Source organism: Bacillus sp. FSL K6-6540, assembly GCF_038007545.1.
Window position 1 is genome coordinate 3554560 of the sequence record NZ_JBBOXH010000001.1, and the last position, 57671, is coordinate 3612230.

General features: G+C 47.8%; 46 protein-coding genes and 2 pseudogenes (2 of these 48 only partly in view). 10 read left to right on the forward strand and 38 right to left on the reverse strand.

Features of this window, described 5'->3' with window-relative positions; translation table 11 throughout:
- From MHH82_RS15670 to MHH82_RS15715, 10 genes are all read right to left on the reverse strand, one after another.
- Nucleotides 1-272: the start of a glycoside hydrolase family 28 protein gene (locus MHH82_RS15670; protein WP_036663590.1), read on the reverse strand. Its footprint begins 1150 nt before the window's first position; the window shows 272 of its 1422 coding nt (coding positions 1-272); its start codon is at nucleotides 270-272; its stop codon lies beyond the left edge, outside the window.
- The gene (locus MHH82_RS15675; protein WP_340966649.1) at nucleotides 269-2095 is read right to left on the reverse strand and encodes a sialidase family protein; all 1827 of its coding nucleotides are present in this window, start codon (nucleotides 2093-2095) and stop codon (nucleotides 269-271) included. Before MHH82_RS15675 ends, MHH82_RS15670 begins: the two co-directional genes overlap by 4 nt.
- Nucleotides 2096-2369: 274 nt before the next feature.
- Nucleotides 2370-3494 carry a glycoside hydrolase family 88/105 protein gene (locus MHH82_RS15680; protein ID WP_015735292.1) on the reverse strand — a complete coding sequence of 375 codons (1125 nt, stop codon included), beginning with the start codon at nucleotides 3492-3494 and terminating at the stop codon, nucleotides 2370-2372.
- An 11-nt stretch (nucleotides 3495-3505) separates the two neighbouring features.
- Complete coding sequence (locus MHH82_RS15685) at nucleotides 3506-6586, reverse strand: family 78 glycoside hydrolase catalytic domain (RefSeq protein WP_340966651.1); 3081 nt, start codon at nucleotides 6584-6586, stop codon at nucleotides 3506-3508.
- Between the two features lie 37 nt (nucleotides 6587-6623).
- Nucleotides 6624-8873, reverse strand: a complete 2250-nt coding sequence (locus MHH82_RS15690) for a glycosyl hydrolase family 95 catalytic domain-containing protein (RefSeq protein ID WP_340966654.1) — start codon at nucleotides 8871-8873, stop codon at nucleotides 6624-6626.
- Nucleotides 8870-11983, reverse strand: a complete 3114-nt coding sequence (locus tag MHH82_RS15695; RefSeq protein WP_340966656.1) for a glycosyl hydrolase 2 galactose-binding domain-containing protein — start codon at nucleotides 11981-11983, stop codon at nucleotides 8870-8872. Before MHH82_RS15695 ends, MHH82_RS15690 begins: the two co-directional genes overlap by 4 nt.
- Nucleotides 11984-12030: 47 nt before the next feature.
- Nucleotides 12031-14439, reverse strand: a complete 2409-nt coding sequence (locus tag MHH82_RS15700) for a glycoside hydrolase family 95 protein (protein ID WP_340966657.1) — start codon at nucleotides 14437-14439, stop codon at nucleotides 12031-12033.
- Nucleotides 14440-14444: 5 nt separating this feature from the next.
- Nucleotides 14445-16490, reverse strand: a complete 2046-nt coding sequence (locus MHH82_RS15705) for a beta-galactosidase (protein WP_340966658.1) — start codon at nucleotides 16488-16490, stop codon at nucleotides 14445-14447.
- Nucleotides 16490-19729 carry a glycoside hydrolase family 2 TIM barrel-domain containing protein gene (locus MHH82_RS15710; RefSeq protein WP_145036387.1) on the reverse strand — a complete coding sequence of 1080 codons (3240 nt, stop codon included), beginning with the start codon at nucleotides 19727-19729 and terminating at the stop codon, nucleotides 16490-16492. Before MHH82_RS15710 ends, MHH82_RS15705 begins: the two co-directional genes overlap by 1 nt.
- 948 nt (nucleotides 19730-20677) lie before the next feature.
- On the reverse strand, nucleotides 20678-21985 hold the full coding sequence (locus MHH82_RS15715; protein ID WP_015735299.1) for an alpha-L-fucosidase: 1308 nt from the start codon (nucleotides 21983-21985) through the stop codon (nucleotides 20678-20680).
- A 169-nt stretch (nucleotides 21986-22154) separates the two neighbouring features.
- On the opposite strand from MHH82_RS15715, the gene MHH82_RS15720 reads away from it, so the two are divergent.
- Both MHH82_RS15720 and MHH82_RS15725 read left to right on the forward strand, forming a co-directional pair.
- Nucleotides 22155-23048 carry an AraC family transcriptional regulator gene (locus MHH82_RS15720; protein ID WP_015735300.1) on the forward strand — a complete coding sequence of 298 codons (894 nt, stop codon included), beginning with the start codon at nucleotides 22155-22157 and terminating at the stop codon, nucleotides 23046-23048.
- Nucleotides 23049-23803: 755 nt separating this feature from the next.
- Nucleotides 23804-25135 carry an ABC transporter substrate-binding protein gene (locus MHH82_RS15725; protein ID WP_015735301.1) on the forward strand — a complete coding sequence of 444 codons (1332 nt, stop codon included), beginning with the start codon at nucleotides 23804-23806 and terminating at the stop codon, nucleotides 25133-25135.
- 297 nt (nucleotides 25136-25432) lie between these two features.
- Here the strand turns inward: MHH82_RS15725 and MHH82_RS15730 are convergent, their stop codons facing one another.
- Nucleotides 25433-27739: a pectate lyase family protein gene (locus MHH82_RS15730; RefSeq protein WP_340966662.1), complete on the reverse strand. Its 2307-nt coding sequence runs from the start codon at nucleotides 27737-27739 to the stop codon at nucleotides 25433-25435.
- A 259-nt stretch (nucleotides 27740-27998) separates the two neighbouring features.
- Here MHH82_RS15730 and MHH82_RS15735 point away from each other — a divergent pair, with 259 nt between their 5' ends.
- Together MHH82_RS15735 and MHH82_RS15740 are read left to right on the forward strand one after the other, a co-directional pair.
- Nucleotides 27999-28529, forward strand: coding sequence for a hypothetical protein (locus MHH82_RS15735; RefSeq protein ID WP_340966663.1), 531 nt, complete (start codon nucleotides 27999-28001; stop codon nucleotides 28527-28529).
- 127 nt (nucleotides 28530-28656) lie between these two features.
- A complete protein-coding gene (locus MHH82_RS15740) occupies nucleotides 28657-28866 on the forward strand; it encodes a hypothetical protein (RefSeq protein ID WP_260871313.1) in 210 nt (69 codons plus the stop codon).
- 1252 nt (nucleotides 28867-30118) lie between these two features.
- On the opposite strand, the gene MHH82_RS15745 is transcribed toward MHH82_RS15740, so the two are convergent.
- A complete protein-coding gene (locus MHH82_RS15745; protein WP_340966665.1) occupies nucleotides 30119-30580 on the reverse strand; it encodes a DNA cytosine methyltransferase in 462 nt (153 codons plus the stop codon).
- A gap of 75 nt (nucleotides 30581-30655) precedes the next feature.
- Here MHH82_RS15745 and MHH82_RS15750 point away from each other — a divergent pair.
- Nucleotides 30656-30903 (forward strand): annotated as a pseudogene (locus MHH82_RS15750) (YbjQ family protein); the annotation flags it as partial.
- Between the two features lie 537 nt (nucleotides 30904-31440).
- Here the strand turns inward: MHH82_RS15750 and MHH82_RS15755 are convergent.
- The 12 genes from MHH82_RS15755 to MHH82_RS15810 form a co-directional block, all read right to left on the reverse strand.
- Nucleotides 31441-31986: a hypothetical protein gene (locus MHH82_RS15755; RefSeq protein ID WP_340966667.1), complete on the reverse strand. Its 546-nt coding sequence runs from the start codon at nucleotides 31984-31986 to the stop codon at nucleotides 31441-31443.
- Nucleotides 31987-32015: 29 nt separating this feature from the next.
- Nucleotides 32016-32942: a copper amine oxidase N-terminal domain-containing protein gene (locus MHH82_RS15760; RefSeq protein ID WP_340966669.1), complete on the reverse strand. Its 927-nt coding sequence runs from the start codon at nucleotides 32940-32942 to the stop codon at nucleotides 32016-32018.
- 409 nt (nucleotides 32943-33351) lie between these two features.
- Nucleotides 33352-33549: a DUF6366 family protein gene (locus MHH82_RS15765; protein WP_036662945.1), complete on the reverse strand. Its 198-nt coding sequence runs from the start codon at nucleotides 33547-33549 to the stop codon at nucleotides 33352-33354.
- 223 nt (nucleotides 33550-33772) lie between these two features.
- Entirely contained in the window at nucleotides 33773-34060 is a 288-nt protein-coding gene (locus MHH82_RS15770) for a helix-turn-helix domain-containing protein (protein WP_015735308.1), read from the reverse strand.
- A 183-nt stretch (nucleotides 34061-34243) separates the two neighbouring features.
- Nucleotides 34244-34651: an STAS/SEC14 domain-containing protein gene (locus MHH82_RS15775; RefSeq protein ID WP_145036394.1), complete on the reverse strand. Its 408-nt coding sequence runs from the start codon at nucleotides 34649-34651 to the stop codon at nucleotides 34244-34246.
- Nucleotides 34652-34663: 12 nt separating this feature from the next.
- A complete protein-coding gene (locus tag MHH82_RS15780; protein ID WP_340966671.1) occupies nucleotides 34664-35092 on the reverse strand; it encodes a hypothetical protein in 429 nt (142 codons plus the stop codon).
- Nucleotides 35093-35114: 22 nt separating this feature from the next.
- Nucleotides 35115-35357 carry a helix-turn-helix transcriptional regulator gene (locus MHH82_RS15785; RefSeq protein ID WP_445661967.1) on the reverse strand — a complete coding sequence of 81 codons (243 nt, stop codon included), beginning with the start codon at nucleotides 35355-35357 and terminating at the stop codon, nucleotides 35115-35117.
- Nucleotides 35358-35369: 12 nt separating this feature from the next.
- Nucleotides 35370-35795, reverse strand: coding sequence for a hypothetical protein (locus tag MHH82_RS15790; protein WP_340966679.1), 426 nt, complete (start codon nucleotides 35793-35795; stop codon nucleotides 35370-35372).
- Between the two features lie 268 nt (nucleotides 35796-36063).
- Nucleotides 36064-37077 (reverse strand): NADP-dependent oxidoreductase, encoded by a 1014-nt coding sequence (locus MHH82_RS15795; RefSeq protein WP_015735311.1) that lies wholly within the window; start codon nucleotides 37075-37077, stop codon nucleotides 36064-36066.
- 169 nt (nucleotides 37078-37246) lie between these two features.
- Nucleotides 37247-38329 carry an alkene reductase gene (locus tag MHH82_RS15800; protein WP_145036397.1) on the reverse strand — a complete coding sequence of 361 codons (1083 nt, stop codon included), beginning with the start codon at nucleotides 38327-38329 and terminating at the stop codon, nucleotides 37247-37249.
- Between the two features lie 451 nt (nucleotides 38330-38780).
- The gene (locus MHH82_RS15805; RefSeq protein WP_340966682.1) at nucleotides 38781-39479 is read right to left on the reverse strand and encodes an SDR family oxidoreductase; all 699 of its coding nucleotides are present in this window, start codon (nucleotides 39477-39479) and stop codon (nucleotides 38781-38783) included.
- Nucleotides 39480-39711: 232 nt separating this feature from the next.
- Nucleotides 39712-40290 (reverse strand): TetR/AcrR family transcriptional regulator, encoded by a 579-nt coding sequence (locus tag MHH82_RS15810; protein WP_015735314.1) that lies wholly within the window; start codon nucleotides 40288-40290, stop codon nucleotides 39712-39714.
- A gap of 392 nt (nucleotides 40291-40682) precedes the next feature.
- Between MHH82_RS15810 and MHH82_RS15815 the strand changes: the two genes are divergently transcribed.
- Complete coding sequence (locus tag MHH82_RS15815; protein ID WP_340966684.1) at nucleotides 40683-41099, forward strand: DUF3888 domain-containing protein; 417 nt, start codon at nucleotides 40683-40685, stop codon at nucleotides 41097-41099.
- Nucleotides 41100-41451: 352 nt separating this feature from the next.
- Here the strand turns inward: MHH82_RS15815 and MHH82_RS15820 are convergent, their stop codons facing one another.
- From MHH82_RS15820 to MHH82_RS15835, 4 genes and pseudogenes are all read right to left on the reverse strand, one after another.
- On the reverse strand, nucleotides 41452-42582 hold the full coding sequence (locus MHH82_RS15820) for a phosphotransferase (protein WP_340966686.1): 1131 nt from the start codon (nucleotides 42580-42582) through the stop codon (nucleotides 41452-41454).
- Nucleotides 42583-42884: 302 nt separating this feature from the next.
- Nucleotides 42885-43094 (reverse strand): hypothetical protein, encoded by a 210-nt coding sequence (locus tag MHH82_RS15825; protein ID WP_251495767.1) that lies wholly within the window; start codon nucleotides 43092-43094, stop codon nucleotides 42885-42887.
- Nucleotides 43095-43228: 134 nt separating this feature from the next.
- Nucleotides 43229-43735, reverse strand: a complete 507-nt coding sequence (locus MHH82_RS15830) for an NUDIX domain-containing protein (protein WP_015735327.1) — start codon at nucleotides 43733-43735, stop codon at nucleotides 43229-43231.
- 161 nt (nucleotides 43736-43896) lie between these two features.
- Nucleotides 43897-44307 (reverse strand): annotated as a pseudogene (locus tag MHH82_RS15835) (DUF6886 family protein); the annotation flags it as partial.
- 792 nt (nucleotides 44308-45099) lie between these two features.
- Here MHH82_RS15835 and MHH82_RS15840 point away from each other — a divergent pair.
- Together MHH82_RS15840 and MHH82_RS41650 are read left to right on the forward strand one after the other, a co-directional pair.
- Entirely contained in the window at nucleotides 45100-45282 is a 183-nt protein-coding gene (locus tag MHH82_RS15840; RefSeq protein ID WP_015735329.1) for a hypothetical protein, read from the forward strand.
- A gap of 28 nt (nucleotides 45283-45310) precedes the next feature.
- Nucleotides 45311-45541 (forward strand): helix-turn-helix domain-containing protein, encoded by a 231-nt coding sequence (locus MHH82_RS41650; protein WP_445661968.1) that lies wholly within the window; start codon nucleotides 45311-45313, stop codon nucleotides 45539-45541.
- Between the two features lie 95 nt (nucleotides 45542-45636).
- On the opposite strand, the gene MHH82_RS15845 is transcribed toward MHH82_RS41650, so the two are convergent.
- Both MHH82_RS15845 and MHH82_RS15850 read right to left on the reverse strand, forming a co-directional pair.
- A complete protein-coding gene (locus MHH82_RS15845) occupies nucleotides 45637-46608 on the reverse strand; it encodes an alpha-L-fucosidase (protein ID WP_015735330.1) in 972 nt (323 codons plus the stop codon).
- 373 nt (nucleotides 46609-46981) lie between these two features.
- Entirely contained in the window at nucleotides 46982-47869 is an 888-nt protein-coding gene (locus MHH82_RS15850; protein WP_015735331.1) for a LysR family transcriptional regulator, read from the reverse strand.
- Nucleotides 47870-47985: 116 nt separating this feature from the next.
- Here MHH82_RS15850 and MHH82_RS15855 point away from each other — a divergent pair, with 116 nt between their 5' ends.
- Nucleotides 47986-49383, forward strand: coding sequence for an MFS transporter (locus MHH82_RS15855; protein WP_340966692.1), 1398 nt, complete (start codon nucleotides 47986-47988; stop codon nucleotides 49381-49383).
- 87 nt (nucleotides 49384-49470) lie between these two features.
- Here MHH82_RS15855 and MHH82_RS15860 read toward each other — a convergent pair whose 3' ends face one another.
- From MHH82_RS15860 to MHH82_RS15875, 4 genes are all read right to left on the reverse strand, one after another.
- The gene (locus MHH82_RS15860) at nucleotides 49471-49986 is read right to left on the reverse strand and encodes a GrpB family protein (protein ID WP_340966695.1); all 516 of its coding nucleotides are present in this window, start codon (nucleotides 49984-49986) and stop codon (nucleotides 49471-49473) included.
- Nucleotides 49987-50140: 154 nt separating this feature from the next.
- The gene (locus MHH82_RS15865; protein WP_340966696.1) at nucleotides 50141-51034 is read right to left on the reverse strand and encodes a phosphotransferase; all 894 of its coding nucleotides are present in this window, start codon (nucleotides 51032-51034) and stop codon (nucleotides 50141-50143) included.
- Between the two features lie 183 nt (nucleotides 51035-51217).
- Nucleotides 51218-52120 carry a DUF3885 domain-containing protein gene (locus MHH82_RS15870; RefSeq protein ID WP_340966699.1) on the reverse strand — a complete coding sequence of 301 codons (903 nt, stop codon included), beginning with the start codon at nucleotides 52118-52120 and terminating at the stop codon, nucleotides 51218-51220.
- A 101-nt stretch (nucleotides 52121-52221) separates the two neighbouring features.
- Nucleotides 52222-53214 carry a phosphotransferase enzyme family protein gene (locus MHH82_RS15875; RefSeq protein ID WP_340966701.1) on the reverse strand — a complete coding sequence of 331 codons (993 nt, stop codon included), beginning with the start codon at nucleotides 53212-53214 and terminating at the stop codon, nucleotides 52222-52224.
- A gap of 444 nt (nucleotides 53215-53658) precedes the next feature.
- On the opposite strand from MHH82_RS15875, the gene MHH82_RS15880 reads away from it, so the two are divergent.
- Nucleotides 53659-54821 (forward strand): IS3 family transposase gene (locus MHH82_RS15880; RefSeq protein WP_445661969.1). Its coding sequence is split into 2 segments (ribosomal slippage): nucleotides 53659-53923 and nucleotides 53923-54821, totalling 1164 coding nucleotides; the frame shifts between segments, so codons are not numbered across the junction.
- Between the two features lie 178 nt (nucleotides 54822-54999).
- Here MHH82_RS15880 and MHH82_RS15885 read toward each other — a convergent pair.
- The 4 genes from MHH82_RS15885 to MHH82_RS15900 form a co-directional block, all read right to left on the reverse strand.
- Nucleotides 55000-55338, reverse strand: a complete 339-nt coding sequence (locus tag MHH82_RS15885; protein ID WP_251495789.1) for an NIPSNAP family protein — start codon at nucleotides 55336-55338, stop codon at nucleotides 55000-55002.
- 47 nt (nucleotides 55339-55385) lie between these two features.
- Nucleotides 55386-56162, reverse strand: a complete 777-nt coding sequence (locus tag MHH82_RS15890) for a DeoR/GlpR family DNA-binding transcription regulator (protein WP_340969997.1) — start codon at nucleotides 56160-56162, stop codon at nucleotides 55386-55388.
- Between the two features lie 512 nt (nucleotides 56163-56674).
- Nucleotides 56675-57310 carry an HAD family hydrolase gene (locus MHH82_RS15895; RefSeq protein WP_251495793.1) on the reverse strand — a complete coding sequence of 212 codons (636 nt, stop codon included), beginning with the start codon at nucleotides 57308-57310 and terminating at the stop codon, nucleotides 56675-56677.
- Nucleotides 57311-57607: 297 nt separating this feature from the next.
- Nucleotides 57608-57671: the 3' end of a hypothetical protein gene (locus MHH82_RS15900; RefSeq protein ID WP_340966705.1), read on the reverse strand. It continues 344 nt past the right edge of the window; the window shows 64 of its 408 coding nt (coding positions 345-408); its start codon lies off the right edge, out of view — the gene reads right to left on this strand; it ends in the stop codon at nucleotides 57608-57610.

Here is a 57671-nt window from a genome sequence, read left to right on the forward strand (position 1 = left end):
AAATGGACGAGGGCCCCCGCGTCGGCATGCAACCGAATGCCGCTTTGCAGCCGAATCGGGCCGGTCAGCCATAGACCTGCAGGAATAAGGACCGTGCCTCCGCCCTGCGAGGCGCATGCTTCTATCGCTGCCGCGAACGCCTCCGTATTGTCGCTTAGTCCGTCTCCGATCGCGCCGAAATCGGCAATGTTAAACGTCCCGTCCGGAAATACCGGCAATTCCACTTCAGGCATGTCGAACGGCAATGCTTCGTTGCCTGCTTGTTTGGTCATCGCCACTTGTTCGTGCCTCCTTCAATCGTATGGATGTTAACGTTGTTTATATAGTAAGAAACGGCCTTCGCCGGTTCGTCCGCTTCCGGCAAATCCGCGGTCACAAGCGGCGTTTCCGCATGCGGCTCCCGGCGCATCGGTCCAGTGCGAAGCACGAGCTTTTCGAGCGTGTAAGCCGGCATGGAGAACTGGAAAGCCTTTGGAGCCGGCTCGCCGTCTACTTCGAATTCAAACCGCTGTCTATCCGTATCGAAGCGGACGGTCAGCTCGTACCACCGATCCGGCTCGTAGCGCTGCAACTCCTTCCAGGTGCCGGCTTGCAGTACTTGCAGCGTTCCGTCCGAATGAAAACGAATCCGTATAGGCGCCGCGCTCTTGGCATCGCATAGCTCGATATACAGCTGGCCGTCATTCGCCTGCTTCGCCAATATCCGGATTCGAAGCTCGCCTGCGGCGCATTCCTCGAACACGCGCTCCGCCTTCGCGTAATCGTAGGGATCCGCGTCGTTCAGCTCCAGGCTCCTGTCGCGCTCGGATGGAAACGCCGCGACGGAGACGCTCGCCCATTGCGGGCTGTACACGTTCCAGTCCTGCACCCGATCTTCTGGCGACAGGTTGTCGAACGTATCGTTGACCGGCCCGCTGACCCGGTACTCAATCGGCACCGGAATTTCGCTGACCCAGATATCCTCCTTGTTCGCGCTGTAGGTCACCCACATGCTGCCGCCCGGCGGAGAACCGTCTGCCGCTTCGATGCCGCGGACATAGCTGTTGCCGTAATTTTTATGAAACCCGAAATAGCGCCTCGGCGGAACTTCCCCGTTTACGACGAGCAAATCGTCAAACGTTAACCCGTCATCGCCCGTCACGACCGCAAGCGGCCATCTGTGGTTGCCGATCGGCGAAGGATTGTATAGAAGCGCATATTTGGAATCCGAGGTGCGTTCTCCCCACACTTTTCCGCCTGCCATAATAAGGGATGGAGAGCGCGTCTGCTTGGACCATGTACGCCCTTCGTCCTCCGTTACCGCATGAACCGAATGCTTCCATAGCCCAGCGATCCGTCCGTCAGGCAGCCGGTAAGAGTTGAAGGCCGTTCCCCCTTCCACCGCGTAGAAGCCGTCCCGGCTGCGATCCTCTTCCCACCATTGAAGCGTGGTCACGCGGTCCGCCAGCAGCTCCTCGCAGGCTTCGCGAAAGCCTTCGTCTCCGGACTCCGTATACAAGGGATACTTTATGTTCTCCTCGGACCAGCCGGAATGACGGTTCAGCCGGACGAAATGGATCGGCCCGGAGCTGCCGTCCTCTCCGATCTCTCGCACGACGCGGCCAATGCCTTTTCCGTTGTTCGGACTGACGCTTGGCAGCGGGCAAAATCCGTAAAACGCCGACGCCAACAATCTGCCGTTCGAAGCGGCGAAAAAGCCCATCCGTTGATGCATGACGCTATACGTCCCCTCCGGAAGAATCTCGCCGTCCGGATAATGATGCTCTTGATCCAGCTGGTATGGAGGAAACAAGACGACGGGCATCGACCAATGCCAGCCGTCCTTCGATGTCGTCTGCAGCGTCTGGCCTGGCGGCACATGCTCGTGAACGGGGCAGCTAAGATACTCCAAATAAAAGCAGCCTTTCCAGTAGGCCAGCATCGGAGCATGGTTGTAGGTCCAACCGCTGCCCTCCGACAACTCCGGATGCGAACGGTTTGCCCGCAACACCTGTCTGCTCCGGACGCCAATCGCGGGACGCAGCTGTCCATGATGATAGTCCAGGTTGGCGGTCACGCCGCCGATATATCGAATTTGGTTCTCCGGTTGATCCATTAGGCCCTCCATTAGTTAGGTTAACTACACTTTACACGGTTTTGGAACTATATTTATAGGCTAATCGCACCGTGTTTATAGGGGAAAAAGAATTTAGAAAAACGGCGGTGCAGGTGTCGGAAGAAGATCGTGTAATTAGCATGCCAAGTGGCTGCAGTATGTTAAGAAGATCGTCATTTCCGGCACGATAGACAAGGTGGAATGGCACAATACGATGGGAAGTCTGAAAAAGCCGGGCCCGTAATGATAAGTCCCGGCTTACCTGTTCATGCTGTTATGATTGATTGTCCATCCGTTCGATTTCCGTGCTGGCGAGAATAAACGGAGCAACGCCCATCATCGAATCCTGTACAACCGGTTCGCTGAGGTAATATTCATAGGAACCATCTCTGTACGGATCGCCTCCAAGTCCTGCGCCTGCGCAAATTTTCGTCAAGTGAACGCCGCCTTCGTCATCGAGCTCGATCAGGCGGTCCAACATTCCCTCATATCCCCGTTTAGCTGCCGAGGCAAAGCCTTTTGTCAAGTAATGAAGTCGCACTCCTTTGGCGAGCGCATATATAAACATCCCCGAACTGGATGCTTCAAGATAATTGCCTTTCCGTCCGCCTTGGTCAAGTACTTGATACCACAGACCGCTTTCCTTATCCTGCACCTTCACGAGCGCGCCAGCCATTCGTTCGAAAATGCCGCAGAGCTGTCCGCGCATCGCATGATCGCGAGGGAAATATTCCAGCGTATCGGCAAGCGCCATTGCGTACCAGCCCATTGCCCTGCTCCAGAAGTGAGGAGACTTGCCGGTCGACGGGTTAGCCCACGCTTGCTCGCAGGTTTCGTCCCAGCCGTGATATAACAGGCCGGAATTCCGGTCGCGGGTATGCCTCTCTACGGTAAGCAGCTGATGTGCCGTCACATCGAACCACTCCGGCCGATCGAAGACAAGCGCATATTCCGCCATAAACGGCGATGCCATATACAGACCGTCCAGCCACATCTGGAACGGATATCTTTTCTTATGCCAGAAACCCCCGTCGCTCGTCCGAGGTTGCCCCTTTAATTGATCGGCCAGCAGGTTGATCGCTTTCTCGAAGCACGGATCGCCGGTTTGCCGAAGCATCAGATACAGCAGCTTGCCTTGGTTAATATTATCGAGGTTATAATCCTCCAGAACGTATTGTTCAATCGTGCCGTCCGCATGAATGTGCCGGCTCATATTCAGCTTAATAAAGTCGAAGTATTTCGAATCAACGGTCAGCTCCCATACTCGTTCGAATGCTTTCAATGTCATGCCGGTGACATAAGCCCACTTTTTCTCAAGGCGAGGGTGATATCCTTCCGGAGAAGCGTTTTGCAAAATGTAGTCAGCCGTTCTTACAGACCAAGCATGGGGTCGGTTCATTTTGTCCTCCTTCAGTTCAAGTTAGGTGACCTAATCAATCGAGAGGAAACGCGCCCAGCATCCTGAGATAGAACGGATGTAAACGTATAGCTCCCGGACTCAAGCTCATAGATCGCTCTGCCATTCGTATAGTCGACAAACCTAACTCCTTCTGCCATTTGAATCGTCCGTCCGCCCTCCAAGACAGGCTGTTCGCGATCCGCCGGCAGATAAAGCTTGGCCGTCGTATTGGCTGGAATCGTTACGGAGTATGTGAATTGTTCCCCGTTTAGCTCCCACTCGCTTCGAATCACCCCGCGAACAGAGTCATATGACCCTTTGACCCAAGTGATCTGTTTGTCTATGTCGATACGAGGCTGCAGGATAATGTTCTTGAAGCCGGGTTGCGTTGAATCCGCGGCAATGCCGACCATATATTTATACATCCATTCCGCAATCGCGCCATAAGAGTAATGATTATATGAATTCATGCGTATATCGCCAAAACCGTCTTCAGCCGAATAGGAATTCCAACGTTCCCAAACCGTAGTGGCCCCATTTTTTACCGAATATAACCATGATGGCATGGCATCTTGCAGCAACAATTTATAAGCAAGCTCCGTCAGTCCAACATCGGATAAAACAGGTGCGATCACGTTTACGCCAAGGAATCCGACAGACAAGGTGTTCTCGGCATAATGGACCCGCGAGCTGTTTGGATGCGCTGCTTTGTATGCCTCATTATTTTGGATGTTGTCGGCCAGCAAGTCGATCATTTGCTGCTTTTGGACTTCGTTTTCATAGAAGCCTAACTTCAAACACCATAGCAGCGCAGCTTGGCTATTGTCTTCCAAAATAATGTTCTCGACGCCTACTTGATCCGGGTCGACATCATACTCCAATGACGCATAACCGCCTGAAGACAGGACCATTAACGCTCCATCTTTATCGATACGAAGATAGTTTTGAATAAAGACTGTTTTAATATGTTCGAACAGTGTTTCGTATTTCTCCACGTCATCCTTGTTCCCGATTCCTTCAGCCATGCTCGCCATCAGCTTGGCATCATATGCGTAATAAGCATCGCTCATGAGCTGCCGGTCCGTTCCTTGGAAGTTCAACCAGTCCCCGATGCTTCCCGTCCCTCTATACGTTTCGCCTGTCTGTTCATAGATCCAATCCATATGACGGTTCATTGCCTCATAATTTTTGCTAATGATGGTTATATCCCCGGTCATCTGCCATACTGTCCACGGCACGACAATGCCCGCGTCAGCCCAACCGCCGTTGCCGGCAAAACCTCTGAAATTCGCATACCTTCCGCTCGGAGCCGTCGATGTAAACGCGCCGTTTCCATACGTATCTTGATTTTCCACGAGCATATCCATCCAATTCTCGAGAAAGAGGGCGGCATCCATATTATATAGAGCGGTATTGGCAAATAACTGCGTATCGCCCGACCAGCCTACGCGTTCGTTTCTTTGCGGACAATCGCTTGGAATCCACAAATAATTACCGCGTTGCCCCCACATAATGTTGCTATAAAGTTGATTGATATCCGGATGCGATGTTTTAATACTCCCCGTTTCCGGAAGGGCCGACATCGCTACCTTCCCCGTCAAACTTTTAATCAGCACGGATTCGCCCTCGACAATAGCGACTTCAACATATCTGAACCCATGATAGGTTAAGGTTGGTTGGTAGGTTTCTTCCATCGCGGATTCTTTTAACGTGTAGTAATCCGATGCTTTCGCATTCCGCAAATTCGCGGTATATATCGAGCCAGCCGGACCGTCTGCGCCATTGCTGTAATCATTCAGTATTTCCGCATAACGAATGCTGATTTGAGTCCCTTTCCGACCCTGGACCGTAATCCTCGGAATGCCGACCATGTTTTGTCCCAAATCATAGATCGCAACATCGCCTGAAGCAATCGTTACGGCACTTCGCCAGGCAACCTCTAAGTCCGTAACGCTTCTTGCATGGTCGACTTTGATTTCTCCTCGGCTGGTTGCGCTAGCTTTATTGACAACGTCGGTATATACGGTAATTCCTTGAGGGACACGGTCTAAACCATCGATAATCTGCACGGTATGACCATGATACGATGTCACGTTTACATTCGGGAAGGTGCTTCGATAATCATGCTGCTTGACCTCGCGCCACTGTGAATCGTCAAAACCGGCTTCCGTCCAGCCTTCCTGTTCCATCGTGGCATCATACGATTCGCCGTCATAAATATCGTCGGCTCTCACTGGACCCGTATCGGTCGCCTTCCAGCCGGAATCGATATCCGTCACAATCGCTTGAGTCGTTTGATCTTCATAAGTGATGAATAGCTTGCATAATAACCCCAGATCATTCCGTTCATCGTTATAATACACCGTTTGTTTCTCAGGGGACGGCGCCTTGGAAATTCGGCCATTCCACCACCCATTTCCTAGCGTGAATGCTAGCGTTGCCACATCATCTCTTATAAAAGGGGTAACATCATACGTCATGTAGTTAATGGTCTGATCGAAGTTCGTCCAGCCCGGAGGCATGAGCTCGTAGACGCAACTGCCATCCTCTTTGACAATCCCTAGCTTATGCCCATTGATATAGGCATCGTATACGCCCAATGCCGAAATATACAGTCTGGCTTGCTTGATCGCCCCGTTCAACTTCGTTTCTTTTCTAAACATCGGCGCCCCGGAGCTTTTAGGCTTCTTGCCATCCATCGCGATCCACTTGGCCCCATCCCATCCCGTTATTCCGTCTGTTGACCGTAATCCGGTTTCAAAATACGCCTCCTCTTTTGCTTTAACCATGTGACCATTCTTATCCCAAACGATGATCGTCCAGTAATAGCGAGTCGTTGGCTGCAAGGTTTTGCCCATATAGGCGATCGCTACCGATTCATTGGACTCGACTTTACCGCTATTCCACAAATCGGCAGTGTCTTCCGCCAATTTCTCCGGCATGGTTGCTGCTAGAATCTGATAAGCAGTCTGCTTCTGTCCCCGTTCGGTGGAATTCATCATCCAACTAAAACGCGGCGCCTCTACATCAATGCCGATTGGATTGCTCCTATGTTCCACTCTTAGATTTGTAATCAATACATGGTTGCTCAAATCCAGTTCCTCCCGCTAGGTTATCTTGCGCGCTTCGTTATGAAGATTGAGTGACCAAATGGACTCCCGACTCGAGCGTGACGCATTCGCCCGAGCGGAGCTTAAGGCTAATGATCGCCTCTTCCGTCTCGACAACAGCCCCGTCCTTCCTGATCAACGCCCTACCTCCGAATGGATTGACGAGACGGATCGTTTCATTGCGTTCGCTGTACACGGTAACATGCTTTACCTTTCCGCCTTCTTTGCTTCCCGACAGCAGAAACGCTCCCTCCACCCGGATGCCCGCGAACGAGGCGTCTTTGAATCGCCGGGACAGCCCCGTGAACACCCGGACGGTTCCTCTGACGCATTGCACGTACATTTCCAATACCGCCGCCGCCGCGGCGATCGATGCTTCTGCCTGCATGGTATCGCCCCCGGTAAACTGGCAGAAGCCTTCATAGTTGGCGTTATGCCTGGTCGCGTAGCTCGGCATCATGAACACCTCCCTCAGCAGGTGTAGAGAAAGCAGCGCCATATCCGCACGGCCCATCCGGTTGTGCAAGATCGAAGCCCAAGGCATCGACCAGCCGGCCCATCGCCCCATGCCTTTGTCGATCCATGACTTATAAGCGTTCGAGACAGCCTCTTTCTGCGCAGGATCGTCCATTTGGATGGTGTCGAAGGGAAAGATGCCGGCCAAATGAGAATGATGGCGATGCGATTCGGAGAGCGGCTGTCCTTCCCACAGATACAGCTCGAGCCCGGGCTTCGTGCCGAACTCTTGGAATTGCCGCGGTCCGGCCGTGTAGGGAGGCAGCTTCTCGCGGATGTCGGCTGCCATGGCCGCGGCATCCGGATCGATTCCGTACTTTTCGTCGAGCTCCAACAGCTTTTCGCATAAGAAATGGACATTGACAAGAAAGAAGGTCGAATTCCGGCCGAGTCCGGCTTGCGACGAGCCGCCGAATTCCGGCGAAACGGTTACCGGAAGCGAATAGCGATCCCCTTCGGTCTCCATCATTTCCCTGAATACGCGAAGAGCCTTGCTCATGAATGGAATCACTTCATCCAGCAAGTATGCCTCGTCTCCGGCATACCGGGCATACTGCCACATCATCTGGGCGACCCACGAGGTGTTCGCCTGATCGATCGTCCCTGTCCACATGCCGCCGACCGGACGGCCGCGGTCGTCTACCGAATGGCCAAGCATATATCCGTCATCGATGCCGACAAAACGTTTGGCGTTCAGCGCCAGCGTCGGCTTCCAACCATCGATCATGGAGAACAGCGGCTTCAGGCTGTCCAGCAAATTGGAACCGTATGCCGGCCATAAGCATTGTTGAACATTAATATTGAAGTGATAATCGCAGCTCCATGGCGGATTCCGGTATTCCTCCGCCCAAGGGCCTTGCAGCGTCGGCGCGATCCTGCCCGGCATGGAATTGCCTAACATCCGGTAGATGCCCAAGTAATACATGCGTTCAATCTCGGCGTCGGGCAAGGAGATATCCGCCGCCTGCCGCCATAATGCCAGCCAACGCTCTCTTGTTTCACTTGTTGCGGCGGCATACCCTCCGTTAGAGGGAGAAACCGAATTCAGCAGCGCGTTTGCCGATTGTATTGCCTGCTCCGGATCAGCGCCGTATTCCGCGGCGATCGCGAGCGTTCCCCCGCGCTGCCTCATCCTTACGGCGCATGCCGGATCCTCCGGCAGCTCCTGCACCCAGCCGTCTTCTATTGCTTCAGGGGCCGGAATCCCGAAGTCGTCGAAGTACGCCTTCGTTTTCTCGAAGGAATATGACGGTACGGGCGTTATGCTCTCGAACAGCTCTTCGCCGCCCGAGAGCAGCAGCATCGGCTTATCGATCAGAACGGCAAGATCGATAACATGCTCGCGTTCGCCAAGACGGCACACCACCCGGACCTCGCCTTCGTTCATATGCAGGTTAGCCGAAACCAATCGCACATCCGGCTTCAGCCTCGCTTCGATCCGTCCCATCGCCAGCCGCGTCGGCCGTTTCTCCTTGCCGTTCATCAGCGTAATCGGGAAGAGCTCCCGCGCGCCTTGGAAATCGCCGCTCTCCAGCAGCGATTTCAGTTGGCCGTACGTACAATCGTCCCGCCAGATCGTTCCGCCGCGATGATCCCAATAATCGGCCCGATTGATCGTTAGCATAACGGTCTGGTCCTGGAACCAGATCAACGCGCCGAACACGCCGTTCGACAACGGAATCCCGTCATGACAATAACCGGTGTCCAGCGTCCACGGCACATCATAGGACGGACTTATCTCAATGGCTTTCATAATCCTCCGCCTCCTTCTCGAATCGTTAACTCTCCTCTTCCTTGCCTGCAGCCGACAACCAACTCTTGCAAGAGCTGGTCAAGCGGCGGGTTGCAGCCCAGCCGTCCTTCGAGGCGAAGTCCCACAAAGATCAACTCGCCGCGCCCGTGCCGGACCGAGCCGACGACAGGCACTCTGCGTTTGCGCGCTCCGCCCGATGGGGTCCCGCCCTTCGGCTTCGCGTACGCATAAAGCAGCGGCGACATAGACTCCGCGTACCAACCGCATCCGGTCAGAGCGTCTATTCGGTCCAAGGTTTGGTTATAGAAGAATTGGAAATCGGAAGCCTCGAATCGCTCGAGCCGCTTATCGGCTTCGTCGAAGGCCAGCGTATACAGGCTGCCCGTTTTCTCCTGCCGCACGGCGATATCTCCGATTCGCCATTCGGCTTCGCCTCCCTCGTCCGGGACGATGATCGCCTTTGCCCCCGCTTCGATCCTTCCCGCGATCTCGGTTTCGTGGAGACGGAATGCCTCCACTGAAGATAAGAAGATCACGTCGAAAGGGAGGCTGGCTTCATAAGTCCGGCAAGGCAAGCCCATCGCGGCGAGCAGCGCTTCCGCTGCGGTTCCGATCGCTGCCGCATTTACCACGGCTGTAGGTTCGCCATAGACGAACGTAACGTCGTTCGGGAATACCTCGATGTCGAACCGCTCGCTGTTGAGCAGTTCTCCGGCACGATTATAGGCGGATATGTCCGCTTGAAGCGTGCGGCGTCTATCGACCGCCGGCATGACAAACGGCACGGAGCCGACATAAGCGGAATCGGCGCCGCCGATGTCGGCTTCCAGCTCGAAGGAAGCGTAATCCTCGGTCTCGCTCCGAAGCATCGCGACTAGCTTCATGCCTTGATAATCATCGGGCGTATCATTAAGCAGCCAGGCTTCCAGCTCGAGAAGTTCGCCTGCATATGCGCGCCATCGGTCGCTCCGCCAATGTACCCGCAGCGGCTCCAGAGCGTCTTTGTAAGCAAAATAGGCCGGCTTCGGCACCCGGTCGGCTCCGACAAGCGATTTCATCCACCCCGACGGCCAAGCGTCGATGAGCAGATGGATGGCTGACTGCACGATCAGATCGGCGCGCCGGCGGATCGCGTCGGTCATCAGCCTTGTGACGAATGCCTGGTATCGCTGGCTCCGCTCGATCCAGTCTCCGATGCGGTCGGCTTCCGGATACCAATCGCCATGATGCGAATACGTCTGGCTGTCGACGATCGCGTCCGGCATCCAAGGGTCGTCCGGGTTCTCCGGCAGCCATTCAAGCGGATAGCGCTTGTGCATGAGGGCAAGATGATCAAGCGCCTCCGAGCCGTATTCCCCGCATCCGGTCTTCCAATCCTTCTTGAGCGGCGGAAGCCCGCCCTTGTAGAGCTCTCCGAACGAGATCATATGATTCGTATACCACATCGTATAGCAGTGATAATCGGAGAGCCCCGTTTCCGTCGGCGGATCATAATCGCCTTCCGCGTTTTTTACGACGCGGTCCGGATTCTCGATATAAATGGCATGCCTTGCCGATGCGAAGAACGCTTCCATTTCGTCCCGGTACAGATGCCGATGTCCTTTGCCCCGCTTGGCGGGACGGGATGGCTCGTTGATCAGCGATACCATAATGACGCTCGGATGGCTGCGTACGAGCCGCTCCATCTCTGCAGATTGCCTCACTGCCTCGCAGAACTTGTTTCGACGGATAAAACCGAACGCCGGCAAATCGCATTGGTTCATCATGCCGAGACGGTCCATGTAATCGTAAATTTCTTCTTGCACCGGTCGTTGCGTGATCCGATAAAAGTTCAGATTGGCCAGCTTCGCAATCAAAATATCGTCAATGAGCTGCCCTTCGTCGCCTTGCATGACGCATTGCTGGAGATGCCCCATCTCGTTCGCGCCCCGCAGCAGAATCGGCCGTCCGTTCAAATACAGCGTCCCTTTCGGCGTCGCCGCTTCGTCCATCCTGAAGGATCTCATGCCGAAGCAACGGTCTTTGGCATCCTGCAGCTCCCCTTCGCGGTCCAGACTCGCCCTAAGCCGGTATACCCGCGGCGCGTCCGGTTCCCAGCTGCGGAATGCCGGGAAGGCGATTTTATAACGGTAATTGTTCATGCCCGGACCCGCATAAGCAATCGGGAAGCGAATGCCGGAGAGCCCTTCTCCCTCGAAATTGTCCGCAAAAACGTCGACCGTCAGCTCGGCTCCTTCGATGAGACCCGCCGTCATGTTCATGACGTCGATCCACGCCTCAAACGATCCGTCCTCGGGATTGGGTCTAATAAAGATGTCGTCTACGAACAGCTCCGCCCGTTCCTCCAGAATCACATGGTTATAAATGCCCGCGCCGGGCGGGCAATGATGCCAGCCGTACACCGGCTCGTCCCAGCCCGGACCCGTGGCGGCGTACATCTTGTCTCCATCGAGCCGCGTGCCGCCGACGCCCATCATCGGATAATCGTTTTTCACTTCGACAACGAGCACGTTGGTCTCCTCAAGCAAAGAAGTGATGTCGAACTCGAAGGGAGCAAACAATCCTTCATGCCGACCAACGCATTTGCCGTTCACGTAAACGGCCGCTTCATAATCGACAGCCTTGAAGACAAGAAACGTTCTCCTTCCTGCTTGCGGCTTCGGATAGCCGAATGTCGTCCGATAATAGCCGGTCCAGCGTCCCTTCTCCTTCGTCGGCCCGCGGAAGTCGGGGATCGAGACCTGTTCCCACTCGCCTTCGCCCCGCAGCACGCGAGCGAATTCCCCGCTTCCTCCCTCCTCGTAACGGAAATCGAAGCTGGTCAGCTTCCCGTTGGGACGGGTATAGGCTGGTGGCGGCGATAGCTGCCTTAGATAGGGGCGATATCGCTCGCGAAGCTCGGCCAATTCCTGCCCGAATCGGCTCAGCCGTTCCTCGAAGCTCGGCTCGATCATTCGCTCGGCAGTAGTCTCCCCCCTCCCGAACAACCTCTTCGTCCATTCGCGCGGCCGGATTTCGGTCATGCCTTCCTTTACAAGCGGATGCTCGCGAAGCGCGATTTCCGCGAAAGGATCCACCGTCTGTGAACGATTCACCTGCGTTGATTTCAATGAAATGCCTCCTTCTCCAAGAAAGAATGATAGTCTCTGGCGCCTGTCTAGCACCGCGTAATCGTATAGGTTACGCCCGGCTCCGTTCGAAACTCCACGACGCAAGGAGCGATCTCGCGAACCTCGACCGCTTCCGTTCCGGCGGTTACCTGCACATTGCCATCGGTTCGAATTCGGCAGTGCTCGCCATTTGCCGATGCTATGACGGCTTCGCTAAGGACGCAATCCGTCCATGCCAGCGATACCGTAAAGCCGCCGCGCGCCCGCAATCCGGATACGCGGCCTCCCTTCCACGCCTCCGGCAGCGCGGGCAGCAGGTTGAGCTCGCCGGCATGGCTCTGCAGCAGCATCTCGGCAATCCCCGCCGTCGCCCCGAGATTGGCTTCGATCGTAAGCGGATAAAAGGTCAGCTTCGGATGCCGGTGGGCGTTGAACAAATTGTCAAACGGATTTTTAAGCAATTTGGTCAAATAACGATGCGCCATCTCGCCGTCATCCAGCCTCGCGAACAGGCTGATCAACCAGGCGAAGCACCAGCCTACCGCGTCTTCCCCTTCGTGCTGCAGCCGAAGGTCGATCGATACCCGGCAAGCGTTAGCAAGCTCGGGGGTGCGTCGATGGTCGAGCTCGCCGCCCGGATGCAGCGGATAGAGATGGGCCATATGCCGGTGCCCGGGCTCCGCTTCTTCGAAATCCGAGAACCACTCTTGCAGTTGTCCGCGGCGGCCGATCTGGAATGGGCGAAGGCGCGCCCTTGCAGCGGCCAGTTCAAGGCGCAGCTCCCGATCGATCCCCAGGTGGTCGGACGCTTCCATGCAGTTTCCAAAGAGCTCGCGGAGCAAGGCAATATCCATCGTGGCGTCCATGCTGACGGCCGCTTTACGTCCGTCCGGCAAGGCGAATGTATTCTCCGGCGAGGTGGACGGATTGGAAACCAAGTAGCCGTCCGCATCCTCGACGAGGTAGTCCAGGAAAAACAACGCGGCTTCTTTCATGATCGGATAGCCGACCTGGCTCAGAAACGTCCGGTCTCCCCCGAACCTGTAATGCTCCCATACATGCTGGCTGAGCCAAGCTCCCCCCATCGGCCAGTACGCCCAGCTTGCGGGGCCGCCCGACGGGCCGCCGGACGGCGTCGTGATTCGCCAAAGGTCAACGGCATGATGGCTGACCCAGCCTCTTGCCTTATAATGGGCAGACGCCGTTTCCCTGCCGGCAATCCGCAAGTCCTCCAATAGACGGAAGAGCGGCTCGTGACATTCCGCAAGATTGCATACCTCGGCTGGCCAATAATTCATTTGCGTATTAATGTTGACCGTATAGTTGCACGACCACGGCGGTCTCATCGACTGATTCCAGATCCCTTGCAAGTTCGCCGCTTGCGTTCCCGGCCGGGACGACGATAGAAGCAAATACCTTCCGAATTGGAAAAATAGAACGGCTAGCTGCTCGTCTCTCTTGTCTTCGCGAAGCGCCCGAATTCGTTCGTCGGTCGGCAGATGCTGCAGACCGGGGGCATCAAGCTCAAGCTCCACCCGTCCGTATAGCGCCCTGTAATCCTGGACGTGCCGGTCCAGCAGCTCGCCGTAGGAAAGCTTGGCAGCCGCATCCAGGCAGGAGCGGCATAGCTCGGCGGGGTTTCGCCCCTCCAGGACGGGATTCTTGTCGAACCCATTGAAGCTGGTCGACGCCGCCAGGAGGAAGGTTACGGCGTCCGCGCCTTCGATCCGGATCCGTCCTTCCCCGTCCTCCGTCGTCGCTCCGCCTTCCGGCAGGGCGAGCAGCTGCGCCTCGAAGCGGATGCCCCGTCCTTCCTCATAGATGACCGGATCGTTGCTCCGGGCATGAAGCGGCTCCACATGCGACGGGCTTCGTCCCTTCATCGCAAGCTTATCGGCGGAGACCCGGAGCGCCTGATGCCGCAGCTGACTGTCAAGCGATGCAGAAACGGCTATCCGGCCGGGCTGATCGGCGGTAAAACGCACGACCATGACCTGATCGACCGCGGAAACGAACGTTTCGCGCACATACCGAACCCCGTTCAATGTAAACCGCGTCCGGCAGACCGCATCGTTCAGGTCAAGCTCGCGCCTGTAATGCTCCGCTTTGCCGGTCTCCTCCAGCTCGAGATACAAGTCGCCTAGCGGCTGATAGGACTCGGACCACGGCCCCAGCATATGCTCTTCGATCGTCCGCTGGGCTTCCGGGTATTTCCCTTCGAATACGAGCTTCTGTACCGTCTCCAAATAGGCTGCCGCCTCCCGGTTATTCGGATCGTACGGATGTCCCGACCATAACGTATCCTCGTTTAGCGAGATGCGTTCCCGAAAAATCCCGCCGTACACCATGCCTCCCAGCCGGCCGTTTCCTACGGCGAGCGCGTCCACCCATTCCGCAGCAGGATTGCGATACCACAGCATTCCTTCGTATGTTCCCAAACCGTCAACCGTCTTCATACCCATCACTCCGTTCGCTCTTCCAGAATCCAGACGCCGTGGGCGGGAAGCGAGGCTTCCCCGCTCACGTCCGAGCCACCGAGCAGCTCGCGCAGCGGCGCCTTGCCAACATTGACCTTCGCCGGCTGGTCATTATGGTTTAGCAGAAACAAGTACCTTTTGCCGTCCTTCACCCTGGCGCTCGCTTCCACGCCGGGAGGCGTCGCGGCAACCGGAACGATATTGTTCCTGGTCGTCAGCTCGGAGAACAGATCGATCAAAAACCGTTCTTCCGGATCGGACGATATGTACCAGGCTTCACCCTTGCCGAATGTATTGCGCGTAATCGCGGGCATCCCTGCATAGAAATCCGCGCCATAAACGGCGACGGTTTCCGCGCCCTCCGTATGCAGACGCTCGCATATTAATGAGCAGCTATACGTGACAGCCGGCAGGCTGGTTTTTCCTTGCATGACGAGAAAATTCGACTGGCCCGGAAACAGCGGATCGATTTCTTCCACCCAGATGCCGAGCAGCTTCCGAAGCTCGCCGGGATAACCGCCGAGCGTCACCAGATCGGTTTCCTGCACGATGCCGCTAAAGAACGTCGTCACGAACGTGCCGCCGCTAGCCGCATACGTCTCCAGTTTCTCGGCGAAGCCCGGTTTGACCATGTACAGCACGGGCGCAACGACCAGCGCGTATTCGTCAAGCCTTGTCTCCGTGCCGATCATATCGACTTGCACGTTAAGACTGTAGAAGGCATCGTAATAGCGCTGAATCTGCTGCAAATATTTGAGCCGCGTCGTTGGCCCGCTGGAATGCTCGAGCGCCCACCAATTGTCCCAATCGAACACGATGGCAACCTTCGAAGCCGTTCTCGCTCCGATCAGCGCATCGCCCAATCGCTGCAGCTCTTGTCCTAGCTCGGCGCATTCCTGGAAGACGCGCGTATGCTCATGGCCGGCATGGTCGATAACGGCCCCGTGAAACTTCTCGAAGGCGCCCGCGGATCGTCTGAGCTGGAAAAACATGACCGCTTCCGCGCCGCGCGCGACCGCCTGGTAGCTCCACAGCCGCATGACGCCGGGCCGCTTAAGCGGATTGACTTCCCTCCAGTTCAATTGGCTGGGGCTCTGTTCCATCAGCAGGAACGGCTTGCCTTGTTTCAGCCCCCGCATCAGATCGTGCCGCATCGCAATTTGGCTCATCGGCGTGCCGCTCTCCGGATAGCTGTCCAGTGCGACGACATCCATCTCCTTGGCCCATTTGAAATAATCTAGCGGCTTATAGGTGCCGTTGCTCTGGAAATTGGTCGTCACGACCGCATCCGGAATGACGGCTTTAATCGCGTCGCGCTCCAATTGGTAGCAGGCCAAAAAGCTGTCGGAGTTGAAACGGTCGTAATCGATCGACATCGCCGGGAAAGCCGTCGCTTCATGGCCGAACGCGCTGAAATGCTCGCTCTGCTGGCTCGGCAGCACGATCTCCTCCCAGTCGTAAAACGTATGGCCCCAGAACGAGGTGTACCAAGCGTTGTTAAGCGCATCGAGCGTTTCATAGCGCTCCCGCAGCCAGACTCGAAACGCCTGCTCGCAGTTGTCGCAATAGCACCGCCAGCCCATCTCGTTGTTGACATGCCACAGCAGCAAAGCCGGGTGATCCTTGTACCGTTCCGCCAGCTTCCGCGCCATCCGCTCCGAATAGAGGCGGAAGGTCGGGCTGTTCGGGCAGGAATTATGACGCCGTCCGTACTTTTTCTTGCGGCCCTGCGAGTCCACGGTCAGCACGTCCGGATACGCGCGCGCCATCCAGGCGGGATGGGCCGCGGTGCCGGTCCCGAGGCAAGCGCGAACCCCATTTGCGTGCAGCATATCGAGGACGTCGTCCAGCCATTCGAAGCGGTACGTCTCCTCGTCCGGCTGATTGCGCGCCCAGGAGAAAACGTTGACGGTGGCGATGTCGATTCCGGCGAGCTTGAACAGCCGCATGTCCTCTTCCCACACGCCGCGAGCCCATTGCTCCGGGTTGTAGTCCCCGCCGTACAGTATCTTATTAGGCAAACCGTTCATTACACTCGCTCCTTCTCCTTTGTTTCCCACTCGATCCGCTCCGGCAATCGCAGCCTAGCGCCGTTGTCCCGCTCCGGACCCGCAACGATCGGCTTCAATCGAATCGTGAACGAGACCGGCTCTGCCGGGATCAAATAATCCGGCAGGGTCGGCGCATAGCCGCAGCTGTGATTGCCGAGCCCCGACTGGCGCCAGTCGACGCTGACTTCCGTCGCGCCGAGAAGCTTCAAATCCGAATGATGCCGGGCGGCGCCCAAAGCTTCGGTCGAATACGGCCGTGCGCCGAACTGGCCGAGCGGGGCATCCGTCCCCGTAACCAATAGCCCGGCTCCGCCAGCATCGGTCAGGCTCGCCCAGCGGACATCGGCCTTGCTGCCGTTCTCCTGGGGTTTAATGTACGGAACAACCTGTTCGCCGACGGTTCCTTCGTACAAGCCCAGCTTGCCGCTTTCCTTGCGGTCCGCATAACATTCGTGAGGACCGAGGCCAAGCCAGGACATATGACCGAACCGTGATGGCATCACGAACCGGAGTCCAACCCTGGGCAGCGGCGGAAGCCCTTCCTTGAGCGGTTCGAGCCTCGTTTCGACCGTCACGTCTCCGCTGCCGAAGACGGTGTAGAGCTGAACGGCCGCGAACGCCGGCCGCAAGCCGTTCACCCCAAGGACCGTCTCCATCCGCACCTGGACGGCTCGCCCGCCAGCGGCATGGCGGGCTTCCATCGTTCTGACGTGGGCCTCCAGCTCATGATAGCCGGCCTCCCGCCACTTTTTCGCAAGATGAACATCGTTGTCGACCGGCGCCCTCCACAGCTGGATGCGGGGCCCCGACTCCAGCAGGGGTAAGCCGTCATGCTCCCAACGGTCCAGCGCGCCGGTTACTTTGTCGAACGTTAACGAAAACCCTGCTCCGCTTGCCTTGACGTACCGGCTTCCATCTTCTAAGGCGACGGCGCTCATCGCCGATTGCGATACAGACTGCAAGGAAGCTCCTGTTGCCGCCGATGAAGTCAAAGGAATATCCGCCCACGCCACTTCATGCCCCGCAGGCGCCCAGCATGTCTCCTCGCGGAGCGTGAAGCTCAGATGGAGCCAATATTCTCTGCCGCCGCTTCGCTCCTGCTCCTGATTCAGCTCCGGATTCGTCCGGTAAGGAACGGCGACGAACGCTTCTTCTCCCGCGGCAATCGCAAGCGGCTGCAGCTCTCCCTCCTCTACCGCCACTCCCTCCCGGTAAACGATCCATTTGACCGCCAAATGCTCCAGCGTGACAACATCGTACCGGTTGCGGATCCGAAGCAGACGATCCGTATCGGTCGGCAGCACATTGACCGGCTCGATGGCCTTCTTGAACTCCAGAAGCGCCGGCTTGACGGTACGGTCTGGAAACAACAAGCCGTCGACGCAGAAGTGACCGCTGTTGGGGCTGTCGCCAAAGTCGCCTCCATAAGCGTATTCGAAGCCGCCGCCCGGCTTCCACCGGAGCAAGGACAGATCCGCCCATTCCCAGATCAAGCCTCCGCACAGACGCGGATAACGGAAAACCGCATCCCAATACTCCTTCTGGTTGCCGAGCGCGTTGCCCATCGCATGCCCGAATTCAACCATCAGATAGGGCCGGGTCTCGTTCGATTTCTCGCCTTCCGCAATCAGCATATCCACAGAAGGGTACATGCTGCTCACAATGTCTACGACGGGCGCATCGTAAGCCCGCTCGTAATGGACCGGCCGCGTTGGATCGTTCTCCCGTACCCAAGCCGCCATCGCAGCGTGATTCGCTCCGTAGCCCGATTCGTTGCCGAGCGACCAGATGATGACGGACGGGTGGTTCTTGTTCCTCTCGACAAGCCGGACGATCCGGTCCATGAACGCCTCCTTCCATGCCGGGTCGTTCGCCAGGCGGCTTTCGAAAGCTGTTTTTTCATCGGGATTGTCGATCCATCGGCTGATTTCGCCGAGAAAGACGCAGCCGTGCGTCTCCAGGTCCGCTTCGTCGACGACGAACAGGCCGTAGCGGTCGCACAGGTCGAGCCAGCGCTCGTCATTCGGATAATGCGAGCATCGCACCGTATTGATGTTGTGGCGCTTCATCAGCTCGATGTCCTCGATCATCGCTTCCATCGTCATGACGCGGCCGAGCTCGGGATCGAATTCGTTCCGGTTCACCCCGCGGATGATGACCGGCCTGCCGTTGACCAGGAGCCGTCCGTCCCGCACCCGGATATCCCGGAAGCCGACCGCGTACCGGTATACCTCCTCCGCTTGTCCTTCCGCGCCGGATAAGGTGACGAGGAGCGTATAAAGATTCGGCTCTTCCGCCGACCACAGCTTGGGAGCGCTAACAGGAAGCTCTACGGCGATGTCTGCTTCCGGTGAGCTCCCGATCTGGCAGGGAACGCCGGCAACGCTGGCCGTGACCGTCGATTCGTGGTCATCCAGCAGCTCGGCCCTGATCTGATAGCCCTCCCCATTGCTGCCGGAAGACGCCGCAAGTCTTAAGCCAAGCTCGAGCACGCCGCTGTCGTACGACTCGGACAGCCGTGTCCGGATACGGGCGTCGCGCAGACGGACCGCCGACGGCGAGCTCAGCAGGTAAACTTCGCGGAATATGCCGCTTAGCCGCCACTTGTCCTGATCCTCCAAGTAACTGCCGGTTGACCATTGGTAGACGCGAACGGCCAGCTTGTTGACGCCTGGGCGGATCAAGTCCGTCACCTTGAACGTCATCCGGTTATGGCTGCCTTGACCGAAGCCCGCTTCCTCGCCGTTGACCCACACGTGAAAGGAGGAGTCTACGCCTTCAAATACAAGAAAAACGTCGCCGCCCGCCCTTTGCTCCGGCAGCTCGAACGTTCGCAGGTAAGAGCCTGTGGGGTTCTGCTTCGGTATGAATGGCGGATCAACCGGAAACGGATATTTGCTGCTGCTGTACAACGGCGTTCCATAGCCGAGAAGCTGCCAGTTCGACGGCACCGGAATGGCGTCCCAATCCTCACCCTCGAACGATTCGTCATAGAACCGCTCCGGCGCATCCTGGGGGCATGCCGCGTAATGGAACTTCCATTCGCCGTTAAGCATTTGGACGTACGAGGAGGCGTTCTTGTCACAGGTTGCGGCTGCCGCCAGCGCCGTCTCCCTATCTTGATAAGGAATGCCCCGCGCATCCGCCGGCTCGGCATGGATCTGCAAAACGTCCGGGTTCTCATAATCCGGCGACTCCTGATTGAATCGCAATCTCATGTCTCTACAGCTCCTTGACTTCTAATTTCGTGGCATCTATCGCTGCGTGAAAGAGATAGGCGCCCGGATCCGTGCTATAAACCGCATATCCAACTGTTGGCCGACCGTAATAATCGGCTCGGGATACTTCGTCCAATGCAGAAGATCGTCCGAAAAGGCAATGCCCTCCCCGTTACTTTATGACAGCCTTTTGCGGGTAAAATGCTTCTGTTGTTTGAAGACCACTTTACACGGTTTCAAGACTTCGTTTATAGGCTAATTCAACCGTGTTTATAGGGGGGTTTCACGAAGGTGAAACGGCCGATGCTATCCACGTCTACGCAGCGACTAGACCGCCGAAATCTATGATCATAATGCGCCCACTGGACGTGAAAACCATTGAATGTAGCATAAATTTCGACCACAATGCCCCCGTTGGACGTTCAGACCACCGAATGTAGCATTAATTTCGACTACAATGCCCCACTCGATGTGCAGACCACTGTTGGAGTGATTCTCCAGCATTCAACGGTTACCACAGCGCTTAAATGGCCTGTTTGAGCGCTTTTCATCCTGTATGAGGAACGCTATATGACCAAAATCCGCAAAAATGACCTACTTTCAGCCGAATAAGCTTCACTGCAAACGTGACATCCGGAAGGAGGCCATTTAAAGGCGATTAGGCTCCGTGGTGACCGTTAGAGTCTGAAAGCCTCCATGAGCCATATATTTTAAAAAAACAAAAGCAACCTCCGCTCTGTTGAGGGTAGGTTGCTAAGACAGGTTTGCTAGGACTGGTCACTTTGATAGGTTACTTTGATAGGTTACTTAGACAGGTTGCAGTAACAAAATTGCTATAACAGATTGCCATATTCGTCTACCAGCTAGTTAAAAATAGTGTCTCGACTCCCCCGGCTCATGAGTCCTGCCAGGCGATGACCGGCCCCTGCAACCCCAGCTTCGGTCTACTCATCGGCTTTTCAAGAAAAGCTCGATGACAGGGACGGTTACGTTCGGCTTCTTGACCGGCAGCAGCAGCGTCAGGATATCGCGCGGCCTTCCCTCGTTGAAAGCGCCCGCTTCCATCGTCATTTCCTCTTCGCCTTGCTTCATTTTAATTTCAGAAGCATCGTTCAGCAGTTGTGCATATTCCACCATGCCCGTCAAACCGCGCAGATGAATATGCTTGAAAGGCCAGCTGTAAACGTGCAGATAAAGACGGTTGTTCTCCGGATTGTAGGTAAAACGGCAATCTTCCGGACATTGAAGCTCCTCCGGCGCGGCCGTACAGCCATAAATCGACTTGCTGTGGCGTTTCATCCATTCGCCAATGCCCTTCAAACGATCGATGGCACGTTCATCGAATTCACCTCGACCTGTCGGTCCGACGTTAAGAAGCAGATTGCCTCCCTTGCTTACCGTGTCTATTAACATTTTCACAAGGGTGTCGACGCTCTTCCACGTTTCTTCGTCGCGGTAATACCCCCATGAGCCGCTGAAGGTATGACACGCCTCCCAGACAACGCGCTTGCCGTTCGTTTGAATCCACTCGCGCGGTTGATATTGCTCCGGCGTCGTGATGTCCCCTTTCACCTGCAGGCGATCATTCAGCAAAATATGCGGCTGCAGCTCGCGAATAAGCTTCACCAGCTTCTCGCTTTGCCACTCTTCCTTGCCTTTGCCAGGGAAGCCTTGTTCCGACGGGATAGAGAAATCGAAAAACATCAAATCAATCTTGCCGAATTTAGTCAGCAGCTCCCTCGTCTGCTCATGCATGTAGTCGACATACTTCTGCCATTCGCGGTGCTTCTGGTCTTCCAGAAACTCCTTATTATATCGAAGCGGATGTTTGACATCGAGCGTATAATGCCGATGATGCCAATCCAACAGGGAGTAATACAGTCCCGGCCTAATGTTCTTTGACTTGAATGCTTCTATCATCGGCGTCAGCAGGTCTCGGCCTGCCGGCGTGTTGGTCGCTTTGTAATCAGTCAGAGCCGAATCCCATAAGCAAAAGCCTTCATGATGCTTCGTGGTGACTACGAAATATTTCATGCCGGCGTCCGATGCAAGAGTAGCCCATAGCTCGGGATCATACAAATCCGGGTCAAAGCGCTTGAAATATTTGTCGTACTGCTCATTCGTCATAAATTCCCGGCCCTTCATCCACTCGTGCCTGGCGCCCAGCGAGTACAAGCCCCAATGAATGAACATGCCGAAACGATCATGCGTATACCAGCTTGAATCCCCTGTTGTCTGCTCAATTTCAAATCCCATTCGATAATCCTCCCGTAACCGTTATTTGGCTGTTCTTGTTTTGGATATCGCTTTCATTACTTTCATTCCAGCAGTTGATAGTCTATAATTATAGATGCTTCCTATTAAAAGTTCTCTAGCTGATATTGCTGTAAAGTTAAGGGATATTGCTTTTCGAGGGGACTGCGGCATGACAAATCCTTATCAAATCAAGCAAGACGTCCCGCATCGCGATCAGGACTTTCCGTTTGACGTCTTCCACATCATTCCGCCCGGCAAGGAAGTACTGCACCTGCATTGGCATGATGACTTGGAACTCATCTATTTTATCAGGGGAAACGCGACCTTCTATATCGGCTCCGAGACGGTTAAACCGGAACCTGGCGATTTGATGTTCGTGAACAAGGGCATGATCCATACGGGGTTTGCGGATGACGAGCATCAGGTGGAATATTACGCGCTGGTCTTTCATTCCGTGCTAGCCGAAAGCCGAGTGGCAGGCTCCAGTCATGTGCAAATCACAAATCCTTATGCTTCCGGAAAACGTTTTTTTCCCATCCTTCTGCCGGTAACGGATGCGTATAATTCGCTCATCGCTGGTATTGTCAAGCAGATGATCGCCGAATACGAGCAGCAGGCTATAGGCTATCAGGTTGCGATCCAGTCCATGCTGCATCTGCTGCTCGTACATTTATCCCGCCATCACCATCTGCATGGACCAACCGGTTCCGCAGATACGGTAGGCGCGGAATTAACCGATAGATTCAAAGAGCTTATAGCGTTTGTGGAGCGGCATTATCCAGAGAAGCTCACCGTACAGCAAGCAGCCGGCATCGTCAATTTGAGCGAATACCACTTTTGCAGAACCTTTAAGAAGGTAACCGGCAAGACGTTCGTGGAGTACGTCAATTTGCTCCGAATCAACGCCGCCGAGCAATTATTAATCCATTCCTCCGATCCGATCACGGAAATCGCGTTTAAAGTCGGCTTCGGCAGCGTCAATTATTTCAGTCAAATGTTCAGGCAGTACAAGAGGCATTCCCCTTCGCAATGCCGGAAGCGGTATGCGCGGGGACTCTCATAAACCGCACATCGATTGGCGGGTGTGCTCCAGATGGAGAACGCCCGCCGATCCAGCTCGAAGACGATCTCGGCCGACTCGCCGGACCTCTGTATATACGCTTACTTCAAATTTTTGTAAGCCTCTTGTCAGCGCTCCTTAGACCCGATCTCCTTATCCCCTCAAGAAACTCGCCGCCCTTTAATTCCCATATACCCTGCAATTTCAAACGGCTTTATTGTCTCTACCATCTTTGCGTCTTTAAAATAAGCCATTCCGAGCAGATTAATATTCTGTTCTTTCTTCACTTCAACATAAGGAAGAAAACCTTCTTGCCCTATCTTAGAGGGATTGCTCCAAAACTGGCCGACTTAATCAATCCGATACTTGCCTAGCTTAACGGCATTGTCCAACATGGATAGCAAGTAAAGACTCGGAACGCGTTCCAGTTTCAGGGAAGCGGTCCTGTTTTTTTTGCATTTCCTTTTGATATCATAATCCACAGCGTTCTCGTATCGTCCCTCTTGATGGGCTGTCGATTAAGAGCAGCACCGTCCAATACCCGGTTCCGAGAATCAACAATAGATTCGATCGCCCTATATTTACGATTATAGCCGTATATTTTTGATGGAAACACTCCTATACAATAGTGCCAGATACTTGCAAACGCGAACGCAAAACTTGTATGCGCTTACAGGCAACGGCACAGACTTTGAGAGGGGGTGGTCTGGATTCGGGGTTTAGGATTATCCACTTCAAACTAAGGGAGGGAAAACGAAATGTTGAAAAGAAGAATGGGACTGCTGTTGGTAATTATTCTGATTTTAAGTATAATTGCAGCTTGTACTAACGGTAATACTGAAGGTACTGTTAATACTGAGGGTACTGTTGCGCCGTCGGGCGGTAATGATCCGACAGCAGAACCTCCGGCGCCGGAAAATGCCGAAGTCACATTTTCTACAATATTTTCCGATGAAGAATTTGAAGCAAATGTAGGGAGTTACGTGAAGAAAAAGTTCCCTACATACACGATTAACCATATTTCGAATAGAGGACTTTCATTGGAACAACTAGTAGCCGCTCAAACGAAGTTTGATATTTACTTCACAAGAGCCGGTGGATTTTTGAATGCATACGAACCGATGAAGTTGACTTATGATATGACGGAGCTAGCTAAAAAACATGGAGTTGACTTAGCTTCGTTTGCCCCGGGGTTTATTGAATCTGCCACGTTTGATAACCAACTTTACGGCCTTCCTATTTTTAACGATTCTCTTGTTTTGTTCTATAACCGAGATTTATTCGACAAATTCGGGATTCCATATCCGAAAGATGGCATGACGTGGGAGGAGACGTTTGCACTCGCCCATCAATTCGATCGGAATGAAAACGGAACGCAGTATATGGGACTTTGGATGTCTCCGAAGCACTACTTCCGCATGAATTCCTTATCGCAAGGTTTCATTGATCCGGAAACGAACAAGGTGACGGTAGACAACGATAATTGGAAGAGGATTCTTAACCTCTTCACTGAATTGAGCAGAAATCCTGGCGTGCAGGAAATGGCTAAAGCAAATTTCCCAAGTCATGATCACTTTAGAGGAGCAGCAGGCGTTTCCGCCATGTATGTATTTTTAACCGAATGGATCGCGGTTTCGCAAGAACAACTTCCGCTGAACTGGGACATGGTTTCGATGCCGGTCTTCAAAGATCTTCCGGATAATGGCACTCAACCTTACGCCAACTATGCTGGTATTACTTCCATTTCCGAAAATAAAGATGCGGCAATGCAAATTTTAAAATATTTAACGTCTGAAGAGTTCCAAATGGAAGTATCAAAAAAAGGAAAGATTTCTCCATTGAAATCACAGCAGGTTAAAGATCTTGCATTTGAAAACCATCCAGACCAAGATAAAAACTTCGACGCAGTGTATGTGAACGGAAATGCTCCAATGCGTCAATTACATCCATTAGAAGATCACATCGTTGACTTAATGAATGACAAAGTAACTGAACTTGTAACAGGGCAAAAAGATGTCAATACAATCCTAAGAGAGGTACAAGAACTGGGGCAACAAACGGTTGATCAGGAAATGGAAAAATTGAAGTAACGGGAAAACCCCCGACTCTGAATATGGAGTCGGGGGTTTCCTATCGCGATCCATTCAACTATGGCGATAGAGGGCAATCTGCTCCCCCTGGTGACCAACTGCTTTGATTTAACCTGCGATGAAATTAGTGAGATGTACCCACCAACTTTTCTCCCCCTTCCCCTTATTTCAACTAAAAAAGTTAGCCGATCGCGAGACCGGCTGCTTGCATGGTTTATTGAGCTATAGTCTTCTTAAGCGCTGATAAAATTCGGAACAGGTCGGAAGCGGAGTTGCTCGTTCAAACCCTCTATTCATTTACTTCTTGTCAGCCTGTCCTTTTATTATAATTGAACGATTGATCGAAGCGTGGCTTACATTGCCTGCAGCATCGGTTGCCGTTGCGGTGATGGTATACGTTCCGTTGTTCAGTCTTGTTGATTCGGCACTAAATGAACTGTTCGAGTCAGCCGTTGTCGTCAACGTTGCGTTTTTTGTCGATCCCGATGAAGTGCCTGTCAATGTGATTGTCACGATGCTGCTCGGTTCTGCCGTTCCGCTTATGCTCGGAGTACGCATGTGGATTTCCGCCGACTCTGCCGGAGCTATAATAACAGGTGCTTCTGGCGCTGTAATGTCCTCGTTGACCATTAGACCCGCATATCGAGTAACAAGAAAAGGAATATCCTCGGCATCATCCAATTCGTAGGCGTAGGGCGGATTGGTAAAAGGCGCCACGCTGTCGTAGCCCTCTGGTGTAACGGCACCCGTATCCATTAATCCGCTTGTGTTGTCATAAATATTGCCCGTAGCCGTGATGTACGCCGGTCGACGGTCGGGGTACATAAACTGGTGCGGATTTTTTACGTTCTTGAAGTAATTGTTTTCCACCAGCATCGACGCGAAGACGCCTACGCCGATGGCGTAATTGTTGTTACTGGCCGTGTAGTAGTTGTTGTAGGCGTGCGCCTGACCGAACAGGACGCGTGGCATCCGCTGATCGGTATTGTTGGCGAACCAGTTGTGATGATAGGTTACCTTGTTCTTGCCTGTGTCGGTAGCATCATGTTCCGCGCCTCCGCCGTCCAAGCTGACCATACGGTGAGGATTATCCGGATCGGTGTAAAAGAACTTGTTCCATGAAACGGTGACGTAGTTAGTTCCTTGGGTGAGGTCCAATAAGCCGTCACTGGCATCCCAGATGTTCAAGTGATCGAACCAAAGATGATGCGAATTTCTCACGGCGATCGCGTCGGCAGGGCCGAAGATAGGCCAGATGCCTTGGAAGTTCAAGTGGCGAATAATGATGTTGCTGCTATCGTCTATGGTGATGCCGCCGCGGATGGTCGCGTACTGGTCCTCCCCCAATATCGTCTTGTTGCTGCCTACGCTGATAGGCTGAGCCCCGGATGTGATCGTTCCGGAAATGACGATGACTCTTGGTTCGTCGTCTCCAGCCAGTTGTTCCAGTTCTTCCAGCGTTGTCACCGTCCGAGGTTCGGCATCGCCGCCGCCTGTCGTCCCGCCCTGTCCATCAGCCTCCACGGAGGCCCACCCATGAAGCTCCATGGCAGGTTCCGTATGCGGCCTTAAACTACTTTGAAGCGTCAGGGTTGCCTCATCCCAGGAGACGTCCAAGGCCATGGCTTCGGATATTTCCCGAATAGGAAGCATCCAATTGCCATCCAGAACAAATGGACGAACCTCCGATTCGATTTCCAAACCGTTCACGATCAGCTGAGTCGACTGCTGTTTGAGCCTTGCTTGACTCGGCATTGAATTAATCAGAACGGCATTCTTTTCCTCATTCCAACCAACATCAGCGCCAAATTCTTCAGCTATCATATCTACAGGTACCATGACTTGGTCGTTCGCTCTAACCGGCGGAACATCCGACTCCGCCTCTTCTCCATTGACAACAATGGTTACGGGAGTCCTATCAATGTCTCGTGGTTCTTCAATTACAGGGTCTACGGGATCAATAGGAATCGGAACGTCAAGCGACTTGATTTCAATGTAGTTGATCTTAATGTTTTCCGTGGCGGAATCTTTCGGATCGAGGGTCAGTTTGCCGTCGGTCACATCCGCTTCTACCGTTTTGGAAACGTAAGTTTGTCCAATCGGTTTGACGTGTTCCCATTTGCCGTCAACTTGTTTGTTCTCGAAGATGACGGTCTCTTCAGCCAAGAGCAACAATTTTCCTTTGATTTGGTCCGGATATCGAATATCGCCTATGCTGACCGTCACTTCATACTTGCCGTTCGGAACGGCAATTTCCCAAATAATCCCTTGGCCAAATTGGTTCAAGGTTGCTAGTTTAAGATCCGGTTCGATTAAGCTGTAATCTCTGGCGGCTCCAACAATGCCTGGGGTCCATCCATACGTAAAGCCATTCCCGCGTTCGCCGTACGCATCCCCGTTGTCGGGCAGATACCCTTCTGCCGTTTGAGACCCTTTGGTCTGGAAGTCGATTTTGACCTCATCGGTTGTATCCGGATTCGTAACCGGATCTGTGAGCGGGACGATTTCGTAGGATTCCGCAGCCGGAACTGCCGTAGAGAAAATCACAATCAATGGAAGTAAGAGTGCCAGTATCAGAACCGAAACTTTTTTTGATGCCTTCATCAATAATCCCTCCGCATTCATTCATAGCCTCTCGGCATTCGCCGAGGCAGATGGGACAAGGGGTTTCTTGTACCACCAAACTTACTCTCCTCCTACTTCGTAGGGTTTTTTTTCATTAATTTCCTTTTTTCATTATGGGAAATATTCTAGAATATTTGGTCATTTTCTTCGAAAAAGCCTTGACAAATCCTTCATTTTTCCAAAATTGCGTTGTAAGGGTTCCTTTTTCAACCTATAAATCGCGATTAGAGTGCTTCTCTTGAAACCTATTTTTGTTCCGCATGCGGACGACCAAGGCTTTGTTCTTAAGCAACTTCGTACTCAGATTGGGCCCGGTATCGTCATCATCAATAAAGACTGGCCGCTTCTAGCAAAATTATGGATGACTGACCTTTCTCCCCTCACAACGTTTCTTCGAGACACTTACTCGGATCGGGGCCCTGAACCTCGAGATCCAGCATCTATGTTTCGATCCTTTTTCTTGTTCCTTTTGACCAACCCTGAAAAGGGATTAACCGAATGTGTAAATGTCTTGAAGCGGACACCTATCTATGCCATTCTTTACGGCTTCGACTATGACGATCTTCCTGTCGTCGGGACCTTCTATGAATTCTTCAGACGCTTTTGGCTTGCGGTAGGCAATAATCTTAAACCGATGAAGCAACCCAAACGCAAGAGCAAACCAAAGAAAGGGAAGAAAGGAGAGAAAGCGCCTACGGCTACACCGGGCAGAGTGAACCGTCTTGTCACATGGATGATGCGTCACGCGGATAAGAAAACACCAGGATAGCCGCAAGTGGAGATGCTCTTTGACCTGCGGGGGTACTCCGATGCCAAATACGGGCGGACATACCATACACACAGCAGCGATAATCTTCGCCTGTTTCCCAGAACCGCTCGCGGGTCGGAGGTGGAGGTTGATTTACAAACGCTGCACGTCCATTGAGCGTTCCAACAAGCAGGAGAAGATCGATTACAAGTTCGAATCCGGTAGGCACCGCTCGACGATGATGTGGTACATTCGCATCTACGGCATTATGACCTGCCAGCACATGTATGCCTGGTATGTAAGCCAGAAAGATGAATGGGACAAGCTGAAAGCTACCATTTGCCCTACTGTCGCTTAAGTTTTTCAAAAAAGCGTTTCGCCTAAATTGTCGAAGTCTGCCCATTCTTGAAACTGGTTTTCAATTTCCATACTTTCCAGCTCCAACTGTCTTCTTCTTCCAATTTCACCTCTAATGATGTTCCGAGAGACTATATTCATTCCTCATTCCGATTACCAAGCTTTTGTCCTCTAGCATCCACGAACCTCTTACGGTCCCGGCGTAGTCCTCATCAACAAGGATTGGCCCTCCTTTATCCCCCCCTCTAGAAGTCGTTTGTCGTCACAGACAAAAATTTGAAGATCTTTCCTTGTAAGCGCTCTATTCTTCTCATATTATACGGACTTCACAATTGAGAAACTCTAGCGGATATTGCTTAATAGTTAAAAGATTTTGCTCTTTGCGCTTTGCCCCATTCGTGCTGAGTTCGCGAACGGCATCTTATAAGAGGCGGTGCAACGTGCTCTTGGTAATTTTATAATAATTATTTTTTCGTTTTCGAAGTCGATTTTACTAACTCAACTTTCGCAGCAACAAATTAGCTTGAATACCTTGCGGCTGTAAGCGTCGAGCCATAGTTTCCGTCTTACGAATGTAGACAATATTCTGAAATTCTGTTTTCTGTTTGGGGGAATTGTCCTCGAATACATTACTAACAACAACTTTTACACGTATTCATCTGCTTTAATTCTAACCGTTTTCACGATTGTTCGTTTAATTGAATCCATCATAGAAATAACCATGTACTCACCCTAAAATGAAGATCCTGTTGAATCATAATTAAATAGTTTATTATGACCTGGACCCAAAATCAGATAGATCCAAAAACAGGGTGACATAAAGTCACCCAAAGGTTACTTTATGTCCGAAACCCAAGTTGAAATGGTCTATTAGTCATTTTTTATACCTTGATTGATTATGATGGTCATAGGGATAGTACTAGCGTAACTGACACGAATCCCCGCGTCTGAAACCGTACCCTCAACTGAAGGAACGTACTCAAATAAGCCCTGATTCCACGGAATCAGGGCTTCGTTTTTTATTGGGAATTGGATTAGGATAGAGAGCTAATGAACTCCATAATCGCCTTATTATAGTCCTCGTCCGTTAGATCTCCGAGAAGTCTCTGAAATAATAGATCCTTTTCATGAGCAGACAAAGCCGAATCTTCAAAACTCCAGGAAGCATTTACTTCACGAAAGAGATTTTCTAATCTTTCTCTAGATATTTGAGTCATGTGACACAATCCTCCCCGCTTACTCACTTGCTTGGATCAAGGATGAAGGAACTCACGACCATCTTTTGCTATATGAGCGGTCAAGGTTGGACTTACATCCTCCCATTGTAGTCTTCGCATCCCTCTCCTCTGGTTCCTTGGGTTAAGGATAACGGCATGTAACCTTTCCGGACTAGGACTCGCCCAATTGGTTGTATGATTAGGAACTAACGGTTGCTCGTAGGTATTCTTGGTTACCGTTGCGGCCTGTGGCAGGTCCCCAATGGCTTCATGAACAGTTCGCCGAATTAGCGGCGGTTCAGGGAAATCAAAAAAGAATCCTAAATCCTTTCGAATCCCTACGATAAACAAACGTTCCCGGCTTTGGGAAACCCCGAAATCAGCAGCGTTTAAAAGCCGAAACCCCATATTGTAGTACCCAATGTCGGTAAAAGAAGATAGGAGCCTATATAAGGTGTCTTTGTGATGCTTAAGAGCATAATCCTTTGATACTTCCAAACAAGCCCCCCGGTAAGTCCTTCTGTGCGTATTGGTTACAACTGAGACTAGAAATCGATCAAATCGGTCGTTCTAATGGTTATAAATGAGACTTACACCATTGAAGGTTACCCTGTTCAAAGGTATATCGGTATTGTGACCGGCGAAGTCATTATGGGCGCGAATGTAGTGAGGGACTTTCTAGCCTCCATTACCGATATTGTCGGCGGGCGCTCGGGGGCATACGAAAACAAGCTGCAGGAAGCAAGGGATGCAGCGTTTGTCGAGTGGAAGATCGAGCCGTGCGCCTGGGGGCAAACGCCATTATAGCGGTGGACATCGACTATGAAGTTATTTGTGAGGGAATGCTGAGGGTGGCCGTCAGCGGAACCGCAGTAGTGGTATAGCCGATACAGTGACAATTTGCCACATTTAAAACAAAAAAGCAGCATATATGGTATTCCCCCCTCATGGTGGACAACGAAAAAGAAACACCTGTTAAGATGGACTTACGGTTGTCTGCTGGAGGGAGTTTTTTTCATGGGGAAAACAGGACGTACAAACAAGAATTATTCTAGGATGTTAAGAAGGAGGCCGTGCGGCCGGCTGGCTATTGAGGAGAACATGTTATCATACTTTTTTTACATAGGGCATTGCTAAACCGGACCGATTATGCCGGGTTTATTTTTTTATTAACGTTTACTGCCCGAACGCAACTGACGGCAGCCGAATATTTTCGTCGGCTGCCGTCCTGTCATGATTGGGCTACTGTATCCCGTTAGTTTAAAGATCATTTTCATGCTCTTCGATCCTCATGCGGGCTCGAATTAGGGAGTAAGGCGATTAGCCCGCTTTCTCCTAGTTTTTAGAGTACGCATTGCTTAACTGCCTGGGTAATCATCCATGAAGTCGAAATATCCCAGCGCTCCAATCGATACGGTCGTAAAATAGAAATACCGCTTCTCGAGCTCCTGATTCTCCTCGCTCATCTCCAGAAAACCCGGGTCTTTTATGATTTCATCATTCATAATGCCTTCTCGCCAGAAGCACAGCTCAAGTTCTTGAATGGCAAAGGAAAATCCCGTCCTCGGATCAACATCTCCGACCATTGAATAATATTTGCTAAACGTGTGGATCAAATCCTCTGCCTTGGTCGTGAAGACGTCCACACCTTGAAACAGGCAGGGAATACAGATGTTACCCGAGTATTGCGGATTTATCAGTTGAATGAACTTCACCCGGCTATTGGCATCGTATTCGAAATGTTCGCGCATAAACAGCATTTCTATATAGCTAGGATTACCGGGTATGCCATTATCAGCTCTCAAATGACCCAAACTCTGGAAAGTCCGCTCCACCCCTTCCCTGCACATCCCTAGCCGAAAAGGACCGATACCGACATGCGGCGTTATGATAATTGCGTCCACTGCAAACTCCTTTTAATGACAATTTCTAATTATTTTTCTTCTGGAATGTCAACAATAATATAGTTTTCCTTCAGATTAGTTTGAGGCAGTTCGGCTTGTTTAAAAACAACGTCATTCCAATTCTCCTTAGTGATTAAACCATATCCAGTAGAAGTAATATGAGGCATCCAGCGAAAGTTGGCGAATGTCGTATCTTTAAAATTTGGTAGGGAACCGTTCTCTTTTATAAAGGCGCGGTTTATGAAATAAAGGTTATCTTGCGTAGTGGTCTTTTCGCTAATGAAAGCTTGCCACTTAAGGTAAGCTGTGTTCTTCATAATTTTATAATAGCGGATTACATTATTATTGACCTCGATGAATCGGTCATGGGTGTTTTCCGGAAAATAATATTGAAGACTGGATGCTTCCATAATTGGTTTAAAGTCCTCCGTGAGCTGTGATACTCTAGGAAGATTGATTGCAGCATTTCTGGCCGTGCTTAATGCACTACTCTTAACGTCCGTCAGCAGTTTCGTGCTTGGTTTTGAAACAAACGCCGTTTGGGTCTTTTGATTCCAAGTTACTGAACCGTCCAACGCTTCTGCAACAAAACGTAAGGGAATCATTGTTTTACCGTTTTGAATAAATGGAGCAGTACTTAATGAAACTGGAGATCCATTTTTTTGTGCTACTTTATTATTCATAGTCAACTGCAAGTTTATGTCGCCCCCCTTCACTGTCGCTTGCTTAGTAGTATTATTCCAGGCAAACGTTAAGCCACCTAAACCTTTGAGTGAAGTCAGACTAAAAAACACCTGATTGTTCTTAATGAGAATATCTTTTGAATCTAAGTCATGATTATTCACAACAACTTGTGTTCCTTTTGAACTTTTTACTGCTGCGGCTGCCTCATTTGTTGGAAGTAACAAAAGCGAAGAACATAGAACAGCAAAAGAAAATAATACCAATTTCTTCATCAAAAAACCTCCTGAATTTTACAGTCCATATAAGTATAAACGCAAGAAAAAACGTAAGGTTATCTCTAAATAGTGTAGATTCTTGAGAATTTCTCCACTCTTACTAAAGTTAGATATTTATCTAATCGGTAATCGGACCATCTTCTTGTCCTTTACGGCAATCGGTACAAGTTCTTGTCCTTGACTCGGGACAAGAACTTGTACCGATTAAACAAAAAAGCCGCTTAATTAGCGACTTTCAATGGGCCTATGTTCTTGTCCCTCGACATCTGTCGTAATATATACGGCTTCAAATCTGGAGTATTTGCGGTTCATCGGATGACTGGAGTTGTTTAAATGTATTCGAGAAAAGATAGAAAATTTTCAATCTCCCTAACCGTCAACTTCTCCAGTGTTTCTAAATCTACCATTAATAAAAATATTGAACAACTATAAGACCAACAATAATAACAATAGTTAATACTAAAGTGCCTTTCCAACCTAAATCGACTATACTATACCGAGCCCTACTATTTCCGTGATTCATATGACCAAATGGATTATTTTCCAATTCTTCTTGTCTTAGTCTTTCTCTTGTTCTTTCAGGAGTTTCATAATCTTTGCTCATTGTTTACCTACCCCCTAGGTTAATAATTTTCATTAGATATCCAATACCAATTTATTGATGCAGTAGTATAATTATAACATTATTATGTTATTTAATGGGATTTAATTGAACATTGAATAGATCTTAAACTATCCTGTTAAAACGTCCGCTAGCTGCAAAAGCATTTTAGCCGGATATTCCTGTCTCAATTCTTCGATGATCTCGCAACGAATGGCTTTGCTCGTCACTCCCGGTGTTGATTTGGATACAGCTTTTTTAGGTATGCGATCTCCGCCTTTAAGGCTATTTCTTCTTCAAGACGGGTAAGCTTTGTCTTCGGCCGTCCTTTATGAAAGGCTTCTTGCTCTATAGCTCTACCTTCTTGCTGCCATTTCACCCATACCTCAACTTGTATCTTATTCCGAATCCCCAGTCGCCTAGCCACCTCTCGATAGGACATGTTCTCTTCAATAGCCAGCCGCATGGCATCCTTCTTAACTTCCTCATTTATTTGTACGCCTGTTTTCCCCATAAAAAAAACCCCCTCCAGCAGACAACATGTAAGTTCATCTTAACAGATGTCTTCGTTGTCTATCATGAGGGGATAATACTAATTCAGGGGCTTCTAATGTTGCTATGTTTTTGTCACCCGTCATCTCTTTATGACACCAGACACCAGTTGGTTGATTGAGTACAACTGAGTTCCATAACGGTCTTAAATCGGATATTCATTCAACCCAATAAATGCTTCGTCATAATTATCAAAAAAATTTACAGATTCTTTTGTGTTGGATTGTTGCAAATCATTCATTATCTCCCCTTCTTCAAGAAGAAACACAATTGCAATACTTTGATTCAGAATGGTTTCATTGAAGAACTTATCTTTCCATGTTTTTTGAATGGAAAAATGATCTAGAGTGTACCCTTTTCTATCCACCAACAATTTGTATTGCCGACCCTCGGAAATGAATTGCTGGCAAACCTTCTCGAAGCCGTTAAACCATTCATTAACATCATCTGTTTTAATCTTACCAATTAGATGGGTAACAATGATATCCCCTGAAACTGTTGTGCTGATATTCTGTTCACTCAACTTGGAATCATCTCCCTTAGTTACAATTATGGATAAGGAGCTTCATAAAAGCAATAAGTAGACCTTCTTGATGTTCGGCGCATGCTCTTCAATAAGCGGCGTTAAATCGATCAATGCGCCAGCGTCCTTCAGCTTGCCCACGCTGCCTTTGGCCGAAACGATGTCCGGATATTCGTTGTTTGCCACCATCAGCGCGAACATATCCGTGTCATTAACGCTTATCGGAAATTGAGCTTTCATCGAGATGCCGGTTTTTTCCGTGATGAGCTTGCCGACATCGCTTTGCATGCCGTCCCAAAGCGGGTTATTGTCCCCTGCTGCATATGTGATCGTCATGGGCGCGAGTTCTTTGTTCGGCGATGCGTCAGGACTGCCTGAGCTATCGGAGTCCGATCCGTTGAAGCAGCCGCTGGCTGCAAGAAGTGCTCCGATCATTAAAAGGCATGTCACTATTCCTGTGCTGGCCTTCATGAAATCCCCCCACTTTAAGAATCTATGATGTTTCCAATGAAAATGTCGTGGCCTTGGAAGGAGATCCTTTGATCGAAGAGGGGGAAGCTGCTACATATTTCTTGAATTTTCTATGGAAATAATCCACATTGGGATAACCTACGAGCTCCGAGACCTCATAGACCTTGTACCCTTCCCTGAGGAGCCGGATCGCTTGCTGAATACGGACCTTATCCAAGAAGGTATGGAAGGAATCGCCCGTATGCTGCTTGAACATTCTGCCCAAATATCCTTTGTTTTAATTGTACATCTCCGCCAGCGTCTCCAGCTTTAGATTTTCATGGTAATGCCGCTGGATAAAATCCATCACTTGCTTGACCACGGGTAGGTTTCCGTTCGCCCCCAGCCTTCCCGCCAGCTCGGCGAGCTGGGAATGGGCCGCGCTCATCACCCTATCGTAATGCGCGTGCTGATAAAGCTCGGCCAGCAGGGGCGCATATTCTTGGATATCGACGCATTGATGGAGAGCAGCCAACTTGCTTAGCGCGACGGACAACACTTTGGCCAGGCCGGTCTTGATCGCGGTTTCGGAAGAATCGTATGCCACGAGTGCCTTTCCCGCTTCCTCAAGCGTCTCCGCCACCCCCTCGCGTCTGCCAAGATCCAGCATATAGAACAGCTTGGTTGCGAATGCCTCCAGATCCGGAGCAGCATACCTGACCATGTTCTTGTCCCCCGACACTTGTCCCTCAACAAAGATCAAGGCTGCTGCTTGCCATTTGTGCTGGACCGTACGGCATTATAGCCACTCAACCGACGAAAAGAAAAAAGACTGTAATGTAAAAAAAGCCGCATTTTATTCGACTCTGAAAGTATTTATGTTCTTGTCGTCTGACAATACCATGGATATTCTAATAAAAATCAAAATTAGTATTTCACTATCCTACCCGTTGCCCCTCTCGGGCCACCACAGAGATTTCCTCAAGTTCTACTTAAAAATTTATAATCACCTTCCCTTTTGGACGCCCAGTAGCGACCAGTTCTAATGCTTCATTGATTTCTCCTATAGAAAATCGTCTATGATGAAGCGGTGGAACAATGTTGTATTCTTCAATGACGTTGGTTATCTCTTTTAATTGTGCACCGTCAGAGCGCACGAAGATAAATCGGTATTCCACGTCGCGCTTCTTGGCTTTGTTGTCGTATTTTGCGCCAGCAAGCGAAAAAAGTTTCTGTTTCCACCAAGGGAAGTTATTGTCTTCAGCGAATCGTTTATTGGGTCCTGTACGGAGAGAGAGCAATTTACCACCTGGTTTAATGACTTTTAATTCATTATCGAATTCTTTGGCTCCCAAGGTATCAATCACATAATCGACATTCGACAACAAGTCAACATAGTTTTCCTTGGTGTAGTCCAAATATCGGTCAGCACCGATTTCCAAAGTACGTTCTCGCGCTTGCGAGTTACCACTAACAATGACATTTAAACCCATTGCCTTTGCAATTGGGACAGCCATCTGACCAAAGCTACCCGATCCACCTGGAATAAAAACCGATTTACCCGGTCGTGCCTCAAGTTCTTCATGCAGGCCTTGATAGGCTGTAAGTCCAGTTAACGCTGCAGCAGCAGCTTCTTCATAGGATAAATTTTTTGGCATAGGTGCAATTGCAGCAGCGTCAATTGCGGCATATTCAGCAAAAGCGCCAATTTTTTTCAATGGCAGACGTGTATAAATTTCATCTCCTGCATAAAACTCCTTCACATTTTTACCTACTTTTTCAATAACCCCTGCCAATTCATTACCAAGCGTCAATGGGAATTTATAATCTTGAATCAACTTCACGCTACCTGTGATAATTAACATTTCGAGTGGATTGACTGCCGCAGATTTTACTCTTACTAAAACTTCGTTATCAGTAATTTCTGGAATTGCAATATCATTGACTTGAGCTTGGATTTCTTTTGAATACTTGGCAATTTGTGCTGCCTTCATGTGTGTATTCATTAAAAATCAGCATCCTTCCGTTAGTGGACATTGTTGGTTTCTTGCTGTACTTGAAACTCAAAAATGCATAGAATAAAACCAATTTATGGCGTACAATTTTTCAATTGTACGCCATTTCAGTATGACCTTATTGCTGATTTACAATCTAATCTATAACCTTACCTTGTATTTACTCCTGTTGTGATTTTAATTCTTCCATTGTTGGATAGTCTGTATAACCCACGCCTCCGTTACCCGCGTATAATGTTTTAGGATCAACTTCATTTAAAGGAAATCCTTTTTTAAGACGTTCCACTAAATCCGAATTAGCTAATGACCAAACACCAACTGGAACCACATCAGCAATGCCATTATCAATATCTACGCTAATTTCTTCAAGTGCCCGTCCTGCTCGATTAACCAGTAATGAATTTGTCCACATCGAACGAATTTCACGGAGCAGCGTTTCGTTCCCTAAATGCATAACATGTAGGTATGCTAAATTGTACTTAGATAATTCTTTTACAAGATGGAGATAAACCTCAGGTCCTTGATCACCTTCATCAATCCCACCAAGAGGTGTTCCAGGTGAGATACGGAAGCCGGTTCTTTCTGCTCCAATTTCTTCAACGACTGCTTTCGTTACGTCGATTGCAAAGCGAGCGCGGTTCTCCACAGATCCACCGTATTTATCGATTCGTTTATTTGAATTTTCACCAATAAATTGATTGATTAAGTATCCGTTGGCTCCATGAATTTCAACACCATCAGCTCCTGCTTTAATTGCTGCTGCGGCTGCTTTACGGAAGTCTGAAATAGTAGTTTGAATATCTTCTTCACTTAATTCTCGTGGGACGGGTATTTCCTGCATTCCGTTAGCAGTAAACATTTCTACACCAGGTGCAATCGCTGAAGGTGCAACTGCTTGACGATGATGTGGAGTATTGTCTGGATGTGACATACGACCGACATGCATTAATTGTATGAACATGAATCCGCCAGCATTATGCACTTCATCCGTAACTTTTTTCCAACCTTCAATATGCTTTTCAGTATAGATACCTGGTGAATTTAAATAACCTTGCCCATCCTCAGATGGTTGGGTACCTTCACTAATGATGAATCCCATAGATGCTCTTTGAGCATAATAAAGGGAACTCAGTTCACCCGGCGTACCATCTTCTTGTGCTCTACTCCGTGTCATGGGTGCCATCGCTAAACGATGAGGCAATTCCAAATTACCAATTTTTGTTTTACTCCATAATTTTTCCATTCCCAAAACTCCTCTTCAATTATTATGTTCCATTCTCTCATTGCTCCACTCTATCCTGCACCGCTCTGACTGCTCAGGTCATCAGTTTGCGCGGTAGCAACCGCGGCAGAAATGCCATAAACCAGTTATCTTCTACCTGTGATTATTAACATCTTACCGCGCATAAATTGACGATATCCTTCGTCGGCCATTTGACCGACTTCCATGACGCCGCTCATAAACAATTTTGAAGAGGCCAGCCCCGCACGATCGACAAAGCCAGTCGCTTTGATCCGGGACAGAGTGCTGCAAAGCCCCGCCGGTACAACTCAACTCTCCAATGCTTCAGTGAACGATAGCAAATACGCCTTGTTGCATAGTAAACCGCCATTAGAGGTCCCGGAAAAAAAGCAACCAACCAAGCCAAAGCCTGCATTATTAACGAGGTAGAGTTGACTGCACTCCCTTTTTCTTAGGAGAGCTGAGGGTATAGCACAGCTATACCACCGGCCAGGCTCCTTTGGATCATGCGACTTGAATCGTCCGCAACAATTTCAAGGCTATCCGATTCGATACCATCAATCGCAATTTTTGCAATATCGGCAGGGTTGGATTTGGGAACTTCTAAGCCCGACGTCATATCGGTCTCCATGTAGCCCACATGTAATCCAGCTACTCGCACATTGTGAGGATACAGATTTAAACGCAGGTCGTTCGTCAATGCCCATTCTGCTGCCTTAGCAGCTGTATAAGCGCCTACAGTTCCCGAACTAACCCAAGATAATGCCGAAAGAATATTCAGAATCGAACCACCGCCGTTCTTTTCTAGAATTGGTGCAAAAGTGCGAACCATGGAAAGTGTGCCAAAAAAATGCGTATTAAACTCCAAATGTATTTGGTCAAGATCACCGTCAAGCAAGGAAGCTCCTGTAGACGATCCCGCATTGTTGATTAACAGTGTGATATCCTTAGCAACCTTAGCAGCTGCGGCTACCTCTTGAGGGTTCGTAATATCAAGCTTCACAGGTATTACACCTGGAATATCAATGGCTTCTGGATTTCTAGCACCAGCATACACCTTAGCCCCTCTGGATAGAAGTTCAAGTGTTAGTTCTCGGCCAAGGCCTCTGTTTGCACCAGAGACAATTGCGATTTGTTCAGAAATTTTCATTTTAGGCTACTCCTTTGTCATTTAGTTTGGGTACATAGAATTGGGTTGTAGGGAGCTGGAATTGTATGAGAACGATCATTCTAGAATGAATGTAAGAATAATTCCTTCATGTAGAGAACATTGTTAACTCACCATGTAGGAATTATCATTCATAAAACTATTTATGGAGTGATAAGCTTCAGAACACTCAGCCTAAACTAACAATAAGAAAACTCATACTAACGATATTGAATTATTTAGTTATAAGTTTTATGGATATATTAGCTGTTTGGCGTAGTTTTTCTTTGGATATGGAGGTTCTTGTCATTACTCTCAACCCAACACATACTGCATGTAGATGTTCTGCCAATTCTCCGGCATCGTAATCTGAAGTGAATTCACCATTCCGCTGCCCCCATAGAATAATATCCTTAAACAATTGCTCTGATAATGTAAACGATTCAGTGGACTTGGAATCCACATCGGCATCACGCATTGCCAATTCCACAGCCGAATTCACCATTAAACAGCCAGAAGGTGAGTCCTCTTCACCATCTATCATTGAATTAATTATCAACTGAATAGCTTCCGCAGCAGTCTCCGAGCGTTTTACTACTCCTGAGAGCTCCGTATTAATTTTAGCGCGAAATCGATCCATAGCTTTCAGAAACAGCGTATGCTTGTCGCCAAATGTGTCGTACAAACTTCTCCGATGGATTCCCATATGCTCAACCAGATCCGTCAAAGATGTCTTTTCATAACCTTGTTCCCAAAACAGCTTCATCGCCTTATCCAGTACAACGCTCTCCTCAAATTCTTTGCTTCTTGCCATTCCATTTCCCTCCTCCCATTGTTAATTTAACATATTGAGAACGATCAGTAAAGAAAACAAAAACATAATCCTCATACCAATTCTTATCTGCTGTAGTGATACCACCTATCATTCAAATTACTATGTTTTTGTCACCCAACAATGAGATATGAACCTATAAGCAGCCGATCACATTTATCGGCTACCAGTCCACTTGCTCTTATCTTAATATTTTATTGGATATTTAAACTATCCTGCCCGTTAGCTGAATAGGCTCCCGATAATGCCGGGAGCTTCTTTTCGTGTGCTGTTAAACTAAAGTCTCCGTTAATTCAATAAACACATACTTTATTCAGAAAAGGTAACAATATAATTAATTTATTTGATGAAGTCGTTAAGAGGTGTATTGAAAAATGAAAAGGATCCTAATCACTTTTATGCTATCCCTTGTTTGTATTAATAGTTTTCAAACAACAACCTTTTCTTCAGACAAACCAACTCATGACTCTGAAGACCTTAGGTTACAGGATATGCTTATGAACTTACTTTCTCCTTTTATTGAGAAAGATTTGCATAACTATTATTATCCGAAGATTTTTAGTGATTTCTCACCTGTTATCGCTCCATGGAAAATTGAAGTGATTGAAACAAGAAGAGTAAATGATTTCCGTGGATTTATATTGGTAATTACATTTGAAATCGAACCTACCGATGGTGGACACTGGATCCCAATAGGGAAGGATCGAATGACCTATGAAATTTCTTCTGGACCTAGGGTTAAATTGATTAATCATACTCACCTAGCTACATATAAATATCCTCCAGAATAATCACAAAATTATATTTAGCGTATTATATTATTCTGCTCGTTAGCTTAATGAAATTGCATGGAAACATAATTAGATACTTATCTAATCGGTAATCGGACCATGTTCTTGTCCTTTACGGCAATCGGTACAAGTTCTTGTCCTTGGCTCGGGACAAGAACTTGTACCGATAAAACTAAAAAGCTGCTAAATTAGCGACTTTCAATGTGACTATGTTCTTGTCCCTCACTAAGAGTCACCCTAACTTATCCTTCTTCCCATTTAACTAACTTGTCCCATTAGTTCAATTCCATATATTCCAAAAGCTACTCTGAGAGTTCTGATCTAAGTTTCCAACGCAGATGAAATTACCTCCTCAATAAAGTTTCTTGAGTATTGAATTAACACGCAGTCTCTCAACTTCTTTTGAAATTTCCATTTGCAATTCCGTAATTAACATCAGTTTTTTACTTTCTTGTGATTCAGGATTTTGCTCAAGCTTTTTGAGCATCTTTGGCACTTCCCATACCGAACGCAAGGCAAATGCAGCTAGGAATCCGAAACGAGGCAGGTCTTCGTCTCCATCCCACCCAATCTTCCTCATCCCTTTCAAATAAGAAGTAATAAATAATTCAAGGTACATCTTGAAATGTTCAATCGGTACCTGGCCCCGACTAACACTTAAACCTAAGAACCGACCTAAATCCTCACCGATTCCTGAAATACTTGCGAATTGCCAATCAATTAAGGTTAGTTTCCCCTCTTGTTGTTGAACAGAATTTAACATGATATTCATCTCATAAAAGTCCTGGTGAGCAAGTGTTTTGGGAAGTAGCTCGATTCCATATAGCCAATCATTGATCCATTTTTCAAGTTGAGTAAATTGGTCCATTATAGCCGCCACTCTTTGATCAGATAACAAAATGCGTTTAGAGTGAATATCAGGCTGAAATTGATATGCATAACACTCATTTAACCATGAACGCATCCATTGCTGATTTACCCAGTGGAATTCCGGTAACGGCTTTCCAAGTAGGTAAGCGGCTTGAAACTCCCCAAGCTTTTCTGTTACGAAACCATAATCATCCCACTCCCATTGCCGCTGGTCTTGCTCTATATCCTCAATCCATAGCCAAACGGATCCATTGTCTTTTTCATCAATAGCAAAACACTTAGGACTAAATATATTTTGGGGTAAATTATCAAGCAATCCAGAACTGTATGCCAAGATCTCTCGCCGCCAATAATTATAATGAGCTGGGTCCTCACGCAAGGGATCGGGATTAATTACTTTCAGAATAAATGACCAAGATTGTTGCGCCCCACTATCTATTTCGGTTGTCCCACGTATCCGGTAGACCCCTCCTGTCACAAAATTCTTGTCAACCGCACCGATCGAATTGCAGGACCAGTTCGTAATGATTCCTTTTTCAGAGTGAAGATAGTTGTTTGATAAGGTACGAAGCCAATCTGTATCTATCATTTCTGAGATACGTTGTATGTCCATACGTCTCTCCTTTCCTTAACTATTGAACAAGTTATTCAGGTTCCTTTTAATATTCCACCAAACAGTGTAACTAACCTGCCCGTTAGCTTAATGAAATAGCGATTGGAAAATGATTAAATATATGAATAACCGGTAATCGGAACATGTTCTTGTCCTTTTCGGCAATCGTTACAAGTTCGTGTCCTTGAACCGGGACACGAACTTGTAACGATATAACAAAAAAGTCGCTAAATTAGCGACTTTCTATTGGATCATATTCTTGTCCCCCGACAGTGTGGTAGAACCATGATGATTAGTTATGATTAGTTTTTATTCTGTCTTGCTTTAGCCACTCTCGGTAATTGTTTCTCAAAAATGAATAATACATTTGAAATCAAATGTTCGCTCGGACTTTTGTTGTCTTTTAAAAGTGCATATATAAGGTTCAAGAAAGTCTTAGCATCTTTCTCTGTTAAATTTTTGATTGATTCCATGGTGTTATCATTTGGAATTTTTTCTTTATTCGTCTCCATAATTTATTCCTCCATCTTTAAATATCATTTATTCTTCCGTTACAAAATATTAATGCGTTGTTTCCAAGCTAGCTCCCTTGTTTAAAACGTTTCCAGTGGTTGGAAAGTTGATTTATTGTTTCCCGTTAGTTTAATCACCTATTGTTAGCTGCTCTTCGTAGCCCTTCTTCATAGAACGCTTTATTTGCTTCGACCCAAGCAATTTTTAATGCCTCTTCTGGTTTGAACAGCCCTCTTCCGTTTGTTTCATAAGTATTTTGAAAATCATCAAGCCTTATGATTCTTGCAGAATAGAAGACCATATAGCTCTCTGGATATGGATACTTATATTTCTCTGGCTTGTTATATAGTCTTATCAATTCATATCCGAGAACGTGAGGAGATTCAATCAAAGCACCTGTCTCTTCATAAAGTTCCCTTTTCATTGCCTCCATTGGCGTTTCCCCAGGTTCAATATGCCCTCCAGGTATATCCCATCCTCTTTCATTCAAATTAGTTAATAACAATGCGTCTTCTTGAAATGCAAGCACAAACGAGCACGTTATTAATTCTTGATGAGGAATAATTTCAGACAATACTAATTGTGTTTCGTTAGGCAACGGGAGCCCTCTAACGTTTTTTTCTTCTCTGATAATTTTCATTTCAAAATTTCACCTCTTCAATACATTGGAATTTAAAGCAATACTTTAGAGTCACAAAATTTCCAAAAAACTGCCCGTTAGATTAATCAAGGCAGCTGATCAATCTGACCGACTGCCTTCGTGTCTTTGTTAAACTAACATTTTGCAATAAGCTTAATTGATTAGAGTCTTTTGGCGTTATTGAATCTATGTATCCCATATCCTGTGAAGTCGGAAGCTAATATTGCCTCCTTAAGCGGATATAAATTTGATGTGATTCTTAATTCAATTCCTTTTTGGAGTAATCTCTCCAACAAATTCTCATATTTTTCAACTGATTTGGGTTTTACTACTTGGCGAGAAATGTAGTAGCCAGCTGTTTTATCAAAAAGCTCAAAACCCTCATCGTCAAAACGATATCGAAATATGATCTGCTTTAATATCCTCGTATACCAGTCACTTTCTTCTGTAACTATGGTATTGGCGATTGAATTATTAAAGAAGAGTTGTAAATGTTCGTCCGTTGTCGCCTCATCTTTCCTATACACAATTCGGGGACAATCCCTAGGGAAATAGTACCTATACTCGTGCTTTTCATCAAGTGCTCAAACTACCGCAGGAAAATCCGGACGATTTTGCTTCTCTTTTGGTACAAATATATTGATACTATCGTCTTCACTGAAGTGAAAAAGCATGTGCGCCCCCTCATACCATTTATTGTTATATTCCATAAAAATATTGAATTATCCTGCCCGTTAGCTTAATGATATTGCATTGAACATAGTTAGATACTTAACTAATCGGTAATCGGTTCATGTTCTTGTCCTTTACGGCAATCGGTACAAGTTCTTGTCCTCGACTCGGGACAAGAACTTGTACTGATAAAACAAAAAAGCCGCTATTTTAGCGACTTTCATTGGGAATATGTTCTTGTCCCCCGACATTCCAATCTGACTCAAACCGCCCCTCGTCGCTCATACGGCACTTCGTCAGTTTAACCATTTCCGTAAAATATGTATCCACGCGGCTGCTCATTTGATTCGTAATTTGTCGGCTCATTTCATTGTGTTGTCCTGAATCGTCAGCGTGGTCATGCGATACCAGTAAAATCCCACCCCTGTCAGTAGTATGCATAGAATGACAAACATAACGATAATCTTTTTGCTTATCGAAAAGGATCTCATGGTTCCACCCACTTGTCGGTTGTTCACAACCTCATTGTATTGGCTTCCCTGCCGGTTAGTAATAACTCTCGTGAACCATTTATTCGTTTTAGATTGTAGGGCTCCTATCGCGTTCTAAAATATTAAACATTTATTTGTCTATCGCATTACCGATCTTGCATGCATAAGCTAAGTATTATTAATAGAGGAGGTGAAGACGCTATGTCTAAGTTTCTTAGCTATCTCGGCGGAGTCATTGGTGGTTTCGGCCTAATTTACGTCCCAGTTTCGGAATTACTGTCAAGCCTGGAACCTGTACTTGACACAGTAGGCATCATATCTGTGATTGTGTTCTCCATCGCCTTAATCGTCAATGGTGTGCGTTCCTTGATAAGCAAAGCGTAACGGATTATCTCGCTACTAAGATAGAGATTTGGCGCGCTGTCTGAAACAGTATTCGGGAATGAGTCCTCTGCAATACAGGCATCGTCTCCAGATCGAACGTGCTAAACAGCTACTAGCGAATTCAGAAATACCTTTAATCCAAGTCGGTGAACAATGCGGATTCCGTGACAACAATTATTTTACGCGCCTATTCAAACGCCAAACTTCGTTTACACCTGGAGAGTACCGGAAGCGGTATCAGGTATTTCGAGTGGATTAACACAAGAATAAACGTCCTCCCAATTGAAAAAGCGCTGCTACCATTCAATGGTCAAGCGCTTTTTTAAGCTGTGTGCTTCGTTAATAATGATCAAGTTATTTTCTAATCAGCCAGTTTGCTGGAATACTTTGGAGTTCCACCGGATGACGATATCGTTTTCCGATTTCTTTAAAACGTTCTAACACATTCGCATCAAACAAGCCGCGCTGATCTGGAGCTCCATTTAATAAAAATGACACGTTATGGTTGTTCGCATCCTGTACTTTATCCAATACCCAATCAGTGGTTTTGAGTTCCATTTTCGTATCCGAAGCTCTCCAAAACCACGTTTCAGTTAAGATATTGCAGCTCGCACCAGGACCTACAAAGGATTCTTCAATTTCTTGCCCAGCAGCATTTTCATAAAAAACGATATCTGTATGATCCAAAGTCGATTCACAGCTAATATTCATCAATAAGCACTGAGGCTGCAAACTTTTCACGAGTTCATTAATTTCTTCAAACGGAAGGTCCTCATAATTAGGGCCTCCCCAATGGGCGTTCCATCCGTCAATGATCAAAAACGGAAGTTCGCCATAGTTTGTCAGCAATTCTTCGATTTGATTTTTAATGAACCGCTTATCTTCCGCTGTGCATTTTTTTCGACCGATTTGATGATGCAAGTCTAGCATAGAGAAATAAAGACCCGCATTAATACCTTCCTCCCTAAATGCATCAAGATATTCTTTGACGACATCTCTTTTGTCGGTTGCATTACGGATGCAATGCTCCGTATATCGGGTAGGCCACAAGCTGAATCCTTCATGATGCTTTGCTGTCAGTGCAGCGAATTTCATCCCCGCGGATCTAGCCGCTTTCGCCCATTGCGCACAGTCCAACTGCTCAGGATTCCAGAGTTTTGGATCAAATGGGAATCTGCGAGGTTCATCATGATTCTCATGCCCGTATTCCCAATCCTTAATTTCCGTTTCAGCAAACTGAAATGTAGCACTATTAAAGTGAATAAACATCCCAAGTCTCTGATTCACAAACCATAGTTGTCGTTGTACCAAATCATGATTATCCAAATGATAACCTCCTCTAATTGTCCGGTGAATACTCACCATCATATGATATCTACCACTTTAATGGATTATCATCCTTGATACATCAATCAAAAACGACATTTTACCATACAATTTCTACTTTTCTTTAGGATTTTAACGATTTATTTATTCTCGCGGCGAGGTAACGAACCCACTGAAACTCAGCAGTAATCAGATGCTTATCTAATCGAAAATCGGCCTATTATTTTGTCCTTTAAGGCAATCGGTACAAGTTCTTATACTTGGCACTGGACAAGAACTTGTACCGATACAACAAAAAAAGCCGCTAAAATAGCGACTTTCAATGGGACTATGTTTTTGTCGCCCAACATTCTCTGGGTTTTAAGAAGGATAATTAATTTGTCTGTTTGGATATCGTCCCGAAATATTCCACAACTACCTCACGGAATTCGAGAGCAGCCCGCGAAATGTACCGACTCCTATGCCATAACAAAGCTATCTCCCGTACCAATTCATGATTCTCTACTTTGAGATATTTGATATGTTCCCCAGAATACCTTGCCGTACTTGGTATAAACGCTATGCCAATTCCCGCTTCTACTAGAGAACTTAGCCTTGCAGGTTCGTCACCCTCATACACATATGTAGGTACAAATCCAACCGATTTGCATATAGAATCCACCAGATCACGAGTACCGTAGCCTCTTTTTACACCAACAAAACATTCATCCCTTAGCTCAGTCAAAGATATGCTGTTTCGGTTAGCAAGCCGATGCCCTGTGGTAACAGCTACAAGAATCGGGTCGATGAACATGATTTGACATTCAATGTCTTCCCCTTTTATAGGAGGTGAGGACAAGCAAAAATCAACCTCTCCTCTATGAAGAAGCGTAACCATTTCCTGCGTGGTGAGCATTTGCACATGAAATTGGATATCGGGACGCTTGTTCCGAAACTCTCGAAGGATCTGAGGCAATGTGCTTGCGGTGGTCACCGCCAATTCGAGTGTGCCATGTTCTTGGCTGGACACATCGCTAATCTCCTGCTTCCCCTGTTCCAATTCAAACAACGCCCTTTCAGCACGGCGATAGAATCTGCTTCCAAACTCATTCAATCGCAGTTTCCTCCCTATTCGATCGAATAACGGGACCCCCAAATCCTCCTCCAAGCGCCCAATCGTTTTGCTTAGTGACGATTGAGTGACATGCAGACTTCGTGCTGCTTCAGTCATATGTTCCAAACGAGCTACCTCGAGAAAATATTTCAGTTGAAGAAGTTCCATTTCACACTCTCCTTTCATTCCCTTGAGTCAATGAAATCATAACATAAAATGCATTGGAATAAATAAATGATTTCAAGTACGATGATGACACTAACATACAGATCGGAGGGATAAAAATGAGTATTCGCAATAGGTGGTTGATGATCTCCGTTGGACTAGGGATTCTATTGAACCCATTGAATTCTTCAATGGTTTCAGTTGCTATTCCAAGGCTACAAAATGTGTTCCATCTCGACTTTACAATGGTATCCTGGATTATTTTTTCGTTCTACATTGCGAGTGCTATCGCTCAACCGATCATGGGAAAAGCCAGCGATTTATTCGGTCGGAGGAGGATATTTCTTAGCGGACTTGTTGTATCCTTCGTTGCATCATTATTAGCTCCACTATCGCTAAACTTTGGTTGGCTCATCGTGTTCCGCATTGTACAATCCATCGGAACAAGCATGATGGTTGCAGTTGGAATGGCCATTGTGCGAATTCATATTAGGGAGAAACAAGCAACTGCACTGTCAGTCTTGTCCATATTCCTATCCGGAGCGGCAGCGGTTGGCCCCTTCATTGGCGGGGTCATCATTCACTGGTGGAGCTGGCCTGCTATTTTTTTGGTTAATATTCCGTTCGTGGTGACAAGCTTTCTATTAGCTTGGAGGCATATTCCTAAGGATGATCCGTCTACGACATCCGTTGCTCGCAACATGTCCTTTCGCAAATGGTCTGATTTGATTGATGCGCCAGGAGTTCTGCTATTCACCGTGGGTCTGGTTGCTCTGCTCGTTGGAGTATTGTCCGCAAAATCATCTGGTCAAATTTCATTTAGTAACGTTATTGTCGGGCTGATTGGCTTCGTTGGATTGGGAGCTTTCGTGCGACATGAGTTAAAAGCGAAGGCCCCCTTTATTCCTTTACGCACATTCGCTAAATATCCTGCAATGACTTGGGTCAATGTCGAATTCATGGTCGTTAACTTGCTTTTTTACTCTCTCTTTTTCGGGCTTCCGTCCTACTTGCAAATCGTACGTCATGTCAGCGAGTTCCATACCGGGATGCTCATGCTAAGCTTAGGCTTGTGCTCGCTCGTTGCTTCTCCAATGGCAGGACGATGGATCGATAAATCAGGACATCGACCAGCATTGCTTATGTCCGGAATGCTGATGACATTTGGGTCCGTAAGGATCGTGATCATGACACTGGATCAGACTTCACCGGTTATCAGTGTGTGTCTGGCTTTAGCTGCATTCGGCATTAGCAACGGGTTAAACAGTGTCGCTATGCAAGCGGCCTTATTCAAAAGTTCACCAAAAGAAATTATAGGTGTAGCATCTGGAATATTTAATACCTCAAGATACCTGGGAACCATTCTCTCTTCATTACTCATTAGCAGCGTAATGGGAGATAACTTCAGCTTCGAGGGATTTCGAGTACTTGGGATTATCCTCACGTTATTTGCATTGTCCTTGTTATTCGTTAATTTGCGTCAGAACTTGTACCGATATAACAAAAAAAGCCGCTAAAATAGCGACTTTCAATGGGTCCATAATCTTGTCCCCCGACAAGAAATCTCATCAAGAACTACTGCCCTAGTTGAATAACGCTGCTCGTTAATTAAGATCATTCCACCCAGCACGTTTTAGTATGTCTCTTACAAAATCGCTTTTTGCATTTGTATAACCGGAACGGTCACCTTTAAATTGTTTAACAAGCATTTGTTTCAACTGACTGTATCTTTTTGCGTCTACCGGATGAATTCTCAAGTAGTCTCGAAAAAGAATATGACGCTTATACTCAGCATTGTCAACAGTACATAAATAAAGGTGATGCCAATCTACATCTCTTGGCGGAATAAAAACTTCTCTTCCTGGTATCCCTAGATCTCCTTCATGAACATAGCCTAGATTTGCAAGTCTTTTAACAGCAACAAGAATATCTGATTGTGTAGGGACTACCACATCTATATCAACAATTGGCTTTGCTGCTATTCCTGGGATTGCAGTGCTTCCAACGTGCTCTATAGTGACCTTAAGATCACTTAATACTGGGAACACAAAATCCCTTAACTCTTCAAATTTTTTAACCCACTTAGGATTGTACTCAACAACGATTAGATTGGTGCCCATCAAACATCCTCCTAATCCATAATAACTACCTCTTCTATGATTATCAGAATCATTGATGGCGTTAAATCTTTACGAAAATTGAACATTGCCTGCCCGACAAACCATTCCATGCTATTTTCAACTAACCTTTCTCGTTAGTTGAATGGCAGGGCTATCAGAATATTGCCCGCTTCGCGAACCATTGATTCAAATCGACAGACCCTTGTACTCCTAACAAACGGTAGAAGTAGCGGTACACCTTGCGATATTTAGATAAATCGGGGGGATCCAGGATTGTCGAATAACCATTAAGGAAAGAAGCTGCAGATAACTCATCCAGCACATACTCGAGTCCGACAAAATCAAATTCACGTGGGCCTATCGCATAGGCTTCAACATCGACGACCGCAGACAGCATCCCGTCTTGAATTAAGAACTGAGAGGGATCCAGATCAATAAACACAGGACAGAAGTGATCCGGTACAGGCAGATTAAAAAGCTCACTGATAATAGCATCGACCTGCATCTTGATATTGCTATCATTCTTATAATCGCGCTCGACAAGCTGCCGAATGGTTTGGGACATACGAGCATGAAAGGATTCTTTTCGATCAATTTGGCCGGAGGAAAGGTTCCCGAAGTAATCGTAACGATTTATATGCACTTGGGCCAGCCAGACTCCTAACTGATGAAGAAGCGCATCAGATTGCCCGATGAATGACCGAAGTGCCTCTCCATTCATTTTCTCGACTACGAGATATTCCTTATTTTCGATAACTTCACGCGCATACACCCGAGGTGCCGGAATTCCCGAAATAGCACCGAGCATGGCAACGTTTGCTTCGAAATGTCGCATTCGTCTGGGATCGATCCCGAATAGATCGAGACACCCCCACCAAAACTCACGTGTCGGTGCCTCGGTCCATCTGGACGAACGCACGACACGCTCCTCCCGAGCTGTTTTGACCAACCACACATCGCTGGCATGCCCGGAATAACCAGGATCAAGATATGTGATCCGTTCGATCGGTTCGCGAAAGAGTTGCTGGAGTTTAGACTCGATAGCCATGGATGGAACTCTCCTCGTTAAAATGTTATTGTACCTTCATTCTTTGTACCCACTTATATTCAATTAATATATTCTACAAATTTCCATTTTAACCTGCCCGTTAGTTAAACAAAAGCAGCCGATCCACGTGGATCGGCTGCCTTCTTGTTCTTATTGAGCTATCGTGTCCCGTTAGCGAAATAGTTAAGCTTTTTCAAAGCTCCAGCCTTTATAGGCTCCATACTTTTTACCGAACATACTCATGAGATGCGTCTGATAATCAATAAGAGCTAAGGCTTGTGTTTTGGTAGCTATAAACGTAAACTGATCATCCGTAATAGATAAGCGCCGAATCGCGAATGACGTTAATGAGATTTCTCTTTCAAACTTATCGGCGTTTTCGGACGGAATCTCAAAATGATGCAATATATGACAGGTATTAACTCGCCTTAGATTTATTCCAGAATCAGAAACCTTTTTGTTATCAAGTGTCCACCGAAGTTTTTTTTCTTCGTCCGTTTCAATGATACCGGCGAGTCCCTCATCGAAAATGCTGTCAATTTCGTAGCGGTTATAATCCAGGATCCATTTTCGGTGTAGATGGTAGAGTGGCAGAAGAGCGCTTTTGTCGGAACTGAAAACATCACAGCCCCGATCGTCATACATGTGAAACAAAATGTCATTTGATTTGTTGTATAGGTAAATCCGCCCACCGGATGTCGGTTTACGCATGAAGTCGACATTTTCAATGGATTCAAGTACATAAGGCATACGTAATTCATTAGCTTTAACTTCAACGATCCATTCTCTTGTGTAAAGCTCGTCATCCGATTCATCGAACTCATATGGCAAAGTGCGCGATTGCATTAGCCTTAATCGCGTTGTGAAAAAGCGCTGTAAGTGGATCTTTTGAACTCGTTTTTCACTCTTACTATGGCTAGTGCGATGAATAAAAATCACATCGTCTTCAGAACCAAAAATTGAACGATAAATGGCTAGTGCACGACGAAGACTCTCCCTTCGATATGCTTCATCCATCAAGCTGTCGAGTCCTAGTTCAAAACGAATGTAAGGACCATGCGCTTTCATTTCTTTTATAATATTCACCACGTATATCCCTTCGTTTTAAAGTCTTACTAAGTAGCTGCCTACATGTCTTCATTGAGCTATCGTTTCCCGTTATTCAGCGCTATCCATTTATTTGCATATTATAGAAAATCGTCGATCAACGAAAATCCATTGATGATCCGCATCCTACTATCATTCAGAAAATCGCGAGTCCAATTATCCGGCTGACGTAAATCCCAGCTCCGGTTCATACCAACGAATACAATTATTTCGCGAAGCTTAAGGAAGAGTGACAACTGATCCTTCCATCCTTCTGGCAGCCGTCGGCCATTTTCTGTATAGCCTAGTGCGAAATGCTCAATGAAGAGTTCGTACTGCACTTTCCGTTCGGTCTTCGAATCTTCCCCGAATACATAAAGCAAATAATAGAGTTGAATGGCAATGTCCTCTGCATACCAACTGTATTGGCATTCGTCAAAATCGAAGAGTGTGATTTCACCTGTTTCGTCGACCATAAAATTGCCTACATTGATATCCCCGTGAATTAGACCGAAATTATCCGGAGTAACAGGCAGACTAGTCAAACGCTCTTTAAGTTCAACAAGGACACGAAGGATTGGTGCATGCTCGGGCGGTAAATACTTCCGGGCGAGTAAAAGGTAATCGTTGCGCTCCCACGAGAGTCTTCTGGTCAAAGGTTCATAACGTTTTGCCAGATCATGAAGATGGCCGGTCATGCGTCCGCATTGCTCATAGAGCATGGGATTATTTAGACATTCCGGATATCCAATTTTACGACCGGGAGCGTGTCTGAAGGAGGTCGCGTAGAAATCGATTATCTTTCCTGAGACACGTTCAACGTATATCCCTTGAGCCGAAGGGATCGGTTCTGAGACTGACATTCCATTCTCCGCCAGATAACGGATCCATTCTAATTCGGCTTCAAGTCCTATCTGAGTACGCAGAGTGCTAGGTGTCAAACGGAGAATATATTTGCATCCTTCGCGAGTATAGGAATAGACAAAATTTTGAAATCCTCCAATGAAAGACATCTCTTCCAGGCTCAAACCGAATCGCGCGGCACCTTCTGTGGCGTGTTCATCCAGAAACAGTAGTTTAATTTGTGGGTCCATGGGTTCTCCTTGGGTAAATCGAGTCGTGATTGAACTATTCATCTCTCGATAGAGCTTATTTTCTGCTGGCCTTCTGTTACCTCAATTTAAAATGTATACCTGGTGACATACGTAAGCCTCACTTCCAAGAAGCATTTTTTACACTGTAAATCATAACCATCCAAGTTTTTACAGTCAATGGAAAGATTACTTATAATAAATGGTTTAACCAGCCCGTTAGTTAAAGGGCTCAGCCGCCGTCGATGAAATCATATCGGGAATGTAACCATGTTCTTGTCATCAGTCGGGAATGTTATCAAGTTCTTGCCATTGTGTTTTGACAAGAACTTAAGAACATAAAAAATATAAAGCCGCTTAATTGGTATTATCCCCTTTTAGTAGACAAGAGAAAAAAGACATCTGTTAAGATGGACTTAATCTTGCCTAACGAAGGGGATTTTTTTCATGGCTAAAAAAGGACAAACTTACCAACGGTACACCTTGGAATTAAAATTGGAGGCGGCCCGGCTGGTTAACGAAGAACATATGAGTATTCGTGAAGTAGCAAAACGTTTAGGTATTCAAAATAAATCTCAAGTACAAGTATGGGCGGCGAAAACGAAACGTGGAATGAGCCTAGAACCTGCCACATCCAAACGGGGACGCCCCAGAACGAAGTTTTCCAGTATGGAAGAAGAGATGGCATACTTGCGAGCGGAGATTGAATATTTAAAAAAGCAGTATCCAAATCTACACAAGGAGTGACGAGTAAAGCAGCTAGATTTCAAATCATAGAGGACTTGCGAGTACACCATCGTCTTGTTTGGCTCTTGAAGTTAGCCGCAGTTTCCCGTTCAGGCTATTACAAGTGGAGAAAGAGCTTGCAAGCGGCAAAAGAACGTAGACAAAAGCAGCATGAATTGGAATCGCATCTGCTTGCCATCCATCGCATTCATCCCTACTTTGGTTATCTTCGAATGACGGTAGCTTTACGGAGGGAAGGCATTAGGGTCAACCACAAAAAGGTGTACCGATTAATGAAACAATTAGGAATCTGTTCTGTCATTCGAAAGAAGCGTCGATTCTTTGGAAAACAAGCTTCTGTGGTGAATCCGAATCGGCTTCAGCGCCAGTTTAAAGCGGACACGCCACGAACTAAACTGGTCACAGATATTACCTATATTCGTGCTGGAGAACAATTTGTGTACCTGTCTGTGATTCAGGATTTATACAATAACGAGATTGTAGCTTGGCATTTATCGGAACGAAATGACCTCGCTTTGGTTCATGAAACGCTGGATAGACTCCGTCAGCACGTGGATGTGAGTGGGGTAATCCTACACTCGGATCAAGGATTTCAATACACGTCAAAACCATTTAACCGTAAACTGAAACAACTCGGCATGCTAGGCAGTCACTCTAGGCGAGGAAATTGCCTGGACAATGCCTGTATCGAGTCTTTCTTCTCTCATTTAAAAACCGAGAAAATATACTTGAATGAGGCAGCGAACAAGGCGGAGATTGAACAGCAGGTGAGCGAATACATTCTGTTCTATAACCAGAACCGATTCCAGAAAAAATTAAACGACCGTTCCCCGGTAGAATACCGGGAAACGGTCGCAGCTTAAATCTTGTCTTTTTTGTACTGTCTACTTGACAGGGTTATGACCAAATTAGCGGCTTCTAATGTTCTTTGTTTTTGTCCCCCGACAAATAGCGACTTTAATGGGATTATGTTCTTTTCCCCCGACATTCTTTGAATACTGTGGCTAACTGCTCCAAATTAATCTATATTGAACATCCTTACTATAATATTGTTGATATTAACTGCTCATTCCTCACTTCTAAAATATACTCCTTGTATACATAATCTCTACCGCCATTTTTTTCATACCAATTACTTATACGTTTAAGGTGCTCACTATCACTCCTGACATTTGCTTCTATTTCTTCGTACTTCTCAAAGCTGTCATATTCCCAAATAGCAAAAATTTCTGTAGTCGAATTATTTTTAGGTGTCATCCACCTTCCTAACAATCGAGCTCCATGCTTAATCTGATTAGGTAAATTAGTTTCATTAAAATGTGTGTTTAAGATTTCAACAAAATCATTTTTTACAATGTAAAACTTTCTTCTATAGAACAAAGTCGTCACACCCTTCAATTAGTTTGAAAGTGAATAATCTGATTTGTTCAGTCATTTACCCTTACCTGAGCCACGATGACCTTAATGCCTAATGCTTGAATCCGTTGGATAGTTTCTGGATCAGCATCCTCATCTGTAACCAACAGATCTAAATCTTCAATCCGTCCAGCCTTTGCAAATCCTTCGTTGCCAAGGGTATGGTGTGTTGCGATCCCAATTCGGCGGCGTGATGCAGCCGATACTGCCCGTCCGAATGCCCCTACTTCTGGCGTGGCCACAAAAATACCTTCTTCCGAGATACCGCCCCCCGTAACGAAGCAGATATCAAACTTAAATTGGCGGATGAATTCGTTTGCGAGTACGTCGGTAATATTTCCTGATGGCTTTACCCGACCACCAATCAGATAGGTTTCAACCCCCTGACGTTCCTTTAAAACATCGGCTACTCGCATGCTGTTTGTAACGATTGTAAGCGGTATTTGATCGGGCAGATGCTTCAATAACACATAGGACAAAGAACCGCTACCAATAAATACAGTGTCGTTTTCTCGAATATATGACACAGCCAGTTTAGCAATCGCATTTCCTTGCGGTGTTCCTTCACTGTATCGTTTTTCTGGTAATGGAGGGGCATGTCGTACCTTTACGGACGGAATTGCACCACCGTGAGTTTTCTTAAGCAATCCTTGCTCTTCCATAATGGAGAAGTCACGTCTGATCGAATCAATTGAAACCTGGAACTTCTCCGCCAAGTCTTTGGCCATAACACGCTTCTCTTCATTCAGCAATGCTAGGATCTTTTCCCGTCGTTCTTCAGCAAACATCACTGTGTCTTCCTTAGTCAAGCTTTATTCCTCCCGTTTATTCATTTTTATACCATGAATAGTTCGATTATATTCCGTTTTATTCATTTATGCTAGTATATTTAACCAAAAGAAACGTTTATGTTCAGTTTCATGCAACTCTCTAAGTGTCGGTTTAAGAAAGCCAAAGACGGAATTTATTAATATACTATCGCAATGAACATGGAAATATAGTTAGATACTTATCTAATCGGTAATCGGCTTATGTTCTTGTCCTTTTCGGCAATCGGTACAAGTTCTTGTCCTCGACTCGGGACAAGAGCTTGTACCGATAAAGCAAAAAAGCCGCTAATATAGCGACTTTCTATGAGACCATGTTCTTGTCCCTCGACATTTTTTGAAAGCATCGGACAGTGCAGGGTTGTCCGCCTGCCTCCTCTTCCTCGAAAATCCTCGGGCGGACCAAGGGACGCGCCAGCGACTAGCAGTGTGAATGCAGTGTTATATGATACCACCCGACTTCCACGAATAACTCACAATAGAATAATGTCCTTTAGTTCAATCAAAGTCTTGATTCGATAACTGGCCTGTGAAAAGTCATGCGTTTTTGTAAACTCGTTATGGACAATAGCACAATCGATACCGGCTGCAACGGCTGAGTTCAAACCTCTGTTTGAATCCTCTACAACCAAGGTCTCTTGTTTGGTAGCGCCGAACCGCCTTAGAGCGGTCAAGTAAGGTTCAGGGTGCGGCTTAGTGAGCTCGTAGTCTTCACGAACAAGAATGAACTCCATGAATTGTCTGATCAGGCGTTTTTCATGAATAATTTCAAAATCCGCACGTTTTGCAGTCGTCACGATGGCCATGCGAAAGTACTTTGACAGTTCGGCTAGAGTTTCAACTACGCCTTCAATCTCTATGGTTTCTGTTCTTAGATATTCCTGATAATAGGCGTTGCGTACCTCACGCTGCTTGGTGATTGTCTGTTCATTTATACCTGCCGCTCTAGCTTGTGACCAAGTACCTAACGACTGAGTCATGTCGCGAAGGTATTGATCCTTATCCAAGGTAAATCCAATGTCAGCCAGAGCGCGTTCTCCCGCTTTAAAATACCAATATTCAGTATCAACCAGTACACCATCATGATCAAAGAGTATGAATTTTTTCATTGTTTTGTTCTCCTTTGTTATCAGCCAACCATGCATGCAATAACGCACCGTTGATTACCATTAAGGTAGTCTGGCCTCTCCTCATTTAGCTCTTTGGGTTTTTCGGGTGGTTTCATATAACGTTTCCGTATCTACGAACCCGAGAGGCTTAAAGGAGCAAAGCGACTGGGTCCGACGGACTTAGCCTCGGAGGGTTGTCTGCTGAATTCACTTCCTCGAATCACATCTTGCAGACCCAAGGGCCAAATGGCCCGCAGCGTAGATACTATGTTAACTGATGTTGCTGTCACCTCAGAGTTACTTGCAAATTCCTCTTCTCACTAAAAAGTCTATTCCTTCTTTCTTATACCAATCCATAAAA

What these genes read in the sequence shown, in the direction of transcription:
- MHH82_RS15675 (WP_340966649.1), bottom strand. Translation starts at nt 2,095, where the DNA reads ATGGATCAACCGGAGAACCAAATTCGATATATCGGCGGCGTGACCGCC.
- MHH82_RS15680 (WP_015735292.1), bottom strand. Translation starts at nt 3,494, where the DNA reads ATGAACCGACCCCATGCTTGGTCTGTAAGAACGGCTGACTACATTTTG.
- MHH82_RS15690 (WP_340966654.1), bottom strand. Translation starts at nt 8,873, where the DNA reads ATGAAAGCCATTGAGATAAGTCCGTCCTATGATGTGCCGTGGACGCTG.
- MHH82_RS15700 (WP_340966657.1), bottom strand. Translation starts at nt 14,439, where the DNA reads ATGAAGACGGTTGACGGTTTGGGAACATACGAAGGAATGCTGTGGTAT.
- MHH82_RS15705 (WP_340966658.1), bottom strand. Translation starts at nt 16,490, where the DNA reads ATGAACGGTTTGCCTAATAAGATACTGTACGGCGGGGACTACAACCCG.
- MHH82_RS15710 (WP_145036387.1), bottom strand. Translation starts at nt 19,729, where the DNA reads ATGAGATTGCGATTCAATCAGGAGTCGCCGGATTATGAGAACCCGGAC.
- MHH82_RS15715 (WP_015735299.1), bottom strand. Translation starts at nt 21,985, where the DNA reads ATGGGATTTGAAATTGAGCAGACAACAGGGGATTCAAGCTGGTATACG.
- MHH82_RS15720 (WP_015735300.1), top strand. Translation starts at nt 22,155, where the DNA reads ATGACAAATCCTTATCAAATCAAGCAAGACGTCCCGCATCGCGATCAG.
- MHH82_RS15725 (WP_015735301.1), top strand. Translation starts at nt 23,804, where the DNA reads ATGTTGAAAAGAAGAATGGGACTGCTGTTGGTAATTATTCTGATTTTA.
- MHH82_RS15730 (WP_340966662.1), bottom strand. Translation starts at nt 27,739, where the DNA reads ATGAAGGCATCAAAAAAAGTTTCGGTTCTGATACTGGCACTCTTACTT.
- MHH82_RS15760 (WP_340966669.1), bottom strand. Translation starts at nt 32,942, where the DNA reads ATGAAGAAATTGGTATTATTTTCTTTTGCTGTTCTATGTTCTTCGCTT.
- MHH82_RS15765 (WP_036662945.1), bottom strand. Translation starts at nt 33,549, where the DNA reads ATGAGCAAAGATTATGAAACTCCTGAAAGAACAAGAGAAAGACTAAGA.
- MHH82_RS15770 (WP_015735308.1), bottom strand. Translation starts at nt 34,060, where the DNA reads ATGGGGAAAACAGGCGTACAAATAAATGAGGAAGTTAAGAAGGATGCC.
- MHH82_RS15780 (WP_340966671.1), bottom strand. Translation starts at nt 35,092, where the DNA reads ATGAAGGCCAGCACAGGAATAGTGACATGCCTTTTAATGATCGGAGCA.
- MHH82_RS15790 (WP_340966679.1), bottom strand. Translation starts at nt 35,795, where the DNA reads ATGGTCAGGTATGCTGCTCCGGATCTGGAGGCATTCGCAACCAAGCTG.
- MHH82_RS15795 (WP_015735311.1), bottom strand. Translation starts at nt 37,077, where the DNA reads ATGAATACACACATGAAGGCAGCACAAATTGCCAAGTATTCAAAAGAA.
- MHH82_RS15800 (WP_145036397.1), bottom strand. Translation starts at nt 38,329, where the DNA reads ATGGAAAAATTATGGAGTAAAACAAAAATTGGTAATTTGGAATTGCCT.
- MHH82_RS15805 (WP_340966682.1), bottom strand. Translation starts at nt 39,479, where the DNA reads ATGAAAATTTCTGAACAAATCGCAATTGTCTCTGGTGCAAACAGAGGC.
- MHH82_RS15810 (WP_015735314.1), bottom strand. Translation starts at nt 40,290, where the DNA reads ATGGCAAGAAGCAAAGAATTTGAGGAGAGCGTTGTACTGGATAAGGCG.
- MHH82_RS15815 (WP_340966684.1), top strand. Translation starts at nt 40,683, where the DNA reads ATGAAAAGGATCCTAATCACTTTTATGCTATCCCTTGTTTGTATTAAT.
- MHH82_RS15820 (WP_340966686.1), bottom strand. Translation starts at nt 42,582, where the DNA reads ATGGACATACAACGTATCTCAGAAATGATAGATACAGATTGGCTTCGT.
- MHH82_RS15825 (WP_251495767.1), bottom strand. Translation starts at nt 43,094, where the DNA reads ATGGAGACGAATAAAGAAAAAATTCCAAATGATAACACCATGGAATCA.
- MHH82_RS15830 (WP_015735327.1), bottom strand. Translation starts at nt 43,735, where the DNA reads ATGAAAATTATCAGAGAAGAAAAAAACGTTAGAGGGCTCCCGTTGCCT.
- MHH82_RS15840 (WP_015735329.1), top strand. Translation starts at nt 45,100, where the DNA reads ATGTCTAAGTTTCTTAGCTATCTCGGCGGAGTCATTGGTGGTTTCGGC.
- MHH82_RS15850 (WP_015735331.1), bottom strand. Translation starts at nt 47,869, where the DNA reads ATGGAACTTCTTCAACTGAAATATTTTCTCGAGGTAGCTCGTTTGGAA.
- MHH82_RS15855 (WP_340966692.1), top strand. Translation starts at nt 47,986, where the DNA reads ATGAGTATTCGCAATAGGTGGTTGATGATCTCCGTTGGACTAGGGATT.
- MHH82_RS15860 (WP_340966695.1), bottom strand. Translation starts at nt 49,986, where the DNA reads ATGGGCACCAATCTAATCGTTGTTGAGTACAATCCTAAGTGGGTTAAA.
- MHH82_RS15865 (WP_340966696.1), bottom strand. Translation starts at nt 51,034, where the DNA reads ATGGCTATCGAGTCTAAACTCCAGCAACTCTTTCGCGAACCGATCGAA.
- MHH82_RS15875 (WP_340966701.1), bottom strand. Translation starts at nt 53,214, where the DNA reads ATGGACCCACAAATTAAACTACTGTTTCTGGATGAACACGCCACAGAA.
- MHH82_RS15890 (WP_340969997.1), bottom strand. Translation starts at nt 56,162, where the DNA reads ATGTTTGCTGAAGAACGACGGGAAAAGATCCTAGCATTGCTGAATGAA.
- MHH82_RS15895 (WP_251495793.1), bottom strand. Translation starts at nt 57,310, where the DNA reads ATGAAAAAATTCATACTCTTTGATCATGATGGTGTACTGGTTGATACT.